At 45.8% G+C, this 56209-nt stretch carries 68 protein-coding genes and 1 pseudogene; 63 read left to right on the plus strand and 6 right to left on the minus strand.

What is annotated here, in order from left to right:
* The first annotated feature begins 158 nt into the window (after positions 1-158).
* The 46 genes from D7Y06_RS05230 (at position 159) to D7Y06_RS05450 (ending at position 34055) form a co-directional block, all read left to right on the plus strand.
* Entirely contained in the window at positions 159-488 is a 330-nt protein-coding gene (locus D7Y06_RS05230) for a hypothetical protein (RefSeq protein ID WP_120406777.1), read from the plus strand.
* The gene (locus D7Y06_RS05235; protein WP_120406778.1) at positions 451-720 is read left to right on the plus strand and encodes a hypothetical protein; all 270 of its coding nucleotides are present in this window, start codon (positions 451-453) and stop codon (positions 718-720) included. Before D7Y06_RS05230 ends, D7Y06_RS05235 begins: the two co-directional genes overlap by 38 nt.
* Positions 717-1469, plus strand: a complete 753-nt coding sequence (locus D7Y06_RS05240) for a ParA family protein (protein WP_120406779.1) — start codon at positions 717-719, stop codon at positions 1467-1469. The genes D7Y06_RS05235 and D7Y06_RS05240 overlap by 4 nt, the downstream gene beginning before the upstream one ends.
* Position 1470: 1 nt before the next feature.
* Positions 1471-1680 (plus strand): hypothetical protein, encoded by a 210-nt coding sequence (locus tag D7Y06_RS05245; protein ID WP_120406780.1) that lies wholly within the window; start codon positions 1471-1473, stop codon positions 1678-1680.
* The gene (locus tag D7Y06_RS05250) at positions 1680-2135 is read left to right on the plus strand and encodes a hypothetical protein (RefSeq protein WP_120406781.1); all 456 of its coding nucleotides are present in this window, start codon (positions 1680-1682) and stop codon (positions 2133-2135) included. The genes D7Y06_RS05245 and D7Y06_RS05250 overlap by 1 nt, the downstream gene beginning before the upstream one ends.
* A gap of 11 nt (positions 2136-2146) precedes the next feature.
* Positions 2147-2389, plus strand: a complete 243-nt coding sequence (locus D7Y06_RS05255) for a hypothetical protein (protein WP_120406782.1) — start codon at positions 2147-2149, stop codon at positions 2387-2389.
* Entirely contained in the window at positions 2379-2819 is a 441-nt protein-coding gene (locus D7Y06_RS05260; protein WP_120406783.1) for a hypothetical protein, read from the plus strand. Before D7Y06_RS05255 ends, D7Y06_RS05260 begins: the two co-directional genes overlap by 11 nt.
* Positions 2820-2825: 6 nt before the next feature.
* Entirely contained in the window at positions 2826-4307 is a 1482-nt protein-coding gene (locus tag D7Y06_RS05265) for a ParB/RepB/Spo0J family partition protein (RefSeq protein WP_120406784.1), read from the plus strand.
* Between the two features lie 10 nt (positions 4308-4317).
* Complete coding sequence (locus D7Y06_RS05270; RefSeq protein ID WP_120406785.1) at positions 4318-4653, plus strand: hypothetical protein; 336 nt, start codon at positions 4318-4320, stop codon at positions 4651-4653.
* An 18-nt stretch (positions 4654-4671) separates the two neighbouring features.
* Positions 4672-5151 (plus strand): hypothetical protein, encoded by a 480-nt coding sequence (locus D7Y06_RS05275; RefSeq protein WP_120406786.1) that lies wholly within the window; start codon positions 4672-4674, stop codon positions 5149-5151.
* Between the two features lie 186 nt (positions 5152-5337).
* Positions 5338-6144: a phage terminase small subunit gene (gene terS, locus D7Y06_RS05280; protein WP_243119105.1), complete on the plus strand. Its 807-nt coding sequence runs from the start codon at positions 5338-5340 to the stop codon at positions 6142-6144.
* 160 nt (positions 6145-6304) lie between these two features.
* Positions 6305-6799, plus strand: a complete 495-nt coding sequence (locus D7Y06_RS05285; protein ID WP_120406788.1) for a hypothetical protein — start codon at positions 6305-6307, stop codon at positions 6797-6799.
* The gene (locus tag D7Y06_RS05290) at positions 6780-8627 is read left to right on the plus strand and encodes a phage terminase large subunit family protein (RefSeq protein ID WP_120406789.1); all 1848 of its coding nucleotides are present in this window, start codon (positions 6780-6782) and stop codon (positions 8625-8627) included. The genes D7Y06_RS05285 and D7Y06_RS05290 overlap by 20 nt, the downstream gene beginning before the upstream one ends.
* Complete coding sequence (locus tag D7Y06_RS05295) at positions 8627-8863, plus strand: DUF6148 family protein (RefSeq protein ID WP_120406790.1); 237 nt, start codon at positions 8627-8629, stop codon at positions 8861-8863. Before D7Y06_RS05290 ends, D7Y06_RS05295 begins: the two co-directional genes overlap by 1 nt.
* A 228-nt stretch (positions 8864-9091) precedes the next feature.
* Positions 9092-9640, plus strand: coding sequence for a hypothetical protein (locus tag D7Y06_RS05300; protein WP_120406791.1), 549 nt, complete (start codon positions 9092-9094; stop codon positions 9638-9640).
* A gap of 133 nt (positions 9641-9773) precedes the next feature.
* On the plus strand, positions 9774-11396 hold the full coding sequence (locus D7Y06_RS05305) for a phage portal protein (protein ID WP_243119107.1): 1623 nt from the start codon (positions 9774-9776) through the stop codon (positions 11394-11396).
* Positions 11287-12501: a head maturation protease, ClpP-related gene (locus D7Y06_RS05310; RefSeq protein ID WP_243119110.1), complete on the plus strand. Its 1215-nt coding sequence runs from the start codon at positions 11287-11289 to the stop codon at positions 12499-12501. The genes D7Y06_RS05305 and D7Y06_RS05310 overlap by 110 nt, the downstream gene beginning before the upstream one ends.
* 19 nt (positions 12502-12520) lie before the next feature.
* Positions 12521-12910: a hypothetical protein gene (locus tag D7Y06_RS05315; RefSeq protein ID WP_120406793.1), complete on the plus strand. Its 390-nt coding sequence runs from the start codon at positions 12521-12523 to the stop codon at positions 12908-12910.
* A 24-nt stretch (positions 12911-12934) separates the two neighbouring features.
* Positions 12935-13990 (plus strand): major capsid protein, encoded by a 1056-nt coding sequence (locus D7Y06_RS05320; protein WP_120406794.1) that lies wholly within the window; start codon positions 12935-12937, stop codon positions 13988-13990.
* Between the two features lie 15 nt (positions 13991-14005).
* Positions 14006-14344 carry a hypothetical protein gene (locus D7Y06_RS05325; RefSeq protein ID WP_120406795.1) on the plus strand — a complete coding sequence of 113 codons (339 nt, stop codon included), beginning with the start codon at positions 14006-14008 and terminating at the stop codon, positions 14342-14344.
* Positions 14344-14958 (plus strand): hypothetical protein, encoded by a 615-nt coding sequence (locus D7Y06_RS05330; RefSeq protein WP_120406796.1) that lies wholly within the window; start codon positions 14344-14346, stop codon positions 14956-14958. The genes D7Y06_RS05325 and D7Y06_RS05330 overlap by 1 nt, the downstream gene beginning before the upstream one ends.
* 2 nt (positions 14959-14960) lie before the next feature.
* Positions 14961-15434, plus strand: coding sequence for a hypothetical protein (locus tag D7Y06_RS05335; protein ID WP_120406797.1), 474 nt, complete (start codon positions 14961-14963; stop codon positions 15432-15434).
* A 13-nt stretch (positions 15435-15447) separates the two neighbouring features.
* The gene (locus tag D7Y06_RS05340; RefSeq protein ID WP_120406798.1) at positions 15448-15810 is read left to right on the plus strand and encodes a hypothetical protein; all 363 of its coding nucleotides are present in this window, start codon (positions 15448-15450) and stop codon (positions 15808-15810) included.
* 2 nt (positions 15811-15812) lie between these two features.
* Positions 15813-17276, plus strand: coding sequence for a phage tail sheath family protein (locus D7Y06_RS05345; RefSeq protein WP_120406799.1), 1464 nt, complete (start codon positions 15813-15815; stop codon positions 17274-17276).
* 14 nt (positions 17277-17290) lie between these two features.
* Positions 17291-17809 carry a phage major tail tube protein gene (locus D7Y06_RS05350; protein WP_120406800.1) on the plus strand — a complete coding sequence of 173 codons (519 nt, stop codon included), beginning with the start codon at positions 17291-17293 and terminating at the stop codon, positions 17807-17809.
* 55 nt (positions 17810-17864) lie between these two features.
* On the plus strand, positions 17865-18245 hold the full coding sequence (locus tag D7Y06_RS05355) for a phage tail assembly protein (protein WP_120406801.1): 381 nt from the start codon (positions 17865-17867) through the stop codon (positions 18243-18245).
* Between the two features lie 159 nt (positions 18246-18404).
* On the plus strand, positions 18405-21524 hold the full coding sequence (locus D7Y06_RS05360; protein ID WP_120406802.1) for a phage tail tape measure protein: 3120 nt from the start codon (positions 18405-18407) through the stop codon (positions 21522-21524).
* A complete protein-coding gene (locus D7Y06_RS05365) occupies positions 21517-21741 on the plus strand; it encodes a tail protein X (RefSeq protein ID WP_120406803.1) in 225 nt (74 codons plus the stop codon). The genes D7Y06_RS05360 and D7Y06_RS05365 overlap by 8 nt, the downstream gene beginning before the upstream one ends.
* A complete protein-coding gene (locus D7Y06_RS05370; protein WP_243119112.1) occupies positions 21734-23059 on the plus strand; it encodes a phage late control D family protein in 1326 nt (441 codons plus the stop codon). Before D7Y06_RS05365 ends, D7Y06_RS05370 begins: the two co-directional genes overlap by 8 nt.
* Complete coding sequence (locus D7Y06_RS05375) at positions 23060-23362, plus strand: hypothetical protein (RefSeq protein ID WP_243119113.1); 303 nt, start codon at positions 23060-23062, stop codon at positions 23360-23362. It abuts the gene before it with no gap.
* A complete protein-coding gene (locus D7Y06_RS05380; protein ID WP_120406804.1) occupies positions 23362-23760 on the plus strand; it encodes a phage tail protein in 399 nt (132 codons plus the stop codon). The genes D7Y06_RS05375 and D7Y06_RS05380 overlap by 1 nt, the downstream gene beginning before the upstream one ends.
* Positions 23761-23766: 6 nt before the next feature.
* Entirely contained in the window at positions 23767-24108 is a 342-nt protein-coding gene (locus D7Y06_RS05385; RefSeq protein WP_120406805.1) for a hypothetical protein, read from the plus strand.
* Positions 24074-25219, plus strand: a complete 1146-nt coding sequence (locus D7Y06_RS05390) for a baseplate assembly protein (protein WP_120406806.1) — start codon at positions 24074-24076, stop codon at positions 25217-25219. Before D7Y06_RS05385 ends, D7Y06_RS05390 begins: the two co-directional genes overlap by 35 nt.
* Entirely contained in the window at positions 25212-26426 is a 1215-nt protein-coding gene (locus D7Y06_RS05395; protein WP_120406807.1) for a phage tail protein I, read from the plus strand. Before D7Y06_RS05390 ends, D7Y06_RS05395 begins: the two co-directional genes overlap by 8 nt.
* Positions 26427-26446: 20 nt before the next feature.
* Entirely contained in the window at positions 26447-26752 is a 306-nt protein-coding gene (locus D7Y06_RS05400; protein ID WP_120406808.1) for a hypothetical protein, read from the plus strand.
* Positions 26753-26757: 5 nt separating this feature from the next.
* Positions 26758-27252, plus strand: a complete 495-nt coding sequence (locus tag D7Y06_RS05405; protein WP_120406809.1) for a hypothetical protein — start codon at positions 26758-26760, stop codon at positions 27250-27252.
* Positions 27252-27428, plus strand: a complete 177-nt coding sequence (locus D7Y06_RS26450) for a hypothetical protein (RefSeq protein WP_199714634.1) — start codon at positions 27252-27254, stop codon at positions 27426-27428. The genes D7Y06_RS05405 and D7Y06_RS26450 overlap by 1 nt, the downstream gene beginning before the upstream one ends.
* Positions 27428-27778, plus strand: coding sequence for a hypothetical protein (locus tag D7Y06_RS05410; RefSeq protein WP_120406810.1), 351 nt, complete (start codon positions 27428-27430; stop codon positions 27776-27778). Before D7Y06_RS26450 ends, D7Y06_RS05410 begins: the two co-directional genes overlap by 1 nt.
* A 25-nt stretch (positions 27779-27803) precedes the next feature.
* Positions 27804-28850: a hypothetical protein gene (locus tag D7Y06_RS05415; protein ID WP_120406811.1), complete on the plus strand. Its 1047-nt coding sequence runs from the start codon at positions 27804-27806 to the stop codon at positions 28848-28850.
* A 75-nt stretch (positions 28851-28925) separates the two neighbouring features.
* On the plus strand, positions 28926-29342 hold the full coding sequence (gene avd, locus D7Y06_RS05420; RefSeq protein WP_120406812.1) for a diversity-generating retroelement protein Avd: 417 nt from the start codon (positions 28926-28928) through the stop codon (positions 29340-29342).
* A 367-nt stretch (positions 29343-29709) separates the two neighbouring features.
* Positions 29710-30786, plus strand: coding sequence for a reverse transcriptase domain-containing protein (locus D7Y06_RS05425; RefSeq protein ID WP_120406813.1), 1077 nt, complete (start codon positions 29710-29712; stop codon positions 30784-30786).
* 5 nt (positions 30787-30791) lie between these two features.
* Positions 30792-31103, plus strand: coding sequence for a branched-chain amino acid ABC transporter permease (locus D7Y06_RS05430; RefSeq protein ID WP_120406814.1), 312 nt, complete (start codon positions 30792-30794; stop codon positions 31101-31103).
* A 15-nt stretch (positions 31104-31118) separates the two neighbouring features.
* A complete protein-coding gene (locus tag D7Y06_RS05435; RefSeq protein ID WP_120406815.1) occupies positions 31119-31493 on the plus strand; it encodes a hypothetical protein in 375 nt (124 codons plus the stop codon).
* A gap of 12 nt (positions 31494-31505) precedes the next feature.
* Entirely contained in the window at positions 31506-32561 is a 1056-nt protein-coding gene (locus D7Y06_RS27875) for an N-acetylmuramoyl-L-alanine amidase (protein WP_120406816.1), read from the plus strand.
* A 10-nt stretch (positions 32562-32571) separates the two neighbouring features.
* On the plus strand, positions 32572-33711 hold the full coding sequence (locus D7Y06_RS05445; protein ID WP_120406817.1) for a GW dipeptide domain-containing protein: 1140 nt from the start codon (positions 32572-32574) through the stop codon (positions 33709-33711).
* A 35-nt stretch (positions 33712-33746) separates the two neighbouring features.
* On the plus strand, positions 33747-34055 hold the full coding sequence (locus D7Y06_RS05450; RefSeq protein ID WP_120406818.1) for a hypothetical protein: 309 nt from the start codon (positions 33747-33749) through the stop codon (positions 34053-34055).
* A gap of 53 nt (positions 34056-34108) precedes the next feature.
* Here D7Y06_RS05450 and D7Y06_RS05455 read toward each other — a convergent pair whose 3' ends face one another.
* A complete protein-coding gene (locus D7Y06_RS05455) occupies positions 34109-34414 on the minus strand; it encodes a hypothetical protein (protein ID WP_120406819.1) in 306 nt (101 codons plus the stop codon).
* 213 nt (positions 34415-34627) lie between these two features.
* Here D7Y06_RS05455 and D7Y06_RS05460 point away from each other — a divergent pair, with 213 nt between their 5' ends.
* The 10 genes from D7Y06_RS05460 (at position 34628) to D7Y06_RS05495 (ending at position 43783) form a co-directional block, all read left to right on the plus strand.
* Entirely contained in the window at positions 34628-34840 is a 213-nt protein-coding gene (locus D7Y06_RS05460; RefSeq protein ID WP_120406820.1) for a hypothetical protein, read from the plus strand.
* Positions 34841-35125: 285 nt separating this feature from the next.
* Positions 35126-35287: a hypothetical protein gene (locus tag D7Y06_RS25850; protein WP_158591256.1), complete on the plus strand. Its 162-nt coding sequence runs from the start codon at positions 35126-35128 to the stop codon at positions 35285-35287.
* A 133-nt stretch (positions 35288-35420) separates the two neighbouring features.
* A complete protein-coding gene (locus tag D7Y06_RS25855; protein WP_158591258.1) occupies positions 35421-35558 on the plus strand; it encodes a hypothetical protein in 138 nt (45 codons plus the stop codon).
* Entirely contained in the window at positions 35542-36582 is a 1041-nt protein-coding gene (locus tag D7Y06_RS05465; protein ID WP_120406821.1) for an IS30 family transposase, read from the plus strand. Before D7Y06_RS25855 ends, D7Y06_RS05465 begins: the two co-directional genes overlap by 17 nt.
* 211 nt (positions 36583-36793) lie before the next feature.
* Positions 36794-37822 (plus strand): heat-inducible transcriptional repressor HrcA, encoded by a 1029-nt coding sequence (hrcA, locus tag D7Y06_RS05470; RefSeq protein ID WP_120406822.1) that lies wholly within the window; start codon positions 36794-36796, stop codon positions 37820-37822.
* A 16-nt stretch (positions 37823-37838) separates the two neighbouring features.
* Entirely contained in the window at positions 37839-38480 is a 642-nt protein-coding gene (gene grpE / locus D7Y06_RS05475) for a nucleotide exchange factor GrpE (RefSeq protein WP_120406823.1), read from the plus strand.
* A gap of 22 nt (positions 38481-38502) precedes the next feature.
* Positions 38503-40365: a molecular chaperone DnaK gene (dnaK, locus tag D7Y06_RS05480; protein ID WP_120406824.1), complete on the plus strand. Its 1863-nt coding sequence runs from the start codon at positions 38503-38505 to the stop codon at positions 40363-40365.
* A 103-nt stretch (positions 40366-40468) separates the two neighbouring features.
* Complete coding sequence (gene dnaJ, locus D7Y06_RS05485; protein WP_120406825.1) at positions 40469-41632, plus strand: molecular chaperone DnaJ; 1164 nt, start codon at positions 40469-40471, stop codon at positions 41630-41632.
* Positions 41633-41731: 99 nt separating this feature from the next.
* Positions 41732-42241, plus strand: coding sequence for a molecular chaperone DnaJ (locus tag D7Y06_RS05490; RefSeq protein WP_120406826.1), 510 nt, complete (start codon positions 41732-41734; stop codon positions 42239-42241).
* 180 nt (positions 42242-42421) lie between these two features.
* A complete protein-coding gene (locus D7Y06_RS05495; protein WP_120406827.1) occupies positions 42422-43783 on the plus strand; it encodes a methyl-accepting chemotaxis protein in 1362 nt (453 codons plus the stop codon).
* Between the two features lie 42 nt (positions 43784-43825).
* On the opposite strand, the gene D7Y06_RS05500 is transcribed toward D7Y06_RS05495, so the two are convergent.
* The gene (locus D7Y06_RS05500; protein ID WP_120406828.1) at positions 43826-44536 is read right to left on the minus strand and encodes a hypothetical protein; all 711 of its coding nucleotides are present in this window, start codon (positions 44534-44536) and stop codon (positions 43826-43828) included.
* Positions 44537-44706: 170 nt separating this feature from the next.
* Here D7Y06_RS05500 and D7Y06_RS05505 point away from each other — a divergent pair, with 170 nt between their 5' ends.
* The 6 genes from D7Y06_RS05505 to radA all read left to right on the plus strand — a co-directional run bounded on the left by D7Y06_RS05505 (position 44707) and on the right by radA (position 52220).
* Complete coding sequence (locus D7Y06_RS05505) at positions 44707-45102, plus strand: hypothetical protein (protein WP_120406829.1); 396 nt, start codon at positions 44707-44709, stop codon at positions 45100-45102.
* Positions 45078-45626 (plus strand): ferritin-like domain-containing protein, encoded by a 549-nt coding sequence (locus D7Y06_RS05510; RefSeq protein ID WP_120406830.1) that lies wholly within the window; start codon positions 45078-45080, stop codon positions 45624-45626. The genes D7Y06_RS05505 and D7Y06_RS05510 overlap by 25 nt, the downstream gene beginning before the upstream one ends.
* A gap of 223 nt (positions 45627-45849) precedes the next feature.
* Positions 45850-47751, plus strand: a complete 1902-nt coding sequence (locus D7Y06_RS05515; protein WP_158591260.1) for a cadherin-like beta sandwich domain-containing protein — start codon at positions 45850-45852, stop codon at positions 47749-47751.
* A gap of 32 nt (positions 47752-47783) precedes the next feature.
* The gene (locus D7Y06_RS05520) at positions 47784-50240 is read left to right on the plus strand and encodes an ATP-dependent Clp protease ATP-binding subunit (protein ID WP_120406832.1); all 2457 of its coding nucleotides are present in this window, start codon (positions 47784-47786) and stop codon (positions 50238-50240) included.
* A gap of 136 nt (positions 50241-50376) precedes the next feature.
* Entirely contained in the window at positions 50377-50790 is a 414-nt protein-coding gene (locus D7Y06_RS05525) for an endosialidase (RefSeq protein WP_120406833.1), read from the plus strand.
* Between the two features lie 71 nt (positions 50791-50861).
* The gene (gene radA / locus D7Y06_RS05530; RefSeq protein WP_120406834.1) at positions 50862-52220 is read left to right on the plus strand and encodes a DNA repair protein RadA; all 1359 of its coding nucleotides are present in this window, start codon (positions 50862-50864) and stop codon (positions 52218-52220) included.
* 9 nt (positions 52221-52229) lie between these two features.
* Here radA and D7Y06_RS05535 read toward each other — a convergent pair whose 3' ends face one another.
* Genes D7Y06_RS05535 through D7Y06_RS05545 form a run of 3 tightly spaced genes read right to left on the minus strand, consistent with a single transcriptional unit; the run spans position 52230 to position 54418 of the window.
* Positions 52230-53372, minus strand: coding sequence for a DUF4097 family beta strand repeat-containing protein (locus D7Y06_RS05535; protein ID WP_120406835.1), 1143 nt, complete (start codon positions 53370-53372; stop codon positions 52230-52232).
* On the minus strand, positions 53369-54058 hold the full coding sequence (locus D7Y06_RS05540; RefSeq protein WP_120406836.1) for a permease prefix domain 1-containing protein: 690 nt from the start codon (positions 54056-54058) through the stop codon (positions 53369-53371). The genes D7Y06_RS05535 and D7Y06_RS05540 overlap by 4 nt, the downstream gene beginning before the upstream one ends.
* A 36-nt stretch (positions 54059-54094) precedes the next feature.
* Positions 54095-54418 (minus strand): PadR family transcriptional regulator, encoded by a 324-nt coding sequence (locus D7Y06_RS05545; RefSeq protein ID WP_120406837.1) that lies wholly within the window; start codon positions 54416-54418, stop codon positions 54095-54097.
* A 674-nt stretch (positions 54419-55092) separates the two neighbouring features.
* Here D7Y06_RS05545 and D7Y06_RS28200 point away from each other — a divergent pair.
* Positions 55093-55239 (plus strand): annotated as a pseudogene (locus tag D7Y06_RS28200) (DUF6017 domain-containing protein); the annotation flags it as partial.
* 160 nt (positions 55240-55399) lie between these two features.
* Here the strand turns inward: D7Y06_RS28200 and D7Y06_RS05555 are convergent.
* A complete protein-coding gene (locus tag D7Y06_RS05555; protein WP_120406838.1) occupies positions 55400-56158 on the minus strand; it encodes a Fic family protein in 759 nt (252 codons plus the stop codon).
* Between the last annotated feature and the right edge of the window lie 51 nt (positions 56159-56209).

Below are 56209 nucleotides of genomic sequence, written 5' to 3' on the forward strand. Positions count from 1 at the left end.
AATGTGAAAAATTGCAACGCCTATCACAAATGCCGGAAAGGCGGTTGGATTCCATGATAAGGGGACCACCGAAACGAAAAGGCGGTTGCACATTTTATAGAGTGCAAGCCTTGGGGATTGTATAAAGTGTGCAAGCACACCTAAAGGAGGATAAGACATTGGTAAAAGGGAATACGGTAAAAATGCGTGTGGAGGATATGCCGTTTTACCACCGAAGAGGGGCGGAAAACGGGAATACCTACGTTTCTTTCGGGAAAGCGAAAAGGGGAGGTAACGAGCCGTATTGTTACACACAGGAAAAACAGTGTGCGGGGCATATATGCCGTGTGCTGACCCCGGAAAAGGTAATAGATAAGGCGGTTGTTATCCGTGAGGACGGCACGGTATGGGATATATGGTTAAGCAACTTTGAATCTTGGGAACTGATAGAGATTGAGAGGGAGGGAGGAAATGGCAGCGGGAAAAGTGGAAATGACGCAGGAGGATAAAGCGTATTTCAAAAATGGGGTAAAGACCCTATGCGGTATGGAATTGATTTTTGCAACCAAGGTTATCAATGAACCGGACATAAAAAAGATATTCACGCAAGGCGACCTTGATTTTATGAATAAGGAGTTAGGCAGGCGGGCAGGGGCGATATTTGCAGGGATACTAAGAGGGTTTAAGAAAAAGGACTTTGCGGAAGTGCAGAAAATATTAACAGGAGGTAAGGAAGAATGAAAACTATTGCAGTTATCAACATGAAAGGCGGATGTGCCAAGACTACGACAACGGTAAATATGGCTCATATCTTAGCCAAGGACTACGGTAAAAAGGTATTGGTTATTGACAACGACAAGCAGGGCAATCTTTCCAAGGCTTGCGGTGTATGGAGTTATGAGAAGCCGAGCCTTGCGGATATTCTGACCGGGCAGCAGGGCATAGAATCCGTGACGCAGGAAACGAACATGGAGCGGTTAAAGGCGATTCCTGCAAATATGCACCTTTTGACCGCTAACCTCATGGTAATTAAGGACGAGGAACGGCAGCAGGCAACCATATTAGCCGGGGAATTGGAAAAGGTAAAGGGCGAGTACGATTATTGCATTATTGACTGTCCGCCGGATATAAATATTTCCGTTATCAATGCCCTTGTGGCAGCGGACGAGGTTATTATACCGATTAAGATTGACGGCTACGCCTTTGACGGCATGGACGAACTGGAAGAGCAGATAAACAACGCCAAACAGCTTAACCCGAAACTGAAATTGAGGGGTTGCCTTGTGACAATGTTCTATAACCGTGAGGTATGCAGGCAGGGGGAGGAATGGTTGCAGAATCAGCGTTACCCGGTATTTAAAACGCATATCCGCAGGACGGAAAAGGCGGACGAGGTTACTTTTACAAATGAAAGCCTTATGGAGTATTCCCCACGTTCCGGGGCCGCAAGGGATTACAAGGCGTTTGTGCGTGAGTATTTGGAGGTTTAGCATGGGAGGGTACAAGAATACAGAGGGATACCCCGACCCGACCGCAGGAATGGCGATACATGAGGTACAGAAAGAGGAAAGGCGGAAAGAGCATAACGAAGCCGTGAGTATGCTTATCACAATGCTAAAGCAGATAATCAGCCTTGCCGGGTTTGAGTTGGTCGGGCGTATCGTCTTAAAGGATAAGGAAACAGGAAAGGAGTACAGGTAATGCTTATAAATTTAGAGGATTTGAAGAAACCCGAAGAGCAGAGGGCGGAACTTAAAAAGAGTATCTACCGTGCAAAGGGGCAGATAGAGAAGCAGACGGAAAACCTCAAAGAGTTATTCGGGTTGATAAAGAAACGCCCGGACCTGCCAATAGTGGCAATGGTAGATAGTGAGATTGTGGCAGATGATGGTTGTTGCTACTGGATGGGAAGTTGGGGAAGCTGCCTTATTGATAAATATATTGTGCATGAGGATTACGGCGTTATCTTCTACGAAGAGGGAAAACCCGATACGGTCGATATTTTTGAAAAGTATTTTGACTATGCGGAATGTGGCATAGATGAAGAATTGCCGGACGAGGAAGCCTTACCACTAATGAGGGCAAAAGTTGATTCCTTGGATTGGAAAGAAGCGATTATAGTATATATCCAAGTGCCGGACGCTGAAATTTGTTAAGGAGGGAGAGTATGGAGCGTAGACCTATTATCATGGTTGACACAAGCAATATGCCTACATTTTGCAGGAATCATTGTTGTAATGGAGATTGCAGCAGGCATATTTCTAAGGGCATGGCATATATGGGACCCTGCAAGTTTTCTTTGCTGAAAGATACCGAGGATTGCGAGGGGTACATATCAAGACGGAAAAAGACAATGCAGGAGATAAAACAGATTGAAAAGGAAATGGAGGAAGCAGGAATTGAAAGATAATAATTACACGGAGGAAGCAAAACAGGAATCCGTTACATTAGCAGGATTTAACCCGATAGAGATTGTACCAACGGTAAAGATTCCGTTAGATGAATATAGGGCGTTTATCGAATTTAAGGTAAAGGGGCCGACCGTGGAAATTCCATTGGAAGTGTACGACAGGTTGAAAGATGATAATGTGCGTATGAATACGGAGATATGGGAATTGAGGGACCATATTAGAAATCTGAAAAACGAATTAGAAAGGAAGAGGGACCGGCAGGAGGAAATAGACAGACATACGGACATTGTTACAAAAATGGTAGCTGATGAAATCACGGAAAAGGTAATGGAAGATTTATTACAGTTATCAGAAGAGCAGAAAAAAGAACTTAGGACAAAATGGCGTAGCGTGACCGATTCGGACACAGAAAAAAAGAAAGTGAGGTAATGGAGAATGGCAGGATTTGACCTTAACAGTTTGCTGAATGGAAAGAGCAAAGGGGCAGCAGGACAGAAGCAGGAAGCAGCGGTAGCAGGAACGGGGCCGGCAGAGGGGCAGGAAAGCAGTTTTGAGGTTGTAATGCTTGATGTAGAGGACTTAATGCCGAGCAAGGATAATTTCTACACAACCGAGGGAATAAACGAGTTGGCGGACGCTATCGAGTTGTCGGGCGGTATCGAGCAGAATTTAGTTGTAAAGCCGGAAGCACACGGAAAGTATGAGGTTATCGCAGGACACCGCCGGAGATTGGCAGCGTTGAAACTGATAGGGGAGGGCAAGGAAGAGTATAGAAAAGTGCCGTGCCGTATCAAGCATGAATCCGACACCATAAAAGATAAGTTGAGCCTTATTCTTACCAACGCCACCGCAAGGGAATTGACCGATTGGGAAAAGGTGCAGCAGGCAAAGCAGTTAAAGGAACTTCTTACCGAGTATAAAAAGGCGTTGACGGAGGAAAACAAGGATAAGCCGAAAGAAGAGCGGGTAAGAATGGGGCGTATCCGTGAAATCGTGGCACAAATGCTTAACACGTCTACTACGCAGATTGGCAGAATGGAAGCCATAGAAAACAACTTATCCCCGGAATTTAAGCAGGAGTTGGAAAAAGGCAATATCGGCATTTCTACCGCCCATGAACTTAGCAGGCTTGACGGGGAGGGGCAGGCAAAAGCCTATCAGCAGTACGAAGAAAAAGGGGAAATGCACATTAAGGACGTGAAGCAGGAGCAGAAAGCGGAAATCACGGACGAACAGGCGGAGCGTGTGCAAATGGCTATCACGGACGCTATAAAGGGAGAAGCCAACCGGGATATTTTCAAGGCAAAGGATAATTTGGAGGGAATAGAAAAAATGCTTAGAAAGCATTTTGAAAGGACTTTCAAAGGCTCAAAAATCAACTTGGAGGACGGCAGGCATTTTGTTTACAGGTTTGCGGCAGAGGGAATAACGATTATCAATGAGGAATGGCAGAATTATTTGATTGAGTACGCCGACCTTGCGGGGATTGTAGCGTTGATGATTGAAAACGGCGATTTGGTTTATGACGATTCCCCGGAAGAAGTGCAGGGGGAAGCGGAGGACGCAGAGGGAGAAACCGGGGAAGCATTTAACGGCATGAATGAGCCAACGGCAGCAGTTGAACCGCAGGGGGAAGAAAAGCCTTTGCCGGGGCAGCAGGATATGAGCGATTACCCGGATTATGTGCCGGAGGTACAGGAAAAGGGATTGAGTTTTACGGAATGGATTGCTAAAAAATACGGCATGGGTCAATATACGCTTATCGGAAAGGAGGTTAGGGCGGTCATAGCGTCCGTATTGGAAGCAAACAAAGGGAATATGCCTTGTCCGGCAGAATGGGAAAATAAAGTAACCAACGCCTTATCTGTTTGGGTATCGGGCAAGACAAAAGAGTATCAGCAGTATTTACAGAGTTAGGCGGTGCAGTATGGGCCGTATCGAGTATAGGGAGGGAATCATATATTACGGTGGCAGCAGGGCAGGAACGGAGTTAGAAACGGTTATACTTGTCCTGTCTGCCACGGGCAGGAAAACAGTAAGTGAAACGTGCGATTTACTGAATCAGTTAATGCAATCCTTTGATGATACTATGGCAAGCCTAAAGGATGTTATGGAGGGAATAGGCGGATTGTTGGAGGTATCACAAGATATTTGCGAATCCTGCAAGGGCAGGAGGACACGGCACGGCAGCAGGATTAAGGCAGGAAAGCCAAGAAAAGCGGTAGCAAGTATCAAATGGCATGAGAAATACAGACCGCCATAAAAGAAAGGATATGCAATTATGAAAAATTTGGAAGTGGAAGCAATCTTAAAGTTTTACAGATATGTTGACCTTGATATAAAGGTGGCGAGTGAGTGGCTAGAGCAGTACGAAGCCGGGTATAATCCGCTTGGGGCCGTTGTCTATGACGGTATGCCCCACGGTAACACTCTATCCGATTCCACGGCTCTACTTGCCGTAAAATTGGCGGAAGCTGACACAAGGGAGAGTATCGACACTCTGAAAAAGAGGATTAAGGAGTTGAAAAAACTTAGGACGGAGATTTTCAAGGAAATTTCAGCACTTACGCCGATACATAAAACCATTATCAGCGGATTCTACATAAAAGGTCAAAAATGGGAACGCATAGCGGAACAAATTAGTTACAGTGTAAGGCAGAGTAAAAATATAAGGTGCGTTGCCTTGGAAGCCTTGGGCGGAAAATTTGCAAGAAATAGGAATATTTCACGAAGCAAAATTATAGGCGAAATCATCAAGTAAAGATTGCCCGCCATTGCCCGATTTTTTGTGATATAATGCAAAAGTAAAATACCGCAGGGGCAGCAGGGATAAAGTTAAAATCCCGCTGCCCTTTGACGTTGCATTTTTGAAATTCTGAAAAAATGTGATGATTCCGAGGGAATGGAACGGCGGAAAATGGAGAAACAAACGAAAGGAGGTTTTGCCGTGGCACGAAAAAAGGACGAAAACCGGGAAAAGGCAAAGCAGCTTTTTTTAGATTCCGAGGGGTTAATGAGCAACCCGGAAATAGCGGAAGCCTTGGGCGTGGATTCTGCCAAGGTCCGCAAATGGAAGTGTATAGACAAGTGGAAAGAAGCACTTGAAAACAAGCCGAAGAAAAAGGGCGGACAGAAAGGCAACCAAAACGCCAAGGGCCACGGGGCCCCACCGAGGAATAAAAACGCAGAAACCCACGGGGCATATTCCACGGTCTATTTTGAAGAATTGACGGAGGAAGAAAAGACCCTTATAGAATCCGTTACCCTTGATACGGAGGATAATATGTTAAGGGAATTGCAGACCCTTATAGCCAAGGAAAACGACCTAAAGAAGCGTATAAACAGCCTTAACAATGACGATACAGGGCAGCTATACACGGATAAGGTCGTGGAAATGCGTACCCCGAAAAAGGCAGATAATGAGGACGGCGACCCATACGAGGAGTATGCAGGGGGCGAGGGAGAGGGAAAGAAGCCTGCACTTGATGTGGCTATGGAAACCACCATAAAATCGTCTGCCTTTGAAAGGGCAATGAAATTAGAAGCAGAAATAAACAAGATACACGGACGCATTATAAAGCTATTGGATTCCATTAAGTCCTATGAGTTGGAGCAACGCCGTATCTCACTGGAAGAGAAGCGGTACGCACTGATGAAGCAGAAACTAAAGGGAGAGTATGAGGTAGACCCGGACACGGGGGAGATAGACGACACATACACCGAGGACGAAGAAGGATTAAGCGATATAGAATAATCAGCAGGAAAGAAGCAACGCCGGGGCAGCAGGCGGAGGGCAAAAGGTACTGTGACGGGGCGGAAAGCCTTGCGGGTGCTGTGACCCCAAGACTTGCCTAGATTCCGGGCGGAAAAATCGACTTCCAAAATTCCGGAAATTTTTTTAAGGGGGTAGGATTTTGAAACTCTATGATAAAAATGCGGTGGCAAAATTCCTAGATATGACCCCTAAGAATGTGCAGAGGTTGACGGAAAAGGGAATCTTGCAGACCAAGCAGGGCGGTTTGTATTCATTGACGGAAGCGACCCACGCTTACATAAAGTATTTGAGGGACCGCAACCCGGAGAATGAAGAAAATATAGACCTTAACGAAGAGCGGGCGAAGCTGACAAAGGCAAAAAGGCTTAATGAGGAATTGGACTTGTCGGTAAAAAAAGGGGAGTTGCACAAGGCGGAGGACATAGAAAAAATAATGTCCGCCACTCTGATAAATTTTAAAAGCCGTTTAAGTGCGATTCCGGCAGAGGAAGCCGAGAAGTTGGCGACCATGACAGACAAGGCGAAAATCTTTGTATACCTCAACGGCAGGATAAAGGAAGCGTTAGCCGAGTTGTCAAATTTTGAGGAAGTTTTTAAGGAGGAAATAAAAGAAGATGAAGAGGGAAACGATTGACCTTTTCAATCGGATATTTAAGGTATTAGAGCCACCGCCCGACCTTACATTATCCCAATGGGCGGACAAATACCGCCGTCTTTCCTCTGAATCCGGCAGCAAGGGCGGGCGTTGGGATACATCAAAAGCACCGTGGCAGCGGGAAATCATGGACGCTATAACCGATATATCCATTGAAAAGGTCGTGGTAATGAGTGCTGCACAAATGGGGAAAACAGACGCTTTTCTGCTTAATACCATAGGTTATTATATGCACTATGACCCCTGCACAATGCTATGTATGCAGCCGACATTATCGCTTGCGGAAACCATGAGCAAAGATAGGCTTATGCCAATGGTAAGGGATACCCCGGCTTTAAGGGATAAGATAAACGAGAAGAGCAGGACGAGCGGAAACACGATATTTAAAAAGGCATTTCCCGGCGGACGTATCACAATGACCGGGGCAAATTCCCCGACAGAACTTAGAAGCCGTCCTATCCGTGTTCTGCTTGCGGACGAAATAGACGCATACCCGCCGACAGCAGGGGCGGAGGGGGACCCTCTGATACTTGCAGGGAAGCGTTTAACGACATATTGGAATCGTAAGGAGGTAGACACAAGCACCCCTACCATAAAAGGCGTATCCCGTATTGAAATGGAGTATGAACATTCCACAATGGAGGAATGGAATGTACCTTGTCCGAGTTGCGGGGAGTTGCAGCCGTTGGAATGGGGAAACCTTACATACACGGTTGACGCAGACGGGGAGGTACAAAGCATTACATACGCTTGTGCAAAGTGCGGTTGCATCCATTCCGAAATTGAATGGAAAGACCATTTTAACGAGGGGAAATATGTAGCCAAGTACCCTAACCGAAAAGTGAGGGGTTTTCATTTCAATTCTTTAGCGTCTACGTTCTTTGGTTGGGAAAAGATTGTAAAAGGATTTATCGAAGCGGACCAGGCACTAAAAAAGGGCAATGTGGAGCTGATGAAATCTTGGGTCAATACCGAGTTGGGGCAGACTTGGGAGGAAGAGGGCGAAAGTGCCAACAAAGAGGATTTGTTAAAACGGCGTGAGAAATACCGTTGCGAAGTGCCGGAAGAGGTCATAGCGATAACGGCAGGGATTGACACGCAGGACGATAGATTTGAAATTGAGGTTGTCGGTTGGGGCGTAGGGCATGAATCTTACGGAATCGTCTACAAGAGGATATATGGGGATTTGAAGCAAGCCGAGATATGGAAAAATCTTGATGAATTTCTTTTGCAGAAATTCAAGAAAGCGGACGGTACGGAATTGCGTATAATATGTGCCTGCATGGATTCCGGCGGACATTTCACAAATAAGGTTTACCGATTCTGCAAGGCACGGACAGCAAGAAAGATATTTGCCATAAAGGGAAAGGACGGCACAGACCGCCCGTATATCCCGAAGCCGTCAAAGAATAACCGAGAGCAGGCGTATTTGTTCACATTGGGGGTAGATACCGGGAAATCTTTGCTATTGCAGAGGTTGCAGATTGAGGAAGAGGGACCGGGATACTGCCACTTCCCGAAAGACGAAAACGGATATATCCGGGGGTATGACGAGGATTATTTTAAGGGGTTGACGGCGGAGAAACAGGTATTACGGTATAAGAAAGGCAGACCGTACTTTGTTTGGGAACTGACAGGGGAAACGAAACGTAATGAGCCTTTGGATTGCCGTAATTATGCACAGGCAGCAATAGAAATAACAGGCTTGACCCTCAAAGAGCCGTCAAAAAAGGCAACAGGAAACAGCACACAGACACCGCCGAAGAGGGGCAGACGGCGGGGGAATAGAAGCGGAGGTATCACATAATGGCAGCAATCACATTAGAAGTAGCAAAGAAGCACTTGGAAACGTGGCTAGAAGCCGAAACAGAGGTTGCAATCAACCAAGCCTATACAATAGGGGGTAAATCCTTTACAAGGGCGGATTTGGGCGAAATACGCAGGCAGATAGAGCATTGGAGCAACAAGGTATCTGCATTGGAGAACGTAGCCAAGAATAAGGGGAGGAACAGGGTATATAGGATTGTGCCGAGGGATTTATAAAATTTTTAAATCCTAAAGACATCATAGGGCGGACGTGGTATAATGGAGAAAAAATTTTAGGAGGTAATAAGGACATGAAAAAGTTTTCTGTTTTGGCGGTCGCCACCGCCGTAATGCTGACACTGAACGCTTGTTCGGGGGGGGGGGGTAAACACTTCTGACTTATCCGAAAATCTGAAAGCGGAATACGAGTTTTACGAGGATTCCATAGGAACCATAAAAAGCACTATGGGATTGTCACAGGAGGAAGCGGATAGCGTCTTTACTATCCTTGTTACGGAATGTGGCGTAGATGAAAAGACACAGTATGTTTTCAAGGGAAAAGGCGATAACGTCTATACAGTATGGGCCGGTTTATTGCAGTTGGAAGTGACCTTAAAGGACAATGCCGTAGATACGGTAATGCAGGGTACAGAGCAGATTTACCCGGCGGTACATAAAAACCCTCTGACGCAGGCAAAGGTAAAGACGGCGGAGGTAATGAACGGAAGCGGAACGGAAAAGATAGGGGAAAGAGCCTATATTGAAATCGGCAAGGAGGACCTGCAGAACGTCACGCAGGAAGATTTTAAGGAATTTGCGGATACCGTAGTAAAAGACAGCGGTTATAATTGGTTTACGATTGTCTGTAATGACGGCACGGGGATTTGTTTTGTAGGCTCAATGGAAAACGTAGCGGAGTATGGGAAAATAGATAATGAGGGCAGGACAGAAGAGGTAATAGGGGATATAACGCCCGATAATTCGGGGGTTTACACCTACGAGGAAAGAAAATAAAAGATTGCCCGCCATTGCCCGATTTTTTATGATATTATATAAAATAGCAAAAGCACCAAAGGAAACGCACAGACGTTTCTAAGGTGCTTTTTTCATGCGAAAGATTGTAGCACGGAAAGGAGGTAAGGGCGTTGTGAATTGGTTAGACAGGGCGGTAAATGCAATTTCCCCCGAAAGGGCATTGAAAAGAGAGGTTGCAAGGCAGAGGTTAAGCCTAATCAATAGCGGATATGGGAACTATGGGGCAAATTCCACCAAGAAAGCCGTTATAGGGTGGACGCATGGCGGAGGAAGCCACAGAGAGGACATAGAAGAGCATGTAGACACGTTACGGCAGAGAAGCAGGGATTTATATTGCGGAGGGTCAAACATTGCCACAGGGGCGGTAAAACGGCTTAGGACAAATGCAGTAGGTACGGGGTTGCACCTTAAAAGCACAATCAACGAGGAATTTTTAGGGATAACGCAGGAGGAAGCAAGGGAGTTAGAGGAAACGATAGAAAGGGAGTTTGCACATTGGGCGGAATCTGAAAATTGCGATATTGAGCGGATAGATAATTTTTATCAGTTGCAGCAGTTGGCGTTACTCAATGCCCTGCTTAGTGGGGATTCCTTTGCACTTATGACAACCACAAAGAGAATCGGGAGTATTTACGATTTAAGGATTGAACTTGTGGAAGCTGACAGGGTAAGCACCCCGGACGCAGAGAGGGTAAACCCTTTATTTTGCGAGGGAGTGGAAAAGAACAATGCCGGGGAAGTGGTAGCCTATCATATCTCAAAATTCCACCCTCTTTCATTCCAAGACAGGCAGCCGAGGGAGTGGGTAAGGGTAAAGGCGTTTGGAGAGAAAACAGGCAGGAGGAACGCAATACACGTTATGAATCGGGAGCGTATCGGGCAGGTCCGGGGCGTTCCTTTTTTATCCCCTGTTATTGAAACCATAAAGCAGCTTGGACGGTATACGGACGCAGAGGTATTAGCAGCCGTTATCAATGGATTGTTTACGGTATTCATTGAAAAGGAGGGGGCGAGTGATGATATACCGCTTGGGGAATCCGTGCCGGACGAAATGCAAGTAGACGCAGAGGACGAAAACAGTATAGAACTTGCCCCCGGAGCGGTAATTGACCTTGGGGAGGGCGAAAAGGCAAACATGGTAAATCCGGGCAGACCCAACCCGAACTTTGACCCCTTTGTAATGGCGGTAATTAAGCAGATTGGGGCAGCCTTGGAGATACCCTACGAAATCCTCATTATGGCGTTTAGCAACAATTATTCAGCGTCAAGGGCCGCTATATTGGAGTTTTTCGAGGTTATCAAGATGTACCGGGCGTGGTTCGTGGCGGACTTCTGCCAACCAATCTATGAGGAATGGTTGAGCGAAGCCGTGGCGAAAGGCAGGGTAAACGCCCCCGGCTTTTTCAATGACCCGATTATTAAACACGCATACTGTACCGCAGAGTGGAACGGTCCGGGCATGAGGCAGTTAGACCCGAAAAAAGAGGTTGAAGCAGCAGAACTAAGGGTAGAGGGCGGTTTTTCTACACGGCAGAGGGAAACGGCAGAACTTACAGGCACGGACTTTTACAGGAATATAAAGCAGCGCAAGCGTGAGGAAGAATTGTTAAAGGAGGTTAGAGGAAATGCAGGGCAGAAAAGGCAGGAAGCCAATGCGGATAACGGGGATATGGAATCAGACCCCGACAAAGACGCAGACAGACAGGACGCAGCAGAGGAAGAAACCGAGGAATAAAAGCGAGATACACAGGTTTTGGGATTTTGTGGCAAGCCAAGAGGGGAACACCGCCGAACTTCTCTTATACGGCGAAATATCGGATTATTCTTGGTACGGGGACGAGATAACCCCGGCGGAGTTTAACAACGACCTTAAAACCTTGGGGGCGGTTGAAGAAATTACCGTGCGTATCAATTCGGGCGGTGGCGACGTTTTCGCAGCGGTAGCCATTTACACCCGGTTAAAAGAGCATAAGGCGAAAATAACGGTCAAGATTGACGGTTGGTGTGCGTCCGCAGCCACGATTATAGCTATGGCAGGCGATACAATCGAAATATCGGTAGGCGGTATCTTTATGATACACGACCCGGCAGCAGGCGTATTAGGGTATTACAAGGCGGACGAACTGAAAAAGATAGCGGACGAACTGGAAACCATAAAACAATCAATCGTTAATTGCTATATGACGGTATCGGATAAGTCCGAGGGCGAAATAAAAAGCCTTATGACAGATGAAACATGGTACACGGGGCAGGAAGCGGTAGAAGCCGGATTTTGTACAGCAGTCATGTTTACGGAGGTACAGACGGAGGTAGAGGACGCAGAAAAGGTAATTGTTAATTCAATCCCTATCAGTATCAGCGGATTCCATACCGTGCCAAAAGGATTATTAGGCTATGCCAATAGCCATAATAATAAACCCAATGCAGAAAACAGCAAGGAGGATAAAAAAATGACATTGGAAGAGTTGAAAAAAGACCACCCAGAGGTAGCCAATGCCTATAAAAATGAGATTATGGCAGGCATGGGCGGAACGGACCAGACCGCAGCCGTGGACGCAGAGAGGGCAAGGATAAAGGCGATTGATGAAATTACCCTGCCCGGATTCGAGGATATGGCAAACAAGGCGAAATATGAAGAGCCTGTAAGTGCCGAAGCGTTCGCTATGCAGATTGTGGCAGCACAGAAAAAGGCGGGCAAGTCGTTTCTGAATGACCGTGAGGACGATATAAACGATTCCGGCGTAAAGGACGTTACACCCGCACCGAACAAAGGGCATAACGGAGAGGAAGAGGACCCTTACGGCGACCTTATCGACAAGTTGTACCCGGAAACAAAATAACAGCAGGAGGTAAAGAAAAATGGCAGCAGGAAAAGAGTTGTTGGGAAGTTACAACCCCAAAATGGTACACGCAGGGGATTACCCCGTTGTGACCGATTCGGGCACAGTGGCAGAGGGCGAAACAATCTTGGAACTTATGCCCGTTGTGCTTGGTACGGACGGCAAATTAAAAGCCGTCACGTCTGATACGGTGGCAAATGTCTACGGATTGGCAGCAGAGAACGCAGACGCAGGGCAGGAGGTAGTAATCTACCTTACAGGGGAGTTTTTCGGGGATTCAATCGAAGTACCCGCAGGAACTACGGCAGCGGATTTTAAAGCACCGTTTAGAAAGCTGTGTATCTTCTTAGTGGATACGGAAAACGCAGTAGCCACAAGCGGAGGTGCAGAGGAAAGCAAGACAGAATAAGAGCAGAAAAGGAGATAAAAAACTATGGCAATCAGTATTTACGACCCCCGGACAATGGGGAAGTTAGTGGAGCGTATGCCGAAAGTGCATACTTTCATCAAGTCAACCTTTTTCCGCAATACCGAAACATTCGATACGCAGAAAATTGACGTTGACTTTAAAAAAGGAAATCGGCAGTTGGCCCCTTTCGTACATAAGAAGATTGGCGGGGCAACAATCGACAACGAGGGTTTTCAGACCAATACCTACGAACCGCCACTTGTAGCACCCAACAAGATTACGACCGTGGACGATATTTTGAAGAGGACACCCGGCGAGAGCCTTTATAACGGTAAATCCCCCAATCAGAGGGCGGTTGAGAAAATGCAGCGTGATTTTACCGAGTTGGACGAAATGATTACACGCCGGGAAGAATGGATGTGCTGCCAGTCATTATTTACGGGCAAAATCCCGATTCTTGACAAGGACGGAAAGGCGATACAGGAGGAAATAGATTTTCAGTTTACGAACAAGGAAACGCTTAAAACCGCCGACAGTTGGAAAACCAAGAAAGGCGGTAAGATTGCACAGTTAAAGGCATGGCGTAAGCAGGTGCAGAAAACGGGTTTTGTAAACTGTAATATCTGCCTTATGGGGTCGGACGCACTGGAAGCGTTCTTGCAGGACGAGGAAGTACAGAAAGTGCTTGACGTAAGGCGTTTTGAGGTTGCGGTAATTGCACCTAAAGAATTGCCTAACGGTGCTACTTATATCGGTACTATCCATGAAATAGCAATGGATATTTACACCTATAACGAGTGGTATCTTGATAACTGGACGAACAAAGCGAAGCCGGAGGATAAGCCGTTGCTGCCTGCTAATATCGTTGCCCTTTTATCCACGGAAGCTAATTATTCCATGTACTATGGGGCGGTCGGTATCGTGGACGAAGCAGGAAAGACGATTGCGGTTGTCGAGGGGTCAAGAATCCCCGAACAGTGGGTAGAAAGACGCCCGGCACGGCGTTTCTTGCAGTTGTCCGCTGCCCCTCTTTGCGTACCGCATGAGGTGGATTCTTGGTTTATTGCTACCGTCTGCTAAAGGCGGTGGCAACCCATGAAGAATTTTAAGGAAATGCTTGATAAGGATTTGGATACAACCTTTTACAATACGGAGGAATTTGCACAGGTCAAACGGGTCAAGTATGACGGTATCGTAAAAAATATTCCTGTTATATTCGATTCGGAGGAAACAAAGGAACGAAATGCAGCAGGGGGCGACCATGCAGAGGGTATTTATGGGAGGTATACGGTTATCCGGGTCCGTTTAAGCGATATGGGGAAAGAGCCAAGGCAGGGGGCGAGGTTTTACCTTGAAAACGAACTTTTCACGGTGGCAAGCGTCCTAAACGAGTATAACGAGTTAATCATAGACTTGGAAAGGTTTGACGAGTAATGATTGAGGTATCAGAACAGACCATAAACAGGATACACGCCATACTTGAAGGGGTTGAAAATGCCGACAAAAAGGTATTAAAGCCTGCATTGACAAGGGGGTTAATGGCAGGAAAGACGGCAGCGGGAAAGGCGGTTAGGCAGACTTACCACATATCGGCAGGGGATTTTAACAGCCGGGGGTATATGAAGTATAACAGCGTAAGCCAAGGGGGCGACGGAATCGTAGGGAGTATTGAGTATTCCGGCGGAGTGATACCGCTTATCAGATTCAAAGTATCCCCGAACACGCCGAAGCGGAAAAAGACCCCAAGTGCAGCGGTATTGAAAGCGAGCAGCCTTGTAAAGTTTGGCAGGGAAAACAATGTTTTCGTGCAGCAAATGAAATCGGGGCATATCGGTATCTTTGAAAGGAAATCGGGGGAATATTCGGCAAGCCGTGGGAGCGGTCAAAACAAGCACACGGAAAAACTGAAAGAATTGTTGTCCCCGGCAGTACCGCAGATGGTCGGCAATGATGAAGTTATGCAGACCGTGGAAGAAAGGGTAAACGAGGTAATAAACCAAAGGATAGACCACGAAATAGAAAGGCTATTGAATAAGGGCGGAGGTTGATAATGACACCGTTGGAATTATTGGAATCCTTGAAAGCATATTGCGAGGAAATCACAAAGGATATGTTGTTGGTCGCAAGGGTCCCGGAAAATGGGACCGAAGCAGGAGAGCGACCGCCAAAAACCTTTATAGGCAATCTGCCCGACAAGGAAGCGGAGAAAAAAGCAGCACCCTACATACTCTTAAAACTTCTCACAAAGAAAACGGATGATGAAGAAAGCGTATGCAGGGTGCGTATTATTTGCGTGACCTTTTCCGAGGATAAGCAGGAGAATTACATACAATGTCTGAATCTTCTTACGAGGATTGAAACGAAGCTATTGGAGGATGTTGTAATAGACAACCGCTATTCCTGCCAAAAGCCGATTGAATCAATTTTGTATGATGATGATTTGGAGGTATACCAGATTGGAGAAATGATGACTATTTGGGAAATGCAGAAAGCGGAAAGGAACGTAAGGCAGTATTTGGAGTAAGGAGGTAGCCGGAATGGCAGCAGGAAAGCGTACAACCGCCGAAAAGGCGGTTGAAAATGAAAAGGCGGTAAATCCTACCCCCAAAGCAGAAAAGGGGCAGGAAACGGCAAATACGGAAGCCACAGAGGGTAGATTTATCTATATCGGGCCGACCACAAGGACCGGCTTAGTGGAGAATACCATATTTTCCGGGAGCCGTGAGAGTGTCGAAGAGCATTTAAAGGACACTTTGGAAAAGATTCCACAGGTAAGGTTGCTTATCGTGGCAACGGAAAGCCTTGCAGTAAACAAGGCAAAGGTAAGAAAGGCAGGCACGTTACTTAACAAGTATTACAATGACGTTTTGAGCCTGTCAAGCAGGAATAAGGAGGGTTAAGAATGGCTTATTATCATGGAGCGAAAGCGAGTAAGCAGGCTACGACAGTTTCAACGCCTGTTACCGCAGACAGCAGTATTCATTTTATCGTAGGTGCTGCCCCCGCCCATACGGTAGGCGGTGCGGTAAACGAGCCGATTTTAGCACATTCCTACGCCGAAGCAGTACAGGCAATGGGATATAGCGAGGATTGGAAGAAATACGATATTTGCGAGGAAATCTATGCAAGTTTCCGGCTTTATCAGAATGGGCCTATTGTCATGGTCAATGTCCTGGACCCTGCAAAGCATTTGACAGGGGAAAACACGGAGGATATGACCTTGGCAGCAGGCGTTACGGATTTGCCGTTTGAAGCGTTGGCGGATTCCGTGGTTGTGAGGGGGTACAACGGAGAGGAAGAATTGACCGAGGATTACGGCAGGGGGATTGATTACGACCTTATCTATACGGACGGCGTTTTACGTTTGGAGCGTATCGAGGGCGGAAAAATCACGTCTGACACCGCAAAACTCAATATCAAGTTTAACGCCGTGGACCCGTCCAAGGTTACAAAAGCGGACGTTATCGGCGGATATGATACCGCAACGAAGAAATCAAAAGGCTTTGAGTTGGTGGATTCCGTTTTCCCGAAATACCGGGTTATACCTACGCTTTTCCTTGCCCCCAATTTTTCCCATGACAGCGAAGTAGCTACAATCATGGCAGCCAAGGCGGAGAACATAAACGGCTTGTTTGTGGGGAAAGCGATTATTGACGTTGACACAACGGAAGCCACGACATACACGGAAGCGGTGGAGTGGAAGAATAAGAACAACATTACGCAGCCGTCCGAGTTGTTGGCGTGGCCCATGCTGACGCTTGGGGGTAAACTGTACCATTATTCTACACACCTTGCCGGGAGTATGTCGGCAACGGACGCTAACGAAGATTTGGGAAAGGGTACGCCGTGTGAATCGGCAAGCAATAAGACCTTGCAGATTGACGGCATGGCGTTAGCGGACGGAACGGAGGTACTGTTAGACCTTACCAAGGCGAACTACCTCAACTCACAGGGTATCATAACAGGGTTAAACCTCATGGGCGGTTATGTGTCTTGGGGAAATGAAACCGCCTGCTATCCTGCCAATACGGACGTGACGGATTATTTCTATTGCGTAAGCCGTATGTTCGGTTGGGTGGCAAATTCTGTTATCCTTTCCGTGTGGAATAAGGTTGACAGGAAATTAAACAGACGCTTGATAGAATCCGTGGTACAGAGCCTTAACCTTTGGCTTAACGGTCTAATGGCAGAAGAGGTAATTTTAGGAGGGCGTATTGAGTTTTTGGAGGAAGAGAATACCGACACGGATTTAATGGCGGGTATCGCTCATTTCCACATTTACCTTACCCCGCCTAGTCCTGCCAAGGAACTTGATTTTGTCCTTGAATATGACATAAGTTACCTTGAAAATCTATTCGCAGCATAAGGAGGTAAGAGGATATGCCGAAGATTGACGAAACCGTAATAGGGTTTGCGGTGTATGAGGACGCAACCGAGTATATGGGGTTGTCGGAGGTGGCGTTGCCCGAAATTTCCAACATTACCGAGGAAATCAGCGGGGCAGGCATTGGCGGTAAGATTGAATCCGTTATCTTGGGTGCAATCGAAGCAATGACAACCACTTTCAATTTCAGAACCGTAACAAAGAACGCCATTAAATTAAATGAGCCTAGACAGCACAACATTGATTTAAGGGCAGCACAGCAGCAGAAAGATACCGTAAAAGGCACAACGGAGGTAGTGAGGGTTAAGCACATTTTGGTACTGACCCCCAAGAAACTTAACCCCGGAAAGGTGGCTACGGCGAGCGCAGCGGAGGTAAGCGGGGAATATGCGACCTCATACTACGCTACATACATTGACGGTAAGAAAATGCTTGAAATTGACCCGCTGAATTATATCTATTTTGTGAACGGAAAGGACTACTTGGCGGATGTAAGAAAGGCACTTGGAAAGTAAGCACGGGAAGCCGTGCTTTTTTCCTGCCTAAAATCAGATTATGGAGGATTAGAAAATGGAAGATATTAAGAAAACAGCAAACGAGCAGGCAGCAGAGGAAACAAAGGAAGCGGTTAAAGTTGTGACCGATTCGGACACGCCGGAGGGGGCGTATGTGCATGAGTTTACGAAGCCGTACATATTCGAGGAAAAGACCTATACAAGGTTGGTTTTCGACTTTGAAAAACTGATAGGCGACGACCTTGTAGCCATTGAAAACGAAATGGCAGCGGTCGGGGAATACGCATTATCCCCGGAAATTTCAACCTCATTCCTTTACCGCTTGGCAGCCAAGGCAGCAGGGGTAGGAAGTGACGTTATCGCTCATATGCCTATCCGTGATTTTGGGAAAATCAAGAATAAGAGCAGGGATTTTTTAATAAGCACGGGATTCTAAGGCAGAATCCTATCAAATGGTTTAAACGAAATAGCCTACTGTTATCCAAGGAAACGCATACCGGGTTAGAATTTTGGTTAAGCCGGACACCAAGGGAATTAGATTCTTGGATTGCCGAGTATAACGAGATTGTCGAAGAGCAGAAGAAAGGAGCGGGAAGTGGCAGCAGCTAAACAGTTTGAGTTACTATTTCAGTTGACCGCAAGACTGGGGCCGAACTTTTCGCAATCCTTTAAAAATGCGTCTAAGACCATGAACGCCCTGCAAAATGATTTACGGAGTGCGGACCAGAAATTAAAGGACGTATCCGCATATCAGAAACAGCAGAACGCAGTAGCCAAAAGCAGGGCAAGGGTAAATGAGTTGCAGGCGGAGCATGAACGGCTTACAAGGGAAATCGAGGAAACCGGGCAGGCAACGCCGGAACTCACACGGCAGTTACAGGCGAATGAAAGAGCCTTGCAGAAAGCCGAGGACGCAACGGCAAGGGAAGAGGAAAGGTTACAGGAATTAAGCGATACCTTACGGGAAGCCGGGGTAAATACCGACAACTTGGGGCGTGATACGGAGGGGTTACGGCAGCAGTACGAGCGTTTGGAGCAGACGCAGAAAAAGGTACAGGAGATTACAGAAAAGCAGGCAGCCAATAAGCAGGCTATTTCACAGACAAAGGCACAGTTGGGCGGTCTGATTGGAACGGTTACGGCTATTGGCGCTGCCATTTATGCCGGCCCCGTGAAAAACGCACAGGAATTTCAGCAGTCAATGGCGAAAGTCGGGACCATTGCGGATACAAACGTAGTACCGTTGGCACAGCTACGGCAGGAAATTATAGCTTTATCCAACGAAACGGGGAAAAGCGTAAATGACCTTGCGGAGGACGTATACAGTGCAATTTCAGCAGGGCAGGATACGGCAGACGCAGTAGGGTTTGTTACCAACGCCACAAAACTATCTACCGCAGGATTCGCAGAATCGGCACAGGCGGTAGACGTTCTTAGCACCATTCTGAACGCTTACGGCATGGAAGCGGAAAAGGTAACGGACGTTTCCGATATGCTTATCAATACGCAGAACAAAGGTAAAACAACCGTAGGCGAATTGGCAAGCAGCATGGGTAAAATCATACCGACAGCCAACGCAAACAATGTAGCGTTGGAGCAGATTTGTGCAGGATATGAAAAGCTGACCGCAAAAGGTATAGCAACCGCCGAAGCCACAACGTACATGAATGGTATGTTGAACGAGTTAGGCAAGACGGGAAGCACTACGGATAAATTGTTGAGGGAGAAAACGGGAAAGTCGTTTAAGGAGTTAATGGCAAGCGGTTCTTCCTTGGCGGACGTATTGCAGATAGTCAAAGACGGGGCGGAAAGCAGCGGTATGTCACTGTCCGATATGTTCGGCAGTTCGGAAGCAGGGAAAGCAGCGTTGTCCTTAATGGCGGACGGCGTGGATTCCTTTAATGAGAGCGTACAGGGTATGCTTGATTCTTGCGGTGCGACAGAGGAAGCATACGCCAAGATGATGGATACCACGGAAACAAAGGTAGCAAAGGCGAAAAACAGCATTTCCAACCTTGGAACGGTATTAGGCGATATGCTTTTGCCGTATGTTGGAATGGTTGCCGACAAGGTATCGGAAGTAGTAACAAAATTTTCGGAGTTTGCACAGGAAAACCCACAGGTCATAGCCACGGTTGCAAAAGTGGCAGCAGGCTTAGTAGGTTTGAAAGCGGGCGGATTGATAGCCAAACTTGGATTTTTACAGGTAAAAGGCGGTATCCTGTCCGTTCAAAAGGCTTTTACAATGATTAAAGGCTTGGGTATCACGAAATATCTAAGCAACATGGGCGGAGGGTTTGGAGGAATCCTTACAAAGGTTGCCCCTTTGGTCGGAGTGATTGCAGCGGTGGGCGGTGCGATTTATTATGTATCCACCCACTTAGAACAGGTACGAGGGTTTATACAAAAGACTTTCGGAGATGAGGGGTTAGCCGTATTCGATAAACTTTGGGGAATCATTACCCAGGTCGGAACGGCGATAAAGGACGCATTTTTTGCGAGCGGTTCGGGGGTGCTTGACACCCTTAAAAGTATTCTGCCAACAATCATAAACACATTGCAGACTGGGTTGCTTCCTATCCTGCCAATGATTGCAGATTTGTTTATGCAGATACTACCGCTTATCGGGCAGCTTGTGACGGCAATTCTCCCGGTTTTGGGCGAGTTGTTAAGTGCGGTTATTACGGTGCTTGCGTCACTAATAGCGGAAATCCTGCCCGTTATCGTACAACTTATATCTGCTATCCTGCCTTTGGTATTGCAGATAGTACAAAGCGTTCTGCCCGTCTTTATCCAATTAGTCAATACCATTGTGCCAGTTTTGGTACAGATTATACAGGCGGTTTTGCCTGTTATTATTCAGTTGATACAGACGCTTTTACCTATCATCATGCAGATTGTGGACGCAGTATTACCAGTGTTCATCAGCCTGCTTAATACGATAGTGCCGATTTTCCAAAACATCATACAGGCAATATTGCCCGTGCTACAACAGCTTTTGCAGGCGTTGATACCTGTTATACAGTTGGTGGCGGAGATTTTCGCAAATGTGCTAGGAACGGCATTACAGAGCATAGCAAACATTGTAAGTAGTGTTATGCAGGTATTCCAAGGATTGATTGACTTTATCACGGGAGTATTTACCGGGAATTGGTCGCAGGCTTGGGAGGGAATCAAGAGTATTTTTAGCGGTGTATTCAGCGGATTAGGAGAGATTTTCAAAGCACCGTTTAAGGTAATCGTATCTGTAATAAACACGGTTATCCGTGGACTTAACAAGCTGAAAGTGCCGGATTGGGTGCCGGGAATCGGCGGTATGGGTATCAACATACCAGAAATACCGGGATTTGCAAAAGGTACGAATAGGACACCAAGCACTTTTATAGCAGGCGAGAACGGGCCGGAGTTGATAACGGACGCTGCCAACCGTAAAGTATTTACCGCAGCACAGACGGGGCAGATATTTAACAACATGGCACAAGCCGGAAACCTCAACACGGCGAACAATGTAAACGCCACCGCAGGAGGGGCGGGTACAATCACGATTCACGTTACAAATTCCCCAAGCGTGACAGTAGCAGGCGGAGGGGATACAAGCGGAATCAAAGAGCAGTTACAGCAGTATGACGAGGAATTTTTAGAGAAGTTGCGGGAAATCATACGCACGATTCTAAAAGAGCAGAGAGAACAGGAGGGCAGGGTAGCTTATGCTTGATACATATACCACGAAATCGGGGGATACATGGGATACGGTAGCCTACAAGGTATGGGGAAACGAAATGTATATGGATACTCTGATTAAGGCGAATTTAGAGCATAAGGATACCTTTATTTTTCCGGCAGGGGTCATTTTGACCTTGCCGGAAATCACGTTGGAGGTATCCGATTCCCTGCCACCGTGGAAGAAAGGAGGGGTGGCGGTAAATGAGTGACAGGACATTAGCAAGGCGGACGGCGGTAAAACTCTATTTCAAGGGCAGGGATATTTCAAAGGACCTTTCAAAATATCTGCTATCCCTTTCTTTTACGGACAAGGAAGAGGACGAAACGGACGATATTTCTATATCGCTTGACGATAGAGAGGGTAAATGGATTAAGGATTGGTTAAACACAAATAAGGCAGCACAGACCAAGACGGAAACAGTTACCACGCAGGGGGAAATAAAGGTAGGTAATATCGTGCAGTTTAAGGGGGGACCGGTATACATATCCTCAATGGCAGCAGCACCGACCGTTACAAGGGGTGCAAGTAAATGTAAATGTACGATAGCAAATTCAAACGCCCACCCCTACCACCTTATATCACAGGACGGGGCGAGGGTCTACGGTTGGGTCAATGCTTCAGACGTTGAGGGCGAAACGGTCACAACGACCAAAACAACCAAGGTATCCGAGAAAAGAGCATTTAAGGGTACGGAAATACACGCTATGGTTATTCAGAAAAACCCATATTCGGACGGAAAGGATAAGGTATTGGATTGCGGGGTTTTTGAGATTGACAGCGTAAACTATTCGGGGCCGCCCCAAAAGCTGACAATAAAGGCTACGTCAATCCCTTATAAGGCAAAATTAAGGCAGACGAAGTATAACAGGCAATGGGAGAATACGACCCTTAAAAATATGGCGGAGAAGATAGCCAAACGAAGCAATATGAAACTTATGTATCTGTCAAACGCTAACCCGGTTTACAAGCGGAAAGAACAGGTAAACATGACGGACATTGCATTTCTGAAAAAGATGTGCAAAAGGGCGGGAATATCCTTAAAAGTCACGTCAAAGACAATCGTATTATTTGACGCAGCGGACTTTGAGAAAAAGGCAGAGGTAAAAAAGATAAAAGCAGGAAAGGGAAATATCATAAGCTATAATTTTACCACGAAAACGGCGGATACCGCCTATTCGTCCTGCCACGTCATTTATACAGACCCGAACACAAAGGAAACCATAGAAGCAACCTATACGCCGGAAAACGCCAATTCAGACGGTCAAACACTGGAAGTAAAACGGAAAGTGTCAAGCGTGGCGGAAGCCAAGGAGTTAGCGAGGAAATCCCTAAGAGCCAAGAATAAAGGGGAAACAACGGCAGAATTTACGCTTGTGGGCGACGTGGATTATGTGGCAGGAATCACGGTTAGGGTATATGGGTATGGGGAATTTAACGGAAAATACATTGTAGAGCAGGCAACGCATAATATCACGGGCGGTTACAAAGTACAGATAAAATTGCGTAGTTGTTTGGAGGGATATTGATTGCAGCAGTTTGATGATAACGATATGCAGGAATTAAAGGATATTGTGAGGGTCGGGATTGTAAGCAGCGTGAACGCCGGGGCAATGACGGCGAGGGTAAAGATACAGGACCAGGGAATAGTGACGGGGGATTTAAAGATAGTGCAGAATCCGCCAAAGGCGGAAATAAAAATTAAAAGTGGAAGCTGCCCGGCGGATTGCGAGGTTGAAATAAAGCCGTGGATACCCAAAGTAGGGCAATGGGTTTTGTGCTTGTTTAAGCCGGATGGGGAGGGCGACGGCTTTATATTGGGAGGTATCTAATGGCACAGGTAGGAACGCTTGGCGACATTGTTTTTAAAGTGTCTGAAAAAACGGTACAGACGTTTGATGGATTGCAGATTGAAAGCAAGACCAATTACGCAAAGCATACAAGGCATAACAAAAAGCCGTTGTTGGAATTTCAGTACAATGATACGGACACGGCGAGTTTTTCCATGTATCTGTCCGCATTTCTTGGGGTAAACCCTAAGACAATGCAGGAAAAAATAGATAAGTACCGCAAGCAGGGGAAAATACTTACTTTGGTTATAGGTGGCAAGAAATACGGCACGAAATGGGTTATTACGTCACATTCCAAAGGTTATAAGAGGTTCGACAATAAAGGGAATCTATTGATTGCGGAAAGCAAGGTATCATTAGAGGAATACCCGGAAAGGTAGGGTTGTATGGGGTACGTCATAGACACAACGGAAAAGGAAAATATAAACCTTGCACCCGGAACGGTGGAAGAGGAAGTAATACAGAATCTTTGGTTTTTGTATTCCTCATTGGAATATGATGTACCGTTAGACCGGGCATTGGGATTAAACGCCACATACATAGATAAGCCGATAGAAGCAGCCAAGGCATTAGCGACAACGGACATTTACGATAAGACCGAGGAATACGAGCCGAGGGCGGAAATCACAAACATAGATTTTAAGGCGGATTATGAAAGGGGCATATTAAAGCCGATAGTGGAGGTAGAAATAAATGGAGAATACGAAAAAGAGGAATATACCGAGTAATCTTCCCGAAGTCGAGTTTGTGGATACCAACACGGAAGCGTTGGTAAATAAACTTATAGCAGGGTACGAGGAAATCACGGGCAGGACGCTTTACCCGGCAGACCCGGTAAGGGCGTTCATATTATGGCTTGCAAGTGTATTAGTGCAGGAGAGGGTACAGATAAATGAATCTGCAAAGCAGAATCTTCCAAGGTATGCGGTAGGTAAAAACTTGGATTCCCTTAGTGAGATTTTCCATAACACTTACAGATTGCAGCCGACCGCAGCGAGTACAACGCTTGGATTCTACATTACCACGACTTTAGAGCAGGATTACATAATAACGGACACACTGGAAGTAACCGTAGACGGTTTTATAAACTTTGCCACAACGGATTATCTGATATTCAAGGCGGGCGAAAGCTACGCAGAGGTAAAGGCAGTATGCACGACCGCAGGAACGGCAGGGAATGACTTTGTACCCGGACAGGTAAACAAATTAGTATCAGATGAATTTCTGTATTTCAAAGAGGTATCAAATACGACCGTGACGGCAGGAGGGAGCGAAGAGGAAAGCGATACGGCATTTTATAACCGCATGAGGGAAAGCGAGGAATCATACACAACCGCCGGACCCCGTGGAAGCTATATTTATCATGCCAAGTCGGTATCCTCACAAATAAGTGATGTTTCGGCGGAAAGCCCGGAACCCGGAATAGCGGATATTAGAATCATGCTATACGGTGGGGAGTTGCCGGACAAGGAATTGATAGACAGGGTACAGGAGTATTTGAGTGCAGACGATATTAGACCAATGACAGATAAGGTAATAGTGGCAGCACCTACCACGATACCATTTGACATTGAAGCGGTTTATTATATATCAAGGGATAAATCGGCAAGCACAAAGGAAATCAAAAGGGCCGTTGACTTGGCGGAGGAAAATTACATATTATGGCAGACCTCTAAAATGGGGCGGGATATTAACCCGTCCTATTTTAATGCTATGCTTATGGAATCCGGCATTAAAAGGGTGGAGATTACAAAGCCTGCATTTACGACAATTCCAAAGGGAAGCGTTGCGGTCATAAGGGATTGCAATATATCTTTCGGGGGTGTGGAAGATGAATGATATTAAAACGGCAGATTTTTTACTGTCCTTTCCGCCTGCATTGAAAAAAGATGAAAAAATGCTTGCCTTGGGGCGGTTGGTTGCGGAGGAATTGCATATATCCGCATGGGAAGCAGAAAAGAACGTCATATATGCGAATATAGACAGCTTATCGGAAACGTGGCTTGACGTATTAGCCTATGATTTGCATGTGGATTGGTACGATTACGACTACCCGATAGAAGCAAAAAGGGCAATCATAAAGGACAGCGTAAGGGTACACCAAAAATTAGGAACTAAGGCAGCGGTAGAAAGGGCGTTAGGAGGGATACACCCACAGAGCGAAATTGAGGAATGGTTTTCATACAACGGAAAGCCGTATTGTTTCCGCATAGTGCTTGATACCACAAATTCAAGGGTTGCAGCAGACTATGACGAGATTGTAAAGACGGTTGACATATACAAGCGTCTTACGGCTCATTTGGACGGATTATATTACCAATGCTCTATTTGTGTGGTAGTAATGCCACGCACGGAGTATTTTTTATTTTCTACGCCTATGACAGGGCAGTTAAGGGCAGGAACAGAGCCATACAGGAACACGGAGGGGGCGGTAGAAAATGCGGTTATCAGCATAAACGTAAGGGCAGCAGGGTATATAGCCGAAGCCGTAAGGGCCGGCACGAAGCCGGACAGAAATATAGTGTTTTCCACGCAGGATAGCGAGATTGTGACCGATTCGGACACGAAAGGTTATCCGTTTACGAGCAATCAGACAGGAAAAGCCAAAGCAGGCACAACCCCATACATAGACACCGTAGGCGGTGCAGGGAGCGAGGGAGTGACGGCAACGGCAGCAGGGCAGGGGTATAAATTCGATTCCGATTTGGCAGGCACGAAGCCGGACAGAAATATTTTATTTGATTCCGTGGACGTGCAGGCGGTGGGGGAAGCGGATTTAGAAGCCTATGTATTTGAAAATGCCTTTACAGGCACGAAGCCGAAAAGAAATGTTGTATTTTCGGGGCAGACGGCGGAAGTCGTGGCGGATTCCGATACCGCAGGGTACGGATACGAAACGCCGACAACGGGAAATGCAACCGCAGGCACGAAGCCGGAAAGGGCCGTAGAAACGGCACAGGGGGTAAAAGGCATAGCACAGACGGCAGACACCGACAGTTACCAATACGAGGTCAAGCGTTGCGGTGCTAATCGGTTAAGCAAATAAAAGTAAAGGAGATTAAGGAAATGCTTACAGAAAGAGCCTTTGAGAGTTTCAAGAAATTCATTGAAACAAACATTGCATACGCAAAGGTCGAGTATGAGGGTGTGCTGCATAAAGCGGAGATTGTCAGCCGGGAACGCTTGCCGGACGGCAGGGTAGCACTAAGCATACCGATTACGCCGGAGGTATCGGGGGCCACCACGATAACCAAGATTCAGTTGTACGATATTGGTAATAAATTGTGGGCGGAAAAAACCGAAGCAATCAAGTTAAAAGGGGTGCAGCAGGGCGTACTGTACCGCTTTAGTTTCAACTTTAAGGAGGAATAGCGGAAATGGGATTATTCAAGATTTGGAAAGACCATGTAACGCAGTTTAGCAACCGTTACAAGGAAATCAACAACGCAGACGGCACGATAACCCATGAAGCGGTAGAGGGCGAGGTAATACAGGAGGGTACACCACAGAACGCAAAGAACTTTAACGATATGGAGCAGCGTATTTTGGCAGCCGGGGAGGTTGCCGGACTTGCTATGTTAAAGGTCGGGGCGGTGGAAAGCAAGGTTGAGGGATTGGCAGGAGAGATTATCGAAACGACCTTAACCAATTCCAAAGAGTACCCTTTCAACAATTCCAAAAAGACCCTTGCACTCAAAACACCGAGGGGCAATTTGGACTATACCGTATTCGTGGAATCAAGCACGGAGGACGCAGGCGGGATAGGGGAAATCAAGATAACCGATAAGCAGTTGAACGGTTTTAAGATTGAGTTTACCGGGGCCGCCAAGGAAGTATCCGTAAAATGCACCGTACAGGGAGGTTACGCATAATGGCAAACGTGATTATCAAAAGTGCGGAAAGAAAGGCACAGACGGCAGCGGTATTGAACGCCTACGGCGTGGGCGGTGGCAGGGCGACCGTAGCACAGAGGGAAGCAGCCGAGCATATTGCAGTACGTTCCGAGGAAGCGTACAAGGAATTACAGAGAATGGGAGGTAAAAGGTAATGGCAGCAGCTAAGATTATTGTGGTTGAGAAGAACGAGGGCGGGAAAATCCCCTACGAGGTATCGGGTACGAAAATCATCTTTGGAGAAGATGAACTTATGGTAAATCTGAAAACCCGGCAGCGTGACTATGAAACAACGCTTGACATTTGCAAGGACAAGGAAAACGGCTTGACGGTCGGGGTCAATACGTCCTCTACGGAATATGTGGCACAGGTCACAATCCCCGCCCGTGAATATGAGATTACGGACACGGGGAAGCAGGATGAGGACGGCAACCCGGTTATGGAAAAGAACCCGTTGCCGTTTGACATGAAGAAATGCACGTTGACATTATGGGCGTTAATCTAATCTGATTTAAGGAGGATAATATACAATGGCAAATTTTGACGATTTACAGGGTGCGGTAGCACAGTTTGGGGCAGGAAACAAGGTTATCTATGATGATATTGGTATGCCGTCCATTATGGTAGGCGTTCCCAAGATGAAGTATTCCGACATTATCACGGGCGGTACGGAGGAAGTATTGCCGTTTTTCATTGTGGACGGCGAGGAAAAGGAAGCTATCTATGTTTCCAAGTTTGCTAATATCGTGGAGAATGACCGGGCGTATTCCTTGGGTATGAAGTTGCCGAGGAATTACATTACTTTCGACCAAGCGGTAGCAGCCTGCAAGGCAAAGGGCAACGGTTGGCATTTGAATCAGACGGGCATTTTTGCCGTGCTTAATCTGTTATCGCAGAAAATGGGGACCGTACCGCACGGAAACACCAACTACGGAAAGGATTATTACCACGCCTACGAGCATGGAATACAACCGCAGGGAGAAACAGGGCGGACGCTTACGGGCAGCGGTGGCCCTACATGGTATCACAATCACGATATGTCGGGCATTGCAGACCTTAACGGCAATGTGTGGGAGTGGACCGGCGGATTCCGCCTTATGAATGGGGAAATTCAGATTATCCCCTACGGTAACTGCATGAAACTTGATTGCGATATGTCCGAGGACAGCACCCTTTGGAAAGCAATCATGCCTAACGGCTCATTGGTTGCACCGGGTACGGCAGGCACTTTAAAGATAGACCAAACGAGTGCAACCGCAGGAATCAGAATCAATACAACAGTGCAGTATCCGACAAGTGGGGATACATATAGATATATTCCGTTCAAGACGCTTACGGCAGCAAGTGGGGTAACTATCCCGAAACTGTTAATAGCGTTGGGGGTATTCCCGGACAGTGGAATTACAGGATACGGAAACGACCATATTTGGATGCGGAATCACGGCGAAAGGCTGCCTTTCCGGGGGTCGAGTTTCAACTCTGCGTCCTATTCGGGGCCGTCCGCCCTCTGCTTGCATGATCCCCGTTCCTACTCTTTCGTCGACGTGGGTTTCCGCTCCGCTTTTTGCGAACTGTAAACTGAATACTGATAAACTGATAGGGTGTGCGGTAGCACACCCTTTGAAAAAATATATCAGCAAGGCAGGGGGAACATGGAAGAGAAGCAGGGAACGCAGGGGACCGGAACCAGCAACGGAAACGGGATTTTCCATATAAAAGAGAAAATCTACGAAATGATATTATACGGCAACCCTGCCTTAAAAGACTTTCCAAAGACTGAAAGGTATGTACTGGCAGGCAAAATAAGGGAATCAATGTATACGGCGTTGGAAATGGCGGTACGGCTTGAAAAGAAATATCACAAGAAAACGACCTTGCAGGATTTGGATATTGAAATAGATGTATTAAGGAATCTGCTAAGACTTGCGAAAGACCCGAACCTATACCCAAAACAAAAGCCTTGTTTGGACTTCCATACTTGGGAAGTATGGATTAAAAAGGTAAACGAAATCGGTTGTATGATTGGCGGTTATATGGAGTGGGTAAACAGCAGGGAGAAGCAGAAATAAAAATACATTGGGAAACAATCACATTTGTATAGGTGGCTGCCTATCCGGGGGTCGAGTTTCAACAATACGTCCAATTCGGGACCGTCCGCCCTCAACTTGAATAATCCCCGTTCCAACTCTAACGACAACGTGGGTTTCCGCTCCGCTCTGCCCCTATGCCAAGAAGCCTTACGGTTACGACCGTAAGGACAGTGCAAAAAGGGTTAAGGGGTTGTTTTCCATTCCCGGACATTCCGGGAAAAAGATTGTATTGCCGTAAAGACAGTTAGTAAGCGTAAGCCGAAAAGATTTATATTTGTCACGTCCGAAAGGGTTAAAAACTTAGTAGGTTTGTACGGCAAAATTTTATAAGAATCAGAGGTTGCAAATGCACAGTATCAAAAATATCTATGAGAAAATATACGATTTTGAAAATCTGCATAAGGCTTGGGAAAAGGCACGGAGGGGAAAGAGGTATAGGGAGGATGTATTGAGTTTCAACCGTAACTACGAAGAGCATTTAATAGAGATTCAGAATCAGCTAATCTATGAAACGTATGAAGTGGGGAGATACCATAGTTTCTATGTGTTTGAGCCGAAAAAGCGGTTGATTATGTCCTTGCCGTTCAAAGACAGGATAGTACAATGGGCGATATATCAGCAGCTTTTCCCACTCTACGAGAAAACCTTTATTTCCGATTCCTACGCTTGCAGGCAGGGGAAAGGAACGCATAAGGCAGCCGACAAGTTACAGTATTGGCTACGGCAAACGGAAAGGAAGCCGGAGCGGTACTATTACCTCAAAATGGATATATCCAAGTATTTTTACAGGGTAGACCATGAGATACTATTAAAAATATTGGGCCGCCGGATAAAGGATAAAAGGTTGCTTAATCTGTTAGAGAAAATCATAAATTGCGAAACTACAAAATTTGGCTTGCCAATAGGAAAAGAGCCGGACGAAGTAGAGGTAGAGGACAGGTTAGGCAATAAGGGTATGCCGATAGGCAACCTTACCTCTCAAATGTTCGCAAATATCTACCTTAACGAGGTAGACCAGTACGCAAAGCATGAGTTGGGGTTGCATTACTACATACGGTATATGGACGACATTATTATTTTACATCACGATAAAAAGTATCTTGCACAGGTTAAGGAGGATTTACGCATTTTCCTTGATGAAAACCTACGCTTGAATCTCAATAATAAAACGGCAATCAGACCTTGCAGCATGGGGATTGATTTTGTAGGATTCCGCATATGGGCCACGCACCGCCGATTAAAGAAGAAAACGGCGTTAAAAATCAAGCGGAGCATGAAACATTATGTAGAAAAGGTGGAAGACGGGGAAGAGAGCAGGGAGAAAATGGAACGTGCGATAGCGTCATACCGGGGCATATTGTCACATTGCAACAGCTACGGCATGAGGCAGAGCCTTAACCGTCTTTTTATCAGAAAGGAGTAGCCGGGATGTACATTGATTCATCAACAATAATAACCGTTGCGGGCGTATTGGGCGCTTTAATCACAATCGGGACCGTTGCATATAAGGTTGTCAAGTGGTTTCAGCAGCAGGATAAGCAGACAAAGGACATAGAGGAATTGAGAAAGCAGGACAAAGAAAACTTGAAACAGCTTAATGACGAAATGTGCCTGCTTACCTATGCCGTGCTTGCCTGCTTAAAGGGTCTGAAAGAGCAGGGGTGCAACGGCCCCGTGACCGAAGCAATCGGGAAAGTGGAGAAACACATAAACCAAAAGGCACACGGGCAGGAGGATTAGGAGGGCGAAAACTGAATGAAGTATATTTTGTGCGGAATCCTTGGCGTTGTCCTTGGATTCCTTATATTTTATCTGTTATTTAGGATTGCCAACAGGAAACAGCTTTTTAAAAGGGAATCGGCAAAGAAAAGAGGAAAGCCGACCTTTACAAAGGTTGTATTGGTGGCAGTCCTTTTTACTTACTTTGTGGGTCTGTATATCGGTATCAGAGTGACGCTTATAGACTACTCACAATTCGGGGTACTTGCCACATACATAGCAACCCCGACAACTACGGTAATTGCCTTGTATTGTTGGAAAGCCAAGGCAGAAAACATTATTAAAATCAAGCAGGGATACCCGGAGGAAACAAAGGATATTTCCGTTGATTTAAACAATATCACGTTATAGGAGGGTAACACCATGAATATTAAGCAGAACATTGTAACCAAGAATCCGTGTTACACTTGCGGACGGACAATTACGGTAAAGGGCCTTATGATTCATTCCGTAGGTTGTCCGCAGCCGAGAGCGTCCGTATTTGCGAATAACTGGAATAACGCAAACGCCAATGTATGCGTACACGCAGTATTACAGGCGGACGGAACGGTATTACAGTTGTTGCCGTGGAATCGCAGGGGGTGGCATTGCGGAAGCGGAAGCAACGGAAGCGGAAACAATACCCATATCGGCGTAGAAATGACAGAGCCGGACACGATTCAGTACACAGGCGGAAGCAGCTTTAAGGATTTAAACCCGGCAGCAACCAAGGATTTTGTAGCCAAGACGTACAGGACGGCGGTAGAGCTTTTCGCTTACCTCTGCAAGCAGTATAGCCTTGACCCGGAAAAGGACGGCGTTATTATTTCACATTCCGAGGGCCACAAAAGGGGGATTGCAAGCAACCACGGCGACGTAGAACATATTTGGAATAAGTACGGCTTGACTATGGCACAATTCCGCAGGGATATTAAGAAAGCTATGGGAGGAAACGCAACGGCAGGCGGAACGGAACAGAACGCAGGAAACGCCCCTAAAAGCGTTTCAAAGGGCGATACGGTAACATTCACAGGGGGACCGGTCTATAAGTCCTCTACGGCAGCACAGGCGACCGTAAACAAGGGCATAACAAGCAAGTGCGAAGTGACCGCCGTAAACCTCAAAGGTACACACCCGTATCATTGCATATCGCAGGACGGGAAAGGCGTTTACGGTTGGGTCAATGCGGAATCTGTAAAAGAGGTATCCACGACCGCAGGAAACGCCCCTAAAAGCGTTTCAAAGGGCGATACGGTAACATTCATAGGGGGACCGGTCTACAAGTCCTCTACGGCAGCACAGGCAGCCACGACCAAAAACGTATCAAGCCGTTGTGAGGTAACGGCAATCAATGAAAAGGGTACACACCCGTATCATTGCATATCGCAGGACGGAAAGGGCGTTTACGGTTGGGTTGACAAGGCAAGCGTAAAGAAATAGGAGGTACACAATGGCAGTTACGGCAGCACAGATTAAAAAAGTGGTAAAAGTAGCAAGCGGTATCATCTACGCACAGGAGGGCAATTACGGCAGCGTAAACCGAAACGACAATAAACACGGCATGAGTATAGGGAAATGCCAATGGAACGCATATTGGGGCCGTGCGTTGCCTTTATTGCAGGCGGTTGTAAATAAGGACCGGGACCAGGCAAAGGAGATATTGGGGGAATCCCTTTATAACGAGATTGCCGGAAGCAGCCCGAAAGCGTGGGATAAAAAAGAGAGGGAAGCCACCGAAGCGGAAGCAAAGGTAATTTCTGAATTGCTTACTACACCGCAGGGGAAAGAAATACAGGACGATTTGGCGGACACTGATATTACGGTTTATGTCAAAAACGGCGTTAAGGTCGGCGTTACGTCTTTAAAGGCACTTGCCTATTATGCGGACTTGGAAAATCAAGGGGGAAGCGGTGCAAGCAAAAGGATAGCCACGACCGCAGGAAATGACCTTGGAGGGGTGGAAAAGGTAGGACTTGAAGAAATACACGCCTACGCTTTAAAAGATAGCGTAATGGGGCAGTATGCAAGCCGTAGGGGCAAGGTATACGAAGCTGTCAAAGCGTCCAATTTAAGCGATTTAAAAAAGGCAGACGATAAAAAGGACGCTGACAATCAAAAACCCGCAGGAAACGGCACACAGAACGCCACAGGGGCATTACAGAAAGGCGATACAGTGACATTTATAGGCGGTGGCGTGTATGTATCCTCTACGGCAGCACAGACAGCCAAGGAAAAGGACGTTGTAAGCGTATGCAAGGTAACGGCGGTAAACGCCAAAGGCACACACCCGTATCATTGCATATCGCAGGACGGAAAGGGCGTTTACGGTTGGGTCAATGCGGAATCTGTAAAAGAGGTATCCACGACCGCAGGAAACGCCCCTAAAAGCGTTTCAAAAGGGGATACGGTAACATTCACAGGGGGACCGGTCTACAAGTCCTCTACGGCAGCACAGGCAGCCGTACATAGGGAAGTAACAAGCGTTTGCAGAGTGACCGCCATAAATACCAAAGGCACACACCCGTATCATTGCATATCGCAGGACGGAAAAGGCGTTTACGGTTGGGTTGACAAGGCGGATGTAAAATAGACCGATTCGGACACAAAGACGGAGGATAGAAGAATATGAAGATTTTAGCGGAAAATTCAGTTTTGATTATCGGTATCTTGGGGGCGTTGGCGTTTGCCGTATCCCTCATTACGGAACTGTTAAAGGACTTGCCGGGGATTAAGAAAGTGCCGACAAAGGCGTTTGTTATCCTTATTTCCTTAATCGTGACCGTGGCAGCGTTGTTGATATACGTTGCCTATGCAAGCATACCGCTTTTGTGGTACTATGTGGCACTTGCGGTATTCGCAGCGTTTGTAGTGGCGTATATCTCAATGTATGGTTGGGATACATTCAAGGAATTAAAGGACAGGTTTATAAAATAAGATACCGCAGGAAGAAAAAATGCCCCCTTGGCTCTATGCCTTGGGGGTTGTTTTTATTTTAATTTTTCCACTTGGTCGGCGGTAAAAAGAAATGCCTTTGCAAGGTAATAATGGTTGTTGTCCGTTCCGTCCGTGTTTCCGTCCACGTCCTCATTTTTCTTTGCCTTGTTCGTGAATCTCCAAAGCCTTGTAGTAATCCGGGCGTGTTCTCCCTTTTTTACGGTGTATCCAAAACTTTTCCATGCTTGGAATGTGTGCAGAGGTATCATATGACCGCCTGCAAGTATATTTTCGATTTGTTCCATTGTGTATAATCCGTTTGCTACCGCTTCACTGATAATAATATCTGTATTTGTCATTTCCTTATTCCTCCATGTACTTTATTTTCCGTTCCTTATGAGTATATTATATACTTATATAAGTATATTTGCAATCCCGGAAATGTTCACAAAATACTTATATAAGTACATGGGGAATATTGTGCATATTATATACTTGTATAAGTATAAAAAGTATGATACAATTTCAGCAGGAAACTATAAACGGTCGGAGCGGACAGGAGGTATTGCGTAATGGCAGAGGAAAAGGCAGGCGGAACGCCTGCGACTAGGGCAAAAAATAAATGGAATAAGAATAACTATGATTCTTTTCTACTTACTTCCATACCGAAAGGCAGGGCGGAAGAGTGGACGGAGATAGCCAAGGAATTAGGGTACAAGAGCCGGAATCAGATGATTGTTGCAGCAGTTGAGGAAAAAATAAAAAGGGAAAGGGGCGAGGGTTAGGGTGTACGCTTATAAGGACGGCGTATATACTAATGATGATTGCAATATCCATAAAACGGTAAGATTCAAGCCGGAGATATTCAGAATCATAGAAGAAAGTCCGGGGAAGAATTTCACGGACAAGTTGCAAAAGATTGTTGAGGAATACGCCAAGAACAAAGAAAAAGTTTTGTAGCACATATTCAGGAATTTGTAGCACAAAATCTATAAAAACCCTTGACAATATACTTATATAAGTATATAATATAATTGTAGCAAGGAGATAGCAGGAAAGGAGTTAAAGAAATGGAGAACACCGAAGAAATGGCAGTATTCAAAAGTTACCTAAGACGTTTAATGAGGGACCTTAAAGACTTGCAAAAGGCGATTAAGGAAAAGAACACGGAGGAAGCCGAAAGGCTCATAAATGATTTAATCGAGGATACCCAAAAGGATATTGAAGATTAAATAGGGATTCACACAGGGGGCGGACTTCTTAACATTCCTGCTAACCGCCCCTAGTGTTTAAAGAAATAATAGCAGGAGAACAGGGAAAAATCAAGACACAATAGACCGATTCGGACACAAAAAGCCGGAGGGATTGGCAGCATGGGTTAAACTTATGCTCTATTTCACTATGGGAAAGGCGGTAAGGCGGAATCCAAAGGGGGCAGCAGGACATTTTACCCGCTGCCCCCTTTTCATCATAGGAGGTAGCAGGCATGGGAAAGCTGTTTAAACAAATGAGCCATAACGACCGTATCAAAATGGAAGCCTTGTTAAATGCAGGACATTCCAAAGCGGAGGTAGCAAAGCAATTACATTTCCATAGGAGTACGATATACCGGGAATATGACAAGGGTAAATATATGCACCGTAATTCTGATTATACGGAAGAGGAAAGGTATAGTAGTGACTTGGGGCAGAAAGCACACGACTACGCCCAAGAGGGAAAAGGCAGGGCATTAAAAATAGGGAATGATAGGGAATTGGCGGAGTGCATAGAGGATAAAATAGTAAACGATAAGTACAGCCCGGAAGCAGCATTAGCGGAGATTGCAAAAGGGGAAAAGCAGTTTAAAACATCTATCAGTTTGCGGACGCTTTACAGATATATAGACAATGGAATTTTCTTGAAACTGACAAACAAAGACCTACCTATTAAAAGTAAAAAGAAAAAGCATAATAAAAAGGTAAAGGTACAGAAAAGGGCAAGTGCAGGGGAAAGCATAGAAAACAGACCCGAAGAGGTAAAGGACCGGGAGATATTCGGTCATTGGGAAATGGATACAGTAAAGGGGCAACGTGGGGTTACAAAATCATGTATGCTTGTGCTGACAGAAAGAAAGACCCGTGATGAAATCATAGTAAAGCTGAAAGACCAAACGGCAGCGTCCGTAGTGGAAGCGTTGGACCGGTTAGAAAGGAAATGGGGGGATATGTTTAGTAAGGTATTCCGCAGCATTACGGTAGATAACGGGGTGGAGTTTGCAGACTATGAGGGTATGGAAAAATCCGTGTTCGGAGAGGAAAAGCGTACCTTTGTTTTCTATTGCCACCCTTATAGCAGTTGGGAGCGTGGAAGCAACGAGAATAACAATAGGCTTATCCGCAGGCACATACCAAAAGGGGAAGATTTTGACGGCAGGCAGGACGCAGAGATAGAGTATATAGAAAAATGGATTAACAATTATCCAAGGGGAATCTTTGATTACAGAACATCAGCGGAACTATTCGAGGAAGAGTTACAGAAATTGGCATAAAATTTTTTCAAAAACTTGTCGCAAAACTATTGACAAAAGATATAAATTATAAAAAACGCAAAAAACTGTTGACAAAGGATTAGTTGGGTGCTATCTTTAATACATAAATATTAGCACTCCAAAGAAGTGAGTGCTAACAAAGAGGCAAGTACTGACATATACTAAATTGGAAGGATGAATTTTATATCCCCCGTTTGGCAGGAGTGATTGCATGGAAGAACTGGACGAGAGAAAAATAAAAATATTGGATGCCATAATCCGTACTTATTTAGAGACAGGGGAGCCGGTGGGTTCCCGTACCATTTCCAAATACACAGATTTAAATTTAAGTTCAGCCACAATACGAAATGAGATGTCGGATTTGGAGGAGCTAGGTTATATTGTCCAGCCACATACTTCCGCAGGGAGAATTCCTTCCGATAAGGGTTACAGGTTTTATGTGGACCATCTGCTTTTGCGCAAGGACAAAGAAATTTCCGATATGAAAGAGTTTGTCATTGAACATACGGAGAAGATGGAACAGGTTTTAAAGCAGGTTGCAAAAATGCTTGCTCAGACCACCAATTATGCAACCATGATTACAACTCCAAAGAGCACCGGAGGAAAGGTGAAATTTGTGCAGCTTTCTATGGTAGATGAGGAACAGCTCTTAGCGGTAATTGTCATGGAAGGCAATCTGGTGAAGAATAAAATAATCCCTCTGACCCAGGAACTTGACAATGAGACATTGCTGAAGTTAAATATTTTGTTAAATTCCACATTAAACGGCCTGTCTATCCCGGAGATTAATTTGGGCACCATCAGCAAGTTAAAGGAGCAGGCGGGAGAGTACAGCGATATTGTGGGAATTGTCTTAGACGGGGTGGCGGAGACCATCAGCAGGGAGGAGTTGGAAATCTATACCAGCGGTGCCACCAATATTTTTAAATACCCGGAATTAAGGGATACCAAAAAAGCAAGTGAACTTATCTATGCTTTGGAGGAAAAACAGCAGCTTGCATCCCTGGTGACGGAAAGCCTTCAAAATGAAGATACCGGAATCCAGGTTTATATAGGAGATGAAAGCCCGATTCAAACCATGAAAGATTGCAGCGTGGTAACTGCAACTTACGAATTGGGGGATGGCATGAAAGGCTCTGTTGGAATTATCGGGCCAAAAAGAATGGATTATGAAAAGGTCATGGGCCATCTAAAAGATTTAACCAGTCAGTTAGACAGTATATTCAAAAAGCCAACATAAGAAAGGTGGTAAAAAAGTGGCAGAAAACAAGAGTGAAGAAGTAAAGGATGACATTTTAGAGGATACTTCGGAGGAAAAAGACCAAGAGGAAACCAGGGAAGAGCCCTTAGAGGACGTGGGTCAGGAGACGGAGGAAATGAAAGAGGAGGACGTCCCGGAAGACTTTGAAGAGGGAAAAGAGGCGGAAGACAAAAAGGGCCTTTTTAAGAAAAAGAAAAAGGACAAAAAGGACGAACAGATTGAAGAGTTGACAGACCGCCTGAAACGCCAGATGGCAGAGTTTGAGAATTTCCGCAAGAGGACAGAAAAAGAAAAATCCCAGATGTATGATATGGGGGCAAAGAGTATTGTGGAAAAAGTCCTCCCGGTGATTGACAACTTTGAAAGAGGCCTTATGGCAGTGCCGGAAGAAAATGAGACTGACCCCTTTGTGGAGGGTATGAACAAAATATATAAGCAGATAATGACTATGTTAGAGGAAGCGGGGGTAAAACCCATCGAAGCGGTGGGGGCGGAGTTTGACCCGGAATTCCACAATGCGGTGATGCATGTGGAGGATGAAAGTTTCGGGGAGAATGTGATAGCCGAAGAACTCCAAAAAGGATATATGTACCGTGATACCGTGGTGCGCCACAGTATGGTAAAAGTAGCAAATTAATTATATTAGGAGGAAATATATTATGAGTAAAATTATTGGTATCGACTTAGGAACAACAAATAGCTGTGTAGCTGTTATGGAAGGCGGCAAGCCAACCGTTATCGCCAATCAGGAAGGGGCAAGGACAACACCTTCTATCGTAGCTTTCACAAAGACAGGGGAGAGGCTTGTAGGTGAGCCTGCAAAACGTCAGGCTGTCACCAATGCAGAGAAAACCATCTCTTCTATTAAGAGGGATATGGGTACGGATAAGGGCCGCATGATTGACGAGAAAAAATATTCTCCCCAGCAGATTTCCGCTATGATTCTCCAGAAATTAAAAGCGGACGCAGAAGGATATTTGGGAGAGACCGTTTCCGAGGCAGTTATCACCGTTCCGGCTTACTTTAACGACGCCCAGCGTCAGGCTACAAAGGATGCTGGTAAAATCGCAGGACTTGATGTAAAACGTATTATCAACGAGCCTACCGCAGCAGCTCTTGCGTACGGTCTTGACAATGAAAAGGAGCAGAAGATTATGGTATATGACTTGGGAGGCGGTACATTTGACGTATCCATCATCGAGATTGGGGACGGCGTTATTGAGGTGTTGTCCACCAACGGGGACACCCGTCTGGGAGGAGATGACTTTGACAACAGAGTGACCCAGTGGATGATTGACGAGTTTAAAAAGGCAGAGGGCGTGGACTTATCCTCAGATAAGATGGCTTTGCAGAGATTAAAGGAGGCGGCTGAGAAAGCGAAAAAAGAGCTTTCTTCCGCAACCACTACAAATATTAACCTGCCCTTTATCACAGCAACAGCAGAGGGGCCGAAACATTTTGATATGAACCTAACCAGGGCAAAATTTGACGAGTTAACCCATGATTTGGTTGAAAAAACAGCAATCCCTGTACAGAATGCAATGAAAGATGCAGGGCTTACCAATGCAGATCTTGGCCAGGTGCTTTTAGTGGGCGGTTCCACCCGTATTCCTGCTGTTCAGGATAAGGTAAAACAGCTGACAGGAAAAGAGCCCAGCAAATCCTTAAATCCTGACGAGTGTGTGGCAATCGGCGCTTCCATCCAGGGTGGAAAACTGGCAGGAGACGCAGGTGCAGGGGATATCCTCTTACTGGATGTAACGCCATTGTCCTTATCCATCGAGACCATGGGAGGCGTTGCCACAAGGCTGATTGAGAGAAATACAACGATTCCTACAAAGAAGAGCCAGATTTTCTCCACAGCGGCAGATAACCAGACAGCCGTTGACATTAACGTGGTACAAGGTGAAAGGCAGTTTGCAAGGGACAACAAGTCCTTAGGACAGTTTAGGTTAGACGGAATTCCTCCTGCACGCCGTGGTGTTCCTCAGATTGAGGTTACTTTTGACATTGACGCAAACGGTATTGTAAACGTGTCTGCAAAAGACCTGGGAACAGGAAAAGAGCAGCATATTACCATTACCGCAGGCTCTAATATGTCCGATGCGGATATTGAGAAAGCTGTAAAAGAGGCGGCTGAGTTTGAGGCACAGGACAAAAAGAGAAAAGAAGCCATCGATACAAGAAACGATGCGGATTCCTTTGTATTCCAGACAGAGAAAGCATTGGAGGAAGTTGGGGCTAATATCGATGCGGCGGATAAATCCGAAGTGGAAGCTGACATTGCAGCAGTAAAAGCGATTTTGGAGGCAAATCCAAATGCAGAGGAAATGACGGAGGATAAGGTTGCCGAGCTGAAAGCCGCACAGGAGAAACTTACCGGAAGCGCACAGAAGGTATTTGCAAAGATGTATGAGCAGAGCCAGGCAGCACAGGGCGCAGCGGGGGCAGGCCCGGATATGGGGGCAGCGCAGTCCGCTCCGGAAGACGACGTAGTGGACGCTGATTTTAAAGAAGTATAAAAGATTTATTTAAATGATAGAGGGAAGAAGGGTTTTAGAAGTGTTTCTAAAGCCCTATCTTCAAGTAAGGAATCTGTTTAGTTTGTAAAGGAAAAGGGATATTATGGCAGATAAAAGAGATTATTATGAAGTGCTGGGCGTGGACAAAAATGCCGATGACGCAACTTTAAAAAAAGCCTTCCGCCAGCAGGCAAAAAAATATCATCCCGATGTAAACCCTGGGGATACGGAGGCGGAGAAAAAGTTTAAAGAGATACAGGAAGCCTACGCAATATTAAGCGACCCGGACAAGCGGAGACAGTACGACCAGTTTGGCCATGCAGCCTTTGAAGGCGGCGGTGCAGGCGGCGGAGGCTTTGATTTTTCCGGTATGGATATGGGAGATATCTTTGGGGACCTTTTCGGGGATTTCTTTGGGGGCGGCAGGCGTTCCGCAGACAACGGGCCCAGAAAAGGGGCCAATTTACGTGCCAGCGTAAGAATCACTTTTGAAGAATCTATTTCAGGATGTGAAAAAGAGTTAGAAATTGTATTAAAAGATGATTGTAAAACCTGCCATGCCACCGGGGCAAAACCGGGGACTTCCCCGGAGACCTGCAGCCGCTGCGGGGGCAAAGGAAAGATTATGTACAGCCAGCAGTCACTGTTTGGCATGGTGCAGAATGTGCAGACTTGTCCGGACTGCCGGGGAACAGGAAAGATTGTAAAAGAAAAATGCCCGGACTGCCGGGGAACAGGATATATCGCTTCCAAGAAGCGGATAAAAGTTACGGTGCCGGCAGGTATTGATAACGGCCAGAGTATCCGTATCAGGGATAAAGGTGAGCCGGGGACAAACGGCGGGCCAAGGGGAGACCTTCTGGTAGAAGTTCATGTTTCCAGGCATCCGATTTTCCAGAGACAGGATATGAATATCTACTCTACGGCGCCTATGTCCTATGCCCAGGCGGCCCTGGGCGGGGAAGTGCGAATCAGTACCGTGGACGGGGATGTACTCTACGAAGTGAAGCCGGGAACCCAGACAGACACCAGAATTCGCCTGAAAGGGAAGGGGGTACCCTCCCTTCGGAACAAAGCGGTCCGGGGAGACCACTATGTCACCCTGGTTGTCCAGGTACCCACAGGCCTTAATGAGGAGGCGAGAGAAGCCCTGCGGAAATTCGATGCCGTCACAGAAAATTCTCTGGATGTGGAAAAAGAAAAGGATTCTAAACCAAAAAAGAAAAGCTTTAAAGATAAAATCAAAGAAACCTTTGAGGAACTTTAGTACTTTTTGCCTATTGTCGCTGCCTTCTATATGTTGTATCCTAAAAAATGTGCGAATGCTAGATTTAGGAAACTGTTTTAATTTATAAAGGAGGCAGTGATGGGCGAGGCATGTATGACAGCAGACGAAATTCTTGACATGGGGAAAAACCTGTCTTTAAATGAAAAGGATTTGGAAAAAGAAAGAAGAGAAATCTTGGAGGAGATCCAGGAGTTGAAACGGCAGAGAAAGTTTTTGGAACTGGAAAGGGAAGCATTTTCCAGAAACGTTGCTTTTGAGGAGAAGCGTCTGGAGTATGAAAAGAACCTGTTTGATACAAAGTGGAAGATGCTGGAGGAAGAATGGCGCAAGCTTGCCATGGAACAGGAGCAGCTCAAGCTGAAGCGGCAGTTTTATGCCCGTGTGGAAGAATATGACAACAGGAAATCAAATAGAAATGATGTGGATGTCTCCGGATTCTTTTCCGGTGTCAATACGGCTTCTTCTCTTAAGAAAAGGTATAAAGACCTGATAAAGATTTTCCATCCGGATAACCTTTCCGGTGATACGGTGGTGATTCAAAAGATAAATAGAGAATACCAGGAACTAAAAAAAAGTATGGCAGTATAAAGAAAAAGCCCCTGTGGGATGCATTTCATTTTGGAAGATGCCCATGGGGCTTTGTTTGTGGAGAGGAACATAATTTTCCTGTGTTTATTTTTACAAAAAAGCTTGCAAAAACCAGGAAATCCCGTATTATAATACATATAGTATATAGATACATAATTTACGAAAGGATGAGGTATAGTTATGGCAGTCAGAAAAAAATCAACACTCATCAAATCTTTGTCTGAATTAAAGAAAGCGGATTATGCTCAGGTTCCTGAATTAAAGGATATGTATGAGCGGTTGGAGAAGGGCCGCAGTCAACTGGCAGAGGTATTTGATAAGAATATCAAAGCGGTGATGCAGATTAGTTCTCTCGACCTTACCATGCAGCATCAGACAGAAAAAATCATGGATATTTCCCGTAAAGTTGAGAAGGCATCTGAGACGATTTTTGGCGCTTCCATTGACTCTGGGGACATGGGGGATAACAACAGCCGCCATGAGGAACTGACCAATACCATTATTGATGTGTCTGCGGAGACAGACCATGTGTACCGTAAAATTGAGGAAGGGCAGAATGAACTTACCACCATAAAGGAACTTTCTGACCAGACAATTCAGATTTCTGAGAAACTCCAGAATGATATGGACGGTTTGTTTAAGATGATTGACAGAATCGGGGAGATTATTTCAGGGATTGATACCATTTCCATGCAGACAAATCTTTTGGCGTTAAATGCCAGTATTGAGGCGGCCAGAGCTGGTGCGGCGGGAAGAGGATTTGCCGTGGTGGCAGCAGAAATCCGCAGCCTTGCGGAGGAGACCCAGAATATGACCGGCAATATGAACGAATTTTTAGAGGGAATCCGGACGGCTTCCAAGGAAAGCGTTCACAGCACCACAAATACCATGGATGCATTGAGCAGCATGGCGGATAAGATTAAAAATGTATGGGAGTTAAACAACGAAAACCAGGGTTCCGTCTCTAAGGTCAACGAGTCCATAAGCTCCATTGCTGCAATCAGTGAGGAGCTCAGCAGTTCCATGTCTGAGATGGAAAACCAGCTCAGAGACAGTATCGGCTTTATGAAGCAGGTAGGCGGTGATTTAGGCCAGGCAGTGAAGCCGGTGGTGGATATTGAAAAAACTTTAGATGATGCGGTAAAAGAGATGGGAGATATGACAGAAGATGCATTTTATCACCTGGAAAATTTTGAATTTTCCAAATATGTGAGCAATGCAATCACAGCCCATAATACATGGCTTTTCAATCTGAAAAATATGGTGAAGGAGCGCACGGTTATGCCCTTGCAGCTAGATTCCTCCAAATGCGGGTTCGGCCATTTCTATTACGCCCTTACACCCCAGATACCGGATGTACTTACCATATGGAATGCTTTAGGTGAGAAACATAAACGTTTCCATGCATATGGTGCGGAGGTAATTCAGGCATTAAATAATGGGGAGTATCCCCGTGCGGAGCAGTTGTGCAGGGAGACGGAAGAATATTCCAGAGGGTTGATATCAGACCTTCAGGCCATTATAAGACTGGCGGGAGAGTAATCTCCCACCTTTTCTGCGGCATTTTAGAACGCCCCGTTTGAATTAAGGTTCCAGGAAGTACAGAAAATCAATGGAATTTTCCTGGTGGGGAGCGGCATAAATCATGGCATATACCGGGGAAAAGGAAAAAAGGCCCGCCTGTTTGATTCTGCTGCTTTCCGCCAAAGATATGCCAAAGGCAGTTTTCTTTTTGGTATCCGGATGAGTGCCGTATATGACTTTGCCCTCCCTTTCATACGCTGCAATTTTTTCCTGGGGAAGATATTCTTCCATAGGCATAATATATCCGATTTCCCCTAGCATCACCACCACATCTTCATCTGTCATGATGTGGTCCACTGTACCGCTCATTAGAAGGGTTGCAATCACGGAAAACATCTGTAAATCGTTTGCTTCTCCGTTTTCATTTAAGGCAAGAGTCAGTCCCGCATGGTAATCCGCTTTATATTCTTTGGGGTCAAAACCTTTTTCCGCCATAAAATCCGTATAAATCTGTGGGGTGGCATCATCCTGGAATACGTCGGAATTTATCACCATAGAATAGAGAATGGTCTCCTGACTGCCGGTTAAGAGATGGTGGACAAGGGAAATGAAAAAAACTATAATGAATGCGGCAATGATAATCTGGGCTTTATAATACGTCCAGATATAATCAATTTTTTCTCCCATTGGCATTGTTTTCAATTTTTTCTTTTCCGCTCTCCCCTGCTCTTTCAAATAAGATTTTAAATTTTCTTTTGTCTCATGTTCCAAAATCAGTCACCTTCCTTTTTATCATTTCATTGTATCTCATTTTTATTGAAAATTCAACTTTAAACTGTCCCTCATATGGTACAGGTGTTTTTTTATACTGTTGTCAGTACAAATGCAAGATTTTCCCGGGGCAGAGGAGTCCAATTATATGGAAAAAGGAGGAGTCAGATATGGAAGAGATAAGGATTGTTGCAGTGGATTTTGACGGTACCTTGTGTGCCGATATTTATCCGGGGATAGGTGCCCCCAACCTGCCTTTAATTGCCCTGTTAAAAAGGCTTAAGGCAGAGGGGTGCCAGTTAATACTCTGGACATGCAGATGCGGGGAACTTTTGGGGGAGGCGGTGGAATGGTGCGGAAAGTATCATCTTTACTTTGATGCGGTGAATGAAAATGTTGCGGAAACCCTGAGGAAATACGGATCGGATTCCAGAAAAATATTTGCGGACGTATATATTGATGACAGGAGCTGTGATGGTTACAGAACCTTTTTCAATCTGGAACATATGATAAGAAAAAGGAATTTTGGAGAGACTGGATTATGGAAGAAAAAGCTTGTCCTATAGAGAATACCTGCAGTTTTCGGGACGTTGCCCCGATTATGATGGATTTGCCCTATCCTCCCATGGAGGTGAGCCGGAAGAATCTGTCCCATGCAAACCTGCTCAGTGTGGATTACTGCGGCGCTGTGTCAGAGCTCTCAACTATCGCCCGGTATATCAATAATGAAAACCGCATTTCCTGTGTGAACTGTTCTGTGGCAAAAACCATATTGGGAATAGCAATCGCAGAGATGATGCATCTGCAGAAATTAGGGGAAATGATTGTTTTGCTGGGGGGAAATATTGATTTCGTGGCAAAATACCAGGATAACCGCAGAAGAATGTGGACTCCTCAGTATCTCACCCTTCCAGAGCAGTTAAAGGCGATGCTTTTGGCTGATATGGAAGGGGAGAAAAAGGCTATAGAGCAGTATACAATGCATATGCATATGATAGATGACCCCTGTGTGAATGCCACCCTGGCAAGAATTATCAAAGATGAAGAATATCATATTATGATATTGCAGACACTGTTAAATGAAGATTAGTGCTGTGTAAAGAGATTCTGCGGCGTTTCAAAACATCCAGCCCCTCGCTGTAAGCGGCTTTATATGGGCTGGATGTTCTTATCTGAAAGGCCAAAAGATGAGAAGATAACCCATATTGTGAGGAATCCGTGAAAAACGCAAGATAGAGGTTGACGTGATTTACTTGTTTTTTTATAATGAAACTGGGTTATTAACTCCCATTCCAAATTCTATGGAGGTAAATATGAAAAATTTCAGTACAGTTAAACTTATAATAGCAGTGTGGGTTGGTATTGTTATTTTAATGACAGGCCAGACACCGGCCCTGGCGGCAGGCTCACTGTCTATAGCAGTTTCCAGCAATTCCGTGTCCGCGGGGGAAAATATCACAGTGACCGTATATGCGGTAAATGCCAGCGGGGATGAGGCCACCTCAGATATGACCATAACTTATGACTCTTCCAAACTGGAGTATGTGAGCGCCAGCGGGGGAGGTGCCAGCGGGGGAGGTGGAACTGTAAAGGCTACAGGTTCCACTGTGGATGTAAAGTTTAAGGCCGTCTCTTCCGGGGACGCTTATGTCAAGGCGGAAGGAACCGGAGTAACGGCTGCGGGAGCCCACATTAACGTATCCGGCAGCGCATCCTCTGACCTTGAGTCAAAGGATGAGGCAGACGCCTCAAATGGGACTCTTTCCGGGGACAACTCCCTTTCGTCCCTGAAATTGTCCGCAGGAACCCTCTCACCTGCATTTAAAGGGAGCGTGACCAATTATACCGCAACGGTGGGCAGTGATGTGAATGATATTACTGTGACTCCGGTAACTTCCAACAGTAAAGCCAAAGTGGAATCTATCACAGGAAATACTGGATTAAAAACAGGGGAAAACGTGATTTCCATTACGGTGAAAGCGGAAAACGGCACGCCGGCAACCTATAAAATCACAGTGACAAAAAGTGATACCGTAACCACAAGTTCCACAAATCCCCAGACAGATACAGGAGAGGGGACAGAGGGCGAGGAGAAGCCGGGGGAGACGCCTTTGGATACAGGAACGGGGGGAGATTCCATTACAATAGACGGACAGGCTTATCACATTGTAGACGAATTTCCTGAAAGTGAAATCCCCCAGGGTTTTTCTCCCGCAAACTTTGAGTATAAAGGCGTGAAACACAAAGGATTGTCCTATGAGAGCGGCCACATGGGATTGTACTACCTTAGCAATGATGCGGGGGAAGGAAAGTTTTTTGTCTATGATGCGGACAGGGATGGATTTTATCCCTATGTGCGGCTTCAGACAGGGGAGCATTTTATAATCCTTATGGTTGTGCCAAACGGAGCGGTTCCCCCTCCCGATTACAGGGAGACCACTGTGGTGATTCAGGATGTTACCGTACCTGCTTACCAGTATTTTGGTAAAGATGTGGAGATTGTAAATCTGGGGGATACTGAGATGCCGGAGGGAAGTACCGGCTCGGATTTTTACCTCTTGTACGGCATGGACCCGGAAGGGGTGGCAGGCTGGTATCAGTTTGACAGAACCCAGGGAACCTACCAGAGATTGAATACGGACACAGCCAGTGATGAGGATGAGGCGGCAAATTATGAAACCCTTTTGAAATCTTATAATGAATTGGACGCCCGTTTTAAAGATACAAAGACAAAGGACAGGAGGGTGATAGCCGTACTGATTTTTGTAACGGTGGTATTATTGATTGTAATTTTAAATATAATACTCCATAACAGGGAGCGCTTTGATGAGGACGAGGAGGAGTATGTCCAGAGGAAAGCAAAACCTGCCAGAGAAAAACCGGCGAGGGAGAAATCGCTCCGGGAAAAGCCGGTAAGGGAGAAGCCGGTGAGGGAAAAACCGGTAAGGGAGAAGCCCGTGAAGGAGAAGCCTGACAGGGCATATGCCAGAATGGAAGAGGAAGATGATGCCTCAAGCTTTTATGCCGGGGATACCCAGGAGATTATGACGGAATTTGAGGATGAACCCAGTATTCTTTCCAGGCACACAGGCCAAAAGAAGAGGGAGCCAAAGAGAGTGGAACAGCCTCCTAAAAGAGACACAAGGAGGCCGGAGCCTCCTATGCCGAAAGAAGAGGATGACGATATTGAATTCCTGGATTTAAATGATTTGTAAGACATATTGAACAGCAATAGAAAGGCAGAAACATGAAAGCATATACGAATAAAGCCAAGAAAGCATTAAGGCTTGCAGAGAAGGCATCAAAGTCGTTACAGCACAATTATGTGGGTACGGAGCATATACTCCTGGGCCTGTTAAAGGAAGGCACAGGGGTGGCTGCCAGAGTGCTGGTGGATAACCGGGTTGACCCGGAGCAGCTATTAGACTTAATTGAAAATTTAATAGCCCCCGCAGGGGGGGCAGCTCTTGAGGAACGGGACGGTTACACGCCCAGGGCTCGGCAGATACTGGAAAATGCAGGGAGGGAAGCAGACCGTTTTTCCAGCAGGGAAATCGGAACCGAGCATTTGTTAGTTGCCATTATAAAAGAGAGTGAATGTGCTGCTTCCAGACTTATGAATACCATTGGGGTAAATTTTCAGAAGCTGTTTGCAGACCTTTTGGTGGCCATGGGAGAAGATGCGGGACAGTACAAAGATGAATTTCAAAATGGAAAGCCAAACAGGCGGAAAAATTCCACAAGCACCCCTATGCTGGACCAGTATTCCAGAGATTTGACAAAATTGGCATCGGAAAACCGACTGGACCCGGTAATCGGGAGAAATAATGAAATTCAAAGAGTGATTCAGATATTGAGCAGAAGAGGAAAAAACAATCCCTGCCTTATCGGGGAACCAGGCGTGGGGAAAACTGCCATTGTGGAAGGTCTGGCTCAGAGGATTGAAATGGGCCTTGTGCCGGACCCGGTGGCCCAAAAACGTGTGGTGACCCTGGATTTGTCCGGTATGGTGGCCGGCTCTAAATACCGGGGGGAGTTTGAAGAGCGGATTAAGCGGGTTATCCGGGAAGTGATTCATGCGGGAAATATTTTGCTGTTTGTGGATGAGATTCATACAATTATAGGGGCCGGAGGAGCGGAGGGGGCTTTGGATGCTTCCAATATTTTAAAACCGTCCCTGGCCAGGGGGGAAATCCAGTTAATCGGTGCCACAACCATAGAAGAGTACCGGAAACATATAGAAAAAGATGCGGCTCTTGAGAGGCGGTTCCAGCCTGTTACTGTGGAGGAGCCGGACAGGGAAGAGGCCATTGAGATATTAAAAGGGCTTAGAAGCCATTATGAAGAGCACCATCAGGTGGAAATCACCGATAGTGGGGTGGAGGCGGCGGTGGATTTGTCCATGCGCTATATCAACGACCGTTTTCTGCCGGATAAAGCTATTGATTTAATGGATGAGGCTTCCTCTAAAGTGCGTCTGGGAGGATATAAGGTTCCCGGGCAGATAGAGGAACTGGAACAGAAAATGAAACAGTGTGACAGGGATTTAGAGCAGCTTTTGATGGAAGGGAATATTGAGGAGGCGTCTCTGATTAGCGGCGAAAAGCAGGAGATGGAGGAGACGTATGAAAAACTCTTAAAAAAATATAAGAGAGATGCCAGAAGGAAGAAATTGGTGGTGGGGCCGGAGGAAATGGCGGATATTGTCTCCGGCTGGACAAAAATACCCGTAAAGAAACTGGAGGAAGGAGAGGCAGCCAGACTGCGGCGGCTGGAAAAAACCCTCCACAAACGTGTGGTGGGACAGGAGGAAGCAGTCTCTGCTGTGGCAAAAGCCGTGCGCCGGGGGCGTGTAGGTTTAAAAGACCCCAAACGTCCCATTGGTTCTTTTCTCTTTTTGGGACCTACCGGCGTGGGAAAAACAGAGATTACCAAGGCCCTGGCAGACGCTATGTTTGGGGACGAACAGGCTATGATTCGGGTGGATATGTCTGAATATATGGAAAAACACAGTGTCTCTAAGATGATCGGCTCACCTCCCGGTTATGTGGGGTATGACGAGGGGGGACAGTTGTCAGAAAAGGTTCGGAGAAACCCTTATTCTGTCATTCTCTTTGATGAGATAGAAAAGGCCCATCCTGATGTCTTTAATATTCTTCTTCAGGTGCTGGATGACGGTCATATTACAGATGCCCAGGGAAGAAAAGTGGATTTTAAAAATACCATAATCATTATGACTTCCAATGCGGGGGCACAGGCAATTATTTCCCCGAAAAAACTGGGATTTGGCGCAGGGGAAGATGAAAAGCAGAATTATGAGCGTATGAAGTCCGGTGTGATGGAAGAGGTGAAACGGATTTTTAAACCGGAGTTTTTAAACCGTATCGACGATACCATTGTGTTCCGATCCCTGGATAAAGAAGATATGAAAAAAATTGTTACTATTCTTTCCCAAACGTTAATAGACCGCTGCAAAACTCAGATGGGCATAACATTGTCCATAAAGGATTCTGTAAAAGTATATATTGTGGAAAAAGGCTACGAGCCAAAATACGGTGCAAGGCCCCTGCGCCGGAAAATCCAAAATGAGATAGAAGATACCCTGGCGGAAGAAATTTTGGAAGGGAAAATCAAAAAAGGGGATGCTGTGGACGTGGGCATGAAAAAAGGAGAAATCTGCTTTACGGTGAAAAACGAAAAGTAACAAAAAGAATTCGTAAAATTTCAATAAAGCATCTGGAAAAAAGAAGCGGGATATTGTATAATAATGCCATAAAGATAGCAGAAGCCGGCTGCTTTCCGGAAGAAGAAGCGGCGGCACATGGCACAGGAGGATAAAAATGTCTGTAATTAGCGAATTGATACGCACAGAGGCGGATGGAACTATTAGTTTTGGGGATTACAGTTTAAGTTCCAAGGCAAAGCTGGATAACTTTGACCACGGCGGTGATTTATACAAAGTAAAAACCTTTGCAGAGATTACCAAATTGGAGCGCAACGGAATGTTTGTCTATGAATCTGTACCCGGTACGGCAGTGCAGGGATTTAAGGCTACAGAATCTGAGGTAGAATTTACTGTGGAGGGCCCGGAGGACACACAGATTACCCTGGAGTTGGAAGAGAGCACAGAATATGATATTTCCATTGATGACACAGACGCAGGGACGATGAAGACCAATCTTGGAGGAAAACTAAGTTTCAGCGTGGAGATGGACGGCAGCAAGGCAGTCCATGTATCAATAACCAAAAAGTAGATAAAGATGTTATGGTGATATCCCAGCGAATATTCCGCTGGGATATTTTACAGAGTGACAGGGAGGGCATATTGGCAAAGGAAAAAATTATGTATTTCTGCCAGTCCTGCGGGGCTGAGTCAGGGAAGTGGATGGGGCAGTGCCCTGCCTGCAAAGAGTGGAATACAATGGTGGAAGAAAGGGTTTCAAAAAAGAAAACCGTTTCCTCTTTTCAGAATGAGGGCAGGGCAAAGGTAACGAAACTGAAAGATATCGAGATGGCCAGGGAAGAACGGATATGCACAGATATCGCAGAACTGGACAGAGTGCTTGGAGGAGGTATGGTCACAGGCTCCATGGTTTTAGTGGGGGGCGATCCGGGAATCGGAAAATCCACACTTTTGCTCCAGGTATGCAAAAATCTGGCAGCAAAAAAAATCAGTATCCTCTATGTTTCCGGGGAAGAATCCCTGCAGCAAATAAAAATCCGGGCAGAGCGCATCGGAGAGTTCGGGGAATCCTTATCCCTCCTCTGCGAGACAAATCTTGAGGTTATTGAGGAGATTGTAAGACGGGACATGCCCCAAATGGTGGTAATCGATTCTATTCAGACGATGTATAATGAGAATGTCTCCTCCGCCCCCGGCAGCGTTTCCCAGGTGCGGGAGACCACGGGGAGCCTTCTTAAAATGGCAAAGGGTCTGGGGATTACATTTTTTATTATCGGCCATGTGACAAAAGAAGGGGTAGTGGCAGGCCCCAGGGTTTTGGAGCACATGGTAGATACTGTGCTTTATTTTGAGGGGGATAGGCATGCTGCTTACCGGATTTTGCGGGGGGTGAAAAACCGTTTTGGCTCCACAAATGAAATCGGAGTCTTTGAGATGCGGGGAAACGGTCTGGAGGAAGTGGAAAACCCTTCAGAGTTTATGCTGGGGGGTAAACCCAAAGGTGCCAGCGGCTCTGTGGTGGCCTGTTCCATAGAGGGGACAAGGCCCATTCTCTTAGAGGTCCAGGCATTAGTGTGCCACAGTAATTTTGGAATTCCAAGAAGAACTGCGGCAGGAACGGATTTTAACAGGGTTAATCTTTTGATGGCTGTTTTAGAAAAGCGGGCAGGGCTTCAAATGGGGGCCTGTGATGCCTATGTGAATATCGCCGGAGGGATAAAGATGAATGAGCCTGCCATTGACCTTGGGATTGTGCTGGCTTTAGTTTCCAGCTATAAAAACCGCCCGGTAGAGGAAAAAACCATTTGTTTTGGAGAAGTGGGGCTAAGCGGGGAAGTCCGGGCGGTAAATCTGGCAGAGCAGAGAATATTAGAGGCAAAGAAGCTGGGGTTTACTACATGTATTCTGCCGGAGGTGTCCCTGAAATTTTTAGAGGAAATACAGGGAATTGAACTTATCGGCGTGAAAAGCATTAAAGACGCCATTGACAAGGCAGTGTGACAGTGGCTTTTACTCTACAAGCCGCACATCGCCGCTGACAGTTTTAATTTGAATCATGTTTTCCTGAGGATTTTTTTCATAAGATCCTTGTGCATGGTTCCCCTTTTTAGAAAAACTTAAACTGTCGTCAAAGAATGTGTTAATATCGCCGCTTGTAGTGGATGCTTCAAAGGCAAAGGAATTATCCTTTGACAAAACGATGTCCACGTCTCCGCTGGTGCTTTGGGCAGTAAGTGCGCCGGAGAGGGTTTCAAGTTCCAGGCGTATTTCTCCGCTGATGGTTTTTAAGGTTCCGTCTCCTTTTTCGGCCTCCATACGGATATCCCCGCTGGAAGAGCAGAGTTCCCATGTCATGGTATCCCCTTTAAGGGTAATATTACCGGAAGTTGTGGAAATATTCCGTCTGCCATTTCCCTCAAGAATTTTTACGTCGCCGCTTGAGGTACTTACCATGGTGTCGCCCATAACTTTGTCTATCGAAATGCTGCCGCTGGTGGAGGCGATGTTGATATCTTCTCCTGAACTATTTTCGGGTGCGCTTATACCGCCTATTTTGATATCGCCGCTGGTGCTTTCTATTTCTGCAGTTTCAGCGGAAATGTCCGGCAGAAAAATATCACCGCTTGTGGTTTCAACTGTGAAGCTTTCTTTCAGTGAGAGATTTATTTGGGAATAGATATCACCGCTTACGGTTTTTAAATTAAGTTTTCCGCTGTAGGAGGAGGGGAGTTCAATTTCCGTATAGCCGCCCCCTGTGGAAAAGCCGAAGAAGTGGTTAAAAATCATCCTGTGATTTCGCTTTTTCCCTTTTATCAATAGGTTTCCACCCTCAACTGTCACGGTGGAGAGCTGGCTTTTTTGGAGATCTGTCTGGCTGTACTCTTTTATGTTGAGGGTATTATTTTCACTTTCATAGATGAAAATATCGTTGCTATTCATGTCATAAAGGACAGAAATGTCTTTTATTCCCTCAAGGGGCACCTGTTTTTCCAGCACCACATGCATGTCGGAGTAAGAACTATTTTTCTCATATATGGCGGGGTGATTTCTAAAAATAATATTGTGCCCTGTGATGCCATAGAGAAAAATTCCGCATAAAAAGACAGTGAAAAAGCATAACATCAAAAGTAATCCAATTTTAAATTTTCTCATAGCACGTCATCCTTTTCTACATTTTTTAAATCAAAAATAAGTTTCACAATTGCCTGGAGACAGGCTGCAATGAGAAAGAGAATCCATGTATACCGCCATTCAAATGTGAGAAAGCTGATGATAAAATACAGTACCAGCGTAAGGCTCCATATGACGGAGTAAATGGACTTTTTTACGGCAAGTTCTTTGTTTTTGGAATATTTTGTGGCTTTATATGCGTCTACCATGTCGCTTTTTTCCTTTTTGCTGTAGTCCGGGTACATATTTGCCGCATATACCAGCATAACGGTAGGGGCAATGCATATCAGCAAAGCTATCACAAAACCAAAGGAGGCAAAATTATATCCCCAATAGTTGTTTCCCATTGAGCCGAAAAAGAAAAATACCGTTGCGGCAAAAATGTATAATCCTACTGCCACGGCATTTAGCATGGCCCTTTTCTTTCTGTCTTCTTCCGGGAGTGTGAGAAGATTTTTCTCCTCCGTCTCCGAAAAAAGATCGGTGACGTCTCCGATGGAATTTATTACATTGTGATATGCGTCTTCTTCCAAATAGCCTTCCGCAACCATGTCGTCATACTTATCCATGGCATTCTGCATCATTTCCTGTTTCAGATCAAGGGCTTTTCTTGTCTTGGGCGCATCCCGGAATATTTCATTAAAATGCTGTATGATTTTTTCCTTCATTTCTTTTCTCCTCCAATAAAAGTTGTGATAGTGGTTTTAGTTTAATAGTTGGTCTATAATTTCCCTGGCTTCCTGCCATTCTCTTTTGTAGTCTGCATATGCCTTTCGGCCTTTCTCTGTTATGGAATAGTAGCGGCGCCTGGCCCCCACTGTCTCATCTCCCCAATAGGTCCTGATACAGCCTGCCTGCTCTAACCGCCGGAAAGCAGAGTAAAGCGTGGCCTCTTTCAGTTCATAGGCATTGTTGGTTTTCTTCATAATGTCCTTATTTATCTGATAACCATAACTGTCATGCTCCAAAAGGTGTGAAAGTATAATGGCCTCCGTATGCCCCCGTAGAATGTCTGAGGTAATAGACATAGTTCTTTCCCCTTTCTTTCTGTGATAATTCTGTTGGCAATATATAGCATAAACCAATATACCTCATCTGTCAAGGTAAATATGGAATTGCTGCTTATTAAGGTTAATTGCATCAATTAGAAAGTAATAACGAAATTAAAATTGACTTGAAAGGAATAGACTGCTATTCTGTAATAAAGTTATTTAAAGTAATGTGAGAGGAGATGTATATGAATATCTTCTTTCAAAATTGTCAACGGCGGGCGTCAATGGTCAGTTTCGGACCCTAAGACATATAAGAAAATTTATTAGAATTTTGGTATTGGTTCTGCAATGATGGAGTATGAGTGATGAAATGGGATTTGATAACTTAGTGTTTATGCGGGTTACAAGCAAATTTGTTTAGGTAATGACAACGATTTGGCAACATTTTTCACATCACGCACTAAATAATTACATCAATGGCATAAAGAAAACCTTGCTGATTTTCAGATATGGAAACTGAATATCGGCAAGGTCTTTTTATGCTTATTTCTGTTTTTTTTTAGCTGTTTTCTTTTCTTCTTTCTACTACAATATAGTTATGGTTAATATCCCTTACAGCCAATAAGGAATTATCCATCTTGTTGCTTAAGCTGTATAATGATGGAGCAATCGGTATATCGGCTTCCTTTCTTGGACTTTGCGTCCGTAAGCCCTTTCCTTACGCCGGAGAAGCGGCAAAAGAGCCGGAACGGAAAAGAAAGGAAGCGTCCACACAGAGCGCAGTAGAGATTTACCGGGAAATCATCAAGGACAATATCGACTATGACATTCTCATGGGCGGGATGGAGATGAAGGGGCGATCATATCCAGAAACTCCTGCACACGAATATCTTCTGGATATCCGGGCTGGTCTGTATTTGTATTCCTCAACTTTCTTCCTCCTGTCCTGAATTTTTTGTATAAAAAGACGCCAGACGCTTTTCACATCTGACGTTTCAGATTATTATGATCCTGTTTTTACAACTGCTGGCTCATCCCCTGGGCCTGTTCAATCATGGCAAGATACCGGTCAAGCTGTACTTCCTCTAGTTCTGCGATCATCTCTGCAAATGGTGAGATATCCCCCTCCACCGCATAGGCTTCCAACGCATTAAAATAGTCCAGACGGTTCTCCTTTGCGATGGATATGGGTGCGAAGCCGTTTGCCATCAGCTGATAGTTCATGATGAGCCTGGAGGTTCTGCCGTTCCCGTCCGGAAATGGATGGATCTTTACAAACTCCCCATGGGTCCATGCCGCCAGCTCAATCAGGTTCAGCTGCTGTCCCTTCCAGGACAGATCCGCATAGAAATTTTTTATCTGCCGGTACATCTCATTGGGGGACGGTGGGGTGTGCTGTGCGCCGGAAATATACACATCCACGTTCCGGTATACTCCGCCTGCCATGATGTTCTGCATCAGCATGGCATGGATATCCTTAATGATCTTCTTGTCCAGCGCATATCCTTTGCCAATACAGTCTTTCACATAGTGGAATGCCTTCTCATGGTTTATCGGCTCGTAAAGTTCCCGCAGGCGTTTGCCGCCCACGCTGATCCGGTCCTCCAGCACTAGCTTTGTCTCCATCAGCGTCAGGGTGTTCCCCTCTATGGCAGTGGAATGATGGGTATATTCTATCTCGAACGCCCGCTCATAGCTGGCAATGGTCAGCTCCGGTATGAGATGCTTTCCTTCCTGATACGCATCCCGTTTCCGCACTAATTCCTGATAATCCATAGGCTGTCCTCCCTTCTGTCCCTTCTTTCAGAGTATACCACACTTTTGCCA

Origin of the sequence: Roseburia sp. 1XD42-69 (assembly GCF_003612565.1) — a bacterium.
In the GTDB taxonomy this organism is placed as follows: Bacteria; Bacillota; Clostridia; order Lachnospirales; family Lachnospiraceae; genus Roseburia_B.

Bases quoted from the DNA above. Each gene is read 5' to 3' on its own strand.
- D7Y06_RS05235 (WP_120406778.1), top strand. From the start codon at position 451: ATGGCAGCGGGAAAAGTGGAAATGACGCAGGAGGATAAAGCGTATTTC.
- D7Y06_RS05240 (WP_120406779.1), top strand. From the start codon at position 717: ATGAAAACTATTGCAGTTATCAACATGAAAGGCGGATGTGCCAAGACT.
- D7Y06_RS05245 (WP_120406780.1), top strand. From the start codon at position 1,471: ATGGGAGGGTACAAGAATACAGAGGGATACCCCGACCCGACCGCAGGA.
- D7Y06_RS05250 (WP_120406781.1), top strand. From the start codon at position 1,680: ATGCTTATAAATTTAGAGGATTTGAAGAAACCCGAAGAGCAGAGGGCG.
- D7Y06_RS05255 (WP_120406782.1), top strand. From the start codon at position 2,147: ATGGAGCGTAGACCTATTATCATGGTTGACACAAGCAATATGCCTACA.
- D7Y06_RS05265 (WP_120406784.1), top strand. From the start codon at position 2,826: ATGGCAGGATTTGACCTTAACAGTTTGCTGAATGGAAAGAGCAAAGGG.
- D7Y06_RS05270 (WP_120406785.1), top strand. From the start codon at position 4,318: ATGGGCCGTATCGAGTATAGGGAGGGAATCATATATTACGGTGGCAGC.
- D7Y06_RS05275 (WP_120406786.1), top strand. From the start codon at position 4,672: ATGAAAAATTTGGAAGTGGAAGCAATCTTAAAGTTTTACAGATATGTT.
- D7Y06_RS05290 (WP_120406789.1), top strand. From the start codon at position 6,780: ATGAAGAGGGAAACGATTGACCTTTTCAATCGGATATTTAAGGTATTA.
- D7Y06_RS05295 (WP_120406790.1), top strand. From the start codon at position 8,627: ATGGCAGCAATCACATTAGAAGTAGCAAAGAAGCACTTGGAAACGTGG.
- D7Y06_RS05300 (WP_120406791.1), top strand. From the start codon at position 9,092: ATGGGATTGTCACAGGAGGAAGCGGATAGCGTCTTTACTATCCTTGTT.
- D7Y06_RS05310 (WP_243119110.1), top strand. From the start codon at position 11,287: ATGCAGGGCAGAAAAGGCAGGAAGCCAATGCGGATAACGGGGATATGG.
- D7Y06_RS05315 (WP_120406793.1), top strand. From the start codon at position 12,521: ATGGCAGCAGGAAAAGAGTTGTTGGGAAGTTACAACCCCAAAATGGTA.
- D7Y06_RS05320 (WP_120406794.1), top strand. From the start codon at position 12,935: ATGGCAATCAGTATTTACGACCCCCGGACAATGGGGAAGTTAGTGGAG.
- D7Y06_RS05325 (WP_120406795.1), top strand. From the start codon at position 14,006: ATGAAGAATTTTAAGGAAATGCTTGATAAGGATTTGGATACAACCTTT.
- D7Y06_RS05330 (WP_120406796.1), top strand. From the start codon at position 14,344: ATGATTGAGGTATCAGAACAGACCATAAACAGGATACACGCCATACTT.
- D7Y06_RS05335 (WP_120406797.1), top strand. From the start codon at position 14,961: ATGACACCGTTGGAATTATTGGAATCCTTGAAAGCATATTGCGAGGAA.
- D7Y06_RS05340 (WP_120406798.1), top strand. From the start codon at position 15,448: ATGGCAGCAGGAAAGCGTACAACCGCCGAAAAGGCGGTTGAAAATGAA.
- D7Y06_RS05345 (WP_120406799.1), top strand. From the start codon at position 15,813: ATGGCTTATTATCATGGAGCGAAAGCGAGTAAGCAGGCTACGACAGTT.
- D7Y06_RS05350 (WP_120406800.1), top strand. From the start codon at position 17,291: ATGCCGAAGATTGACGAAACCGTAATAGGGTTTGCGGTGTATGAGGAC.
- D7Y06_RS05355 (WP_120406801.1), top strand. From the start codon at position 17,865: ATGGAAGATATTAAGAAAACAGCAAACGAGCAGGCAGCAGAGGAAACA.
- D7Y06_RS05365 (WP_120406803.1), top strand. From the start codon at position 21,517: ATGCTTGATACATATACCACGAAATCGGGGGATACATGGGATACGGTA.
- D7Y06_RS05370 (WP_243119112.1), top strand. From the start codon at position 21,734: ATGAGTGACAGGACATTAGCAAGGCGGACGGCGGTAAAACTCTATTTC.
- D7Y06_RS05380 (WP_120406804.1), top strand. From the start codon at position 23,362: ATGGCACAGGTAGGAACGCTTGGCGACATTGTTTTTAAAGTGTCTGAA.
- D7Y06_RS05385 (WP_120406805.1), top strand. From the start codon at position 23,767: ATGGGGTACGTCATAGACACAACGGAAAAGGAAAATATAAACCTTGCA.
- D7Y06_RS05390 (WP_120406806.1), top strand. From the start codon at position 24,074: ATGGAGAATACGAAAAAGAGGAATATACCGAGTAATCTTCCCGAAGTC.
- D7Y06_RS05395 (WP_120406807.1), top strand. From the start codon at position 25,212: ATGAATGATATTAAAACGGCAGATTTTTTACTGTCCTTTCCGCCTGCA.
- D7Y06_RS05400 (WP_120406808.1), top strand. From the start codon at position 26,447: ATGCTTACAGAAAGAGCCTTTGAGAGTTTCAAGAAATTCATTGAAACA.
- D7Y06_RS05405 (WP_120406809.1), top strand. From the start codon at position 26,758: ATGGGATTATTCAAGATTTGGAAAGACCATGTAACGCAGTTTAGCAAC.
- D7Y06_RS26450 (WP_199714634.1), top strand. From the start codon at position 27,252: ATGGCAAACGTGATTATCAAAAGTGCGGAAAGAAAGGCACAGACGGCA.
- D7Y06_RS05410 (WP_120406810.1), top strand. From the start codon at position 27,428: ATGGCAGCAGCTAAGATTATTGTGGTTGAGAAGAACGAGGGCGGGAAA.
- D7Y06_RS05415 (WP_120406811.1), top strand. From the start codon at position 27,804: ATGGCAAATTTTGACGATTTACAGGGTGCGGTAGCACAGTTTGGGGCA.
- avd (WP_120406812.1), top strand. From the start codon at position 28,926: ATGGAAGAGAAGCAGGGAACGCAGGGGACCGGAACCAGCAACGGAAAC.
- D7Y06_RS05425 (WP_120406813.1), top strand. From the start codon at position 29,710: ATGCACAGTATCAAAAATATCTATGAGAAAATATACGATTTTGAAAAT.
- D7Y06_RS05430 (WP_120406814.1), top strand. From the start codon at position 30,792: ATGTACATTGATTCATCAACAATAATAACCGTTGCGGGCGTATTGGGC.
- D7Y06_RS05435 (WP_120406815.1), top strand. From the start codon at position 31,119: ATGAAGTATATTTTGTGCGGAATCCTTGGCGTTGTCCTTGGATTCCTT.
- D7Y06_RS27875 (WP_120406816.1), top strand. From the start codon at position 31,506: ATGAATATTAAGCAGAACATTGTAACCAAGAATCCGTGTTACACTTGC.
- D7Y06_RS05445 (WP_120406817.1), top strand. From the start codon at position 32,572: ATGGCAGTTACGGCAGCACAGATTAAAAAAGTGGTAAAAGTAGCAAGC.
- D7Y06_RS05450 (WP_120406818.1), top strand. From the start codon at position 33,747: ATGAAGATTTTAGCGGAAAATTCAGTTTTGATTATCGGTATCTTGGGG.
- D7Y06_RS05455 (WP_120406819.1), bottom strand. From the start codon at position 34,414: ATGACAAATACAGATATTATTATCAGTGAAGCGGTAGCAAACGGATTA.
- D7Y06_RS05460 (WP_120406820.1), top strand. From the start codon at position 34,628: ATGGCAGAGGAAAAGGCAGGCGGAACGCCTGCGACTAGGGCAAAAAAT.
- D7Y06_RS25850 (WP_158591256.1), top strand. From the start codon at position 35,126: ATGGAGAACACCGAAGAAATGGCAGTATTCAAAAGTTACCTAAGACGT.
- D7Y06_RS05465 (WP_120406821.1), top strand. From the start codon at position 35,542: ATGGGAAAGCTGTTTAAACAAATGAGCCATAACGACCGTATCAAAATG.
- hrcA (WP_120406822.1), top strand. From the start codon at position 36,794: ATGGAAGAACTGGACGAGAGAAAAATAAAAATATTGGATGCCATAATC.
- dnaK (WP_120406824.1), top strand. From the start codon at position 38,503: ATGAGTAAAATTATTGGTATCGACTTAGGAACAACAAATAGCTGTGTA.
- dnaJ (WP_120406825.1), top strand. From the start codon at position 40,469: ATGGCAGATAAAAGAGATTATTATGAAGTGCTGGGCGTGGACAAAAAT.
- D7Y06_RS05490 (WP_120406826.1), top strand. From the start codon at position 41,732: ATGGGCGAGGCATGTATGACAGCAGACGAAATTCTTGACATGGGGAAA.
- D7Y06_RS05495 (WP_120406827.1), top strand. From the start codon at position 42,422: ATGGCAGTCAGAAAAAAATCAACACTCATCAAATCTTTGTCTGAATTA.
- D7Y06_RS05505 (WP_120406829.1), top strand. From the start codon at position 44,707: ATGGAAGAGATAAGGATTGTTGCAGTGGATTTTGACGGTACCTTGTGT.
- D7Y06_RS05510 (WP_120406830.1), top strand. From the start codon at position 45,078: ATGGAAGAAAAAGCTTGTCCTATAGAGAATACCTGCAGTTTTCGGGAC.
- D7Y06_RS05515 (WP_158591260.1), top strand. From the start codon at position 45,850: ATGAAAAATTTCAGTACAGTTAAACTTATAATAGCAGTGTGGGTTGGT.
- D7Y06_RS05520 (WP_120406832.1), top strand. From the start codon at position 47,784: ATGAAAGCATATACGAATAAAGCCAAGAAAGCATTAAGGCTTGCAGAG.
- D7Y06_RS05525 (WP_120406833.1), top strand. From the start codon at position 50,377: ATGTCTGTAATTAGCGAATTGATACGCACAGAGGCGGATGGAACTATT.
- D7Y06_RS05535 (WP_120406835.1), bottom strand. From the start codon at position 53,372: ATGAGAAAATTTAAAATTGGATTACTTTTGATGTTATGCTTTTTCACT.
- D7Y06_RS05540 (WP_120406836.1), bottom strand. From the start codon at position 54,058: ATGAAGGAAAAAATCATACAGCATTTTAATGAAATATTCCGGGATGCG.
- D7Y06_RS05545 (WP_120406837.1), bottom strand. From the start codon at position 54,418: ATGTCTATTACCTCAGACATTCTACGGGGGCATACGGAGGCCATTATA.
- D7Y06_RS05555 (WP_120406838.1), bottom strand. From the start codon at position 56,158: ATGGATTATCAGGAATTAGTGCGGAAACGGGATGCGTATCAGGAAGGA.